The 57,671-nt window shown below is 61.6% G+C and carries 31 protein-coding genes (2 of these 31 cut by a window edge); 13 read left to right on the top strand and 18 right to left on the bottom strand.

Annotated elements, in window-relative coordinates; all coding sequences use genetic code 11:
• Window positions 1-862, top strand: the 3' portion of a protein-coding gene (locus WIMU1_RS06480) for an aldehyde dehydrogenase family protein (RefSeq protein WP_062795572.1). It extends 593 nt beyond the left edge of the window; the window shows 862 of its 1,455 coding nt (coding positions 594-1,455); its start codon lies beyond the left edge, outside the window; its stop codon occupies window positions 860-862.
• A 65-nt stretch (window positions 863-927) separates the two neighbouring features.
• Here the strand turns inward: WIMU1_RS06480 and WIMU1_RS06475 are convergent, their stop codons facing one another.
• Complete coding sequence (locus tag WIMU1_RS06475; protein ID WP_245969100.1) at window positions 928-1,506, bottom strand: TetR/AcrR family transcriptional regulator; 579 nt, start codon at window positions 1,504-1,506, stop codon at window positions 928-930.
• A 218-nt stretch (window positions 1,507-1,724) separates the two neighbouring features.
• Here WIMU1_RS06475 and WIMU1_RS06470 point away from each other — a divergent pair, with 218 nt between their 5' ends.
• The 3 genes from WIMU1_RS06470 to WIMU1_RS06460 all read left to right on the top strand — a co-directional run bounded on the left by WIMU1_RS06470 (window position 1,725) and on the right by WIMU1_RS06460 (window position 5,759).
• Window positions 1,725-3,170 carry an APC family permease gene (locus WIMU1_RS06470; protein ID WP_062795571.1) on the top strand — a complete coding sequence of 482 codons (1,446 nt, stop codon included), beginning with the start codon at window positions 1,725-1,727 and terminating at the stop codon, window positions 3,168-3,170.
• A 34-nt stretch (window positions 3,171-3,204) separates the two neighbouring features.
• Window positions 3,205-4,551, top strand: coding sequence for an NAD(P)/FAD-dependent oxidoreductase (locus tag WIMU1_RS06465; RefSeq protein WP_062795570.1), 1,347 nt, complete (start codon window positions 3,205-3,207; stop codon window positions 4,549-4,551).
• A 257-nt stretch (window positions 4,552-4,808) separates the two neighbouring features.
• Window positions 4,809-5,759 carry a DUF808 domain-containing protein gene (locus WIMU1_RS06460; protein WP_062795569.1) on the top strand — a complete coding sequence of 317 codons (951 nt, stop codon included), beginning with the start codon at window positions 4,809-4,811 and terminating at the stop codon, window positions 5,757-5,759.
• A 218-nt stretch (window positions 5,760-5,977) separates the two neighbouring features.
• On the opposite strand, the gene WIMU1_RS06455 is transcribed toward WIMU1_RS06460, so the two are convergent.
• Window positions 5,978-6,238 carry a LuxR C-terminal-related transcriptional regulator gene (locus WIMU1_RS06455; protein WP_062795568.1) on the bottom strand — a complete coding sequence of 87 codons (261 nt, stop codon included), beginning with the start codon at window positions 6,236-6,238 and terminating at the stop codon, window positions 5,978-5,980.
• A gap of 220 nt (window positions 6,239-6,458) precedes the next feature.
• Here WIMU1_RS06455 and WIMU1_RS06450 point away from each other — a divergent pair, with 220 nt between their 5' ends.
• From WIMU1_RS06450 to WIMU1_RS06440, 3 genes are all read left to right on the top strand, one after another.
• Window positions 6,459-7,619, top strand: coding sequence for a T3SS (YopN, CesT) and YbjN peptide-binding chaperone 1 (locus WIMU1_RS06450; RefSeq protein WP_371850285.1), 1,161 nt, complete (start codon window positions 6,459-6,461; stop codon window positions 7,617-7,619).
• 1,120 nt (window positions 7,620-8,739) lie between these two features.
• Window positions 8,740-8,961: a PASTA domain-containing protein gene (locus WIMU1_RS26635; RefSeq protein ID WP_245969102.1), complete on the top strand. Its 222-nt coding sequence runs from the start codon at window positions 8,740-8,742 to the stop codon at window positions 8,959-8,961.
• A 132-nt stretch (window positions 8,962-9,093) separates the two neighbouring features.
• Window positions 9,094-10,413, top strand: a complete 1,320-nt coding sequence (locus WIMU1_RS06440) for a TerD family protein (protein WP_245969281.1) — start codon at window positions 9,094-9,096, stop codon at window positions 10,411-10,413.
• Between the two features lie 44 nt (window positions 10,414-10,457).
• Here the strand turns inward: WIMU1_RS06440 and WIMU1_RS06435 are convergent, their stop codons facing one another.
• The 10 genes from WIMU1_RS06435 to WIMU1_RS06390 all read right to left on the bottom strand — a co-directional run bounded on the left by WIMU1_RS06435 (window position 10,458) and on the right by WIMU1_RS06390 (window position 29,582).
• Complete coding sequence (locus tag WIMU1_RS06435) at window positions 10,458-11,771, bottom strand: SHOCT domain-containing protein (RefSeq protein WP_157366789.1); 1,314 nt, start codon at window positions 11,769-11,771, stop codon at window positions 10,458-10,460.
• Window positions 11,772-11,893: 122 nt separating this feature from the next.
• Window positions 11,894-13,051 (bottom strand): hypothetical protein, encoded by a 1,158-nt coding sequence (locus tag WIMU1_RS06430; protein WP_062795564.1) that lies wholly within the window; start codon window positions 13,049-13,051, stop codon window positions 11,894-11,896.
• A complete protein-coding gene (locus WIMU1_RS06425) occupies window positions 13,048-14,043 on the bottom strand; it encodes a hypothetical protein (protein ID WP_120802802.1) in 996 nt (331 codons plus the stop codon). The genes WIMU1_RS06430 and WIMU1_RS06425 overlap by 4 nt, the downstream gene beginning before the upstream one ends.
• A complete protein-coding gene (locus WIMU1_RS06420; protein WP_062795562.1) occupies window positions 14,043-16,784 on the bottom strand; it encodes a GAP1-N2 domain-containing protein in 2,742 nt (913 codons plus the stop codon). Before WIMU1_RS06420 ends, WIMU1_RS06425 begins: the two co-directional genes overlap by 1 nt.
• Entirely contained in the window at window positions 16,781-19,231 is a 2,451-nt protein-coding gene (locus tag WIMU1_RS06415; RefSeq protein ID WP_062795561.1) for a SaeA-related protein, read from the bottom strand. Before WIMU1_RS06415 ends, WIMU1_RS06420 begins: the two co-directional genes overlap by 4 nt.
• Window positions 19,231-21,918 (bottom strand): hypothetical protein, encoded by a 2,688-nt coding sequence (locus WIMU1_RS06410; RefSeq protein ID WP_062795560.1) that lies wholly within the window; start codon window positions 21,916-21,918, stop codon window positions 19,231-19,233. The genes WIMU1_RS06415 and WIMU1_RS06410 overlap by 1 nt, the downstream gene beginning before the upstream one ends.
• A 1-nt stretch (window position 21,919) precedes the next feature.
• Window positions 21,920-25,495, bottom strand: a complete 3,576-nt coding sequence (locus tag WIMU1_RS06405; RefSeq protein ID WP_062795559.1) for a tubulin-like doman-containing protein — start codon at window positions 25,493-25,495, stop codon at window positions 21,920-21,922.
• Between the two features lie 34 nt (window positions 25,496-25,529).
• Window positions 25,530-28,313, bottom strand: coding sequence for a vWA domain-containing protein (locus WIMU1_RS06400; protein ID WP_245969103.1), 2,784 nt, complete (start codon window positions 28,311-28,313; stop codon window positions 25,530-25,532).
• On the bottom strand, window positions 28,310-28,732 hold the full coding sequence (locus WIMU1_RS06395; RefSeq protein WP_062795558.1) for a hypothetical protein: 423 nt from the start codon (window positions 28,730-28,732) through the stop codon (window positions 28,310-28,312). Before WIMU1_RS06395 ends, WIMU1_RS06400 begins: the two co-directional genes overlap by 4 nt.
• A gap of 271 nt (window positions 28,733-29,003) precedes the next feature.
• Window positions 29,004-29,582 (bottom strand): TerD family protein, encoded by a 579-nt coding sequence (locus WIMU1_RS06390; RefSeq protein ID WP_062795557.1) that lies wholly within the window; start codon window positions 29,580-29,582, stop codon window positions 29,004-29,006.
• 212 nt (window positions 29,583-29,794) lie between these two features.
• Between WIMU1_RS06390 and WIMU1_RS06385 the strand changes: the two genes are divergently transcribed.
• Window positions 29,795-30,922 carry a GmrSD restriction endonuclease domain-containing protein gene (locus tag WIMU1_RS06385; RefSeq protein WP_245969105.1) on the top strand — a complete coding sequence of 376 codons (1,128 nt, stop codon included), beginning with the start codon at window positions 29,795-29,797 and terminating at the stop codon, window positions 30,920-30,922.
• Between the two features lie 176 nt (window positions 30,923-31,098).
• Window positions 31,099-31,791, top strand: a complete 693-nt coding sequence (locus tag WIMU1_RS26520) for a hypothetical protein (RefSeq protein WP_157366788.1) — start codon at window positions 31,099-31,101, stop codon at window positions 31,789-31,791.
• Between the two features lie 503 nt (window positions 31,792-32,294).
• Here the strand turns inward: WIMU1_RS26520 and WIMU1_RS06375 are convergent.
• The 6 genes from WIMU1_RS06375 to WIMU1_RS06350 all read right to left on the bottom strand — a co-directional run bounded on the left by WIMU1_RS06375 (window position 32,295) and on the right by WIMU1_RS06350 (window position 45,809).
• Window positions 32,295-35,546 carry a UvrD-helicase domain-containing protein gene (locus WIMU1_RS06375; RefSeq protein ID WP_062795555.1) on the bottom strand — a complete coding sequence of 1,084 codons (3,252 nt, stop codon included), beginning with the start codon at window positions 35,544-35,546 and terminating at the stop codon, window positions 32,295-32,297.
• A 1-nt stretch (window position 35,547) separates the two neighbouring features.
• The gene (locus WIMU1_RS06370; protein ID WP_062795554.1) at window positions 35,548-38,364 is read right to left on the bottom strand and encodes a PD-(D/E)XK nuclease family protein; all 2,817 of its coding nucleotides are present in this window, start codon (window positions 38,362-38,364) and stop codon (window positions 35,548-35,550) included.
• A 100-nt stretch (window positions 38,365-38,464) separates the two neighbouring features.
• Complete coding sequence (locus WIMU1_RS06365) at window positions 38,465-41,617, bottom strand: DEAD/DEAH box helicase (RefSeq protein ID WP_062795553.1); 3,153 nt, start codon at window positions 41,615-41,617, stop codon at window positions 38,465-38,467.
• A complete protein-coding gene (locus WIMU1_RS06360; protein ID WP_147431410.1) occupies window positions 41,610-43,439 on the bottom strand; it encodes a phospholipase D family protein in 1,830 nt (609 codons plus the stop codon). Before WIMU1_RS06360 ends, WIMU1_RS06365 begins: the two co-directional genes overlap by 8 nt.
• Window positions 43,440-43,442: 3 nt before the next feature.
• A complete protein-coding gene (locus WIMU1_RS06355; RefSeq protein ID WP_255283866.1) occupies window positions 43,443-44,729 on the bottom strand; it encodes a DUF6361 family protein in 1,287 nt (428 codons plus the stop codon).
• A gap of 87 nt (window positions 44,730-44,816) precedes the next feature.
• Window positions 44,817-45,809, bottom strand: a complete 993-nt coding sequence (locus tag WIMU1_RS06350; RefSeq protein WP_062795550.1) for an HNH endonuclease — start codon at window positions 45,807-45,809, stop codon at window positions 44,817-44,819.
• Window positions 45,810-46,032: 223 nt separating this feature from the next.
• On the opposite strand from WIMU1_RS06350, the gene WIMU1_RS06345 reads away from it, so the two are divergent.
• The 4 genes in view from WIMU1_RS06345 to pglZ are tightly spaced (each overlapping or abutting the next) and all read left to right on the top strand, a layout consistent with a single transcriptional unit that may run on beyond the window.
• Entirely contained in the window at window positions 46,033-50,142 is a 4,110-nt protein-coding gene (locus WIMU1_RS06345) for a protein kinase domain-containing protein (RefSeq protein WP_062795549.1), read from the top strand.
• Window positions 50,142-53,756 carry a BREX-2 system adenine-specific DNA-methyltransferase PglX gene (pglX, locus tag WIMU1_RS06340; RefSeq protein ID WP_062795548.1) on the top strand — a complete coding sequence of 1,205 codons (3,615 nt, stop codon included), beginning with the start codon at window positions 50,142-50,144 and terminating at the stop codon, window positions 53,754-53,756. Before WIMU1_RS06345 ends, pglX begins: the two co-directional genes overlap by 1 nt.
• The gene (locus WIMU1_RS06335; RefSeq protein WP_062795547.1) at window positions 53,756-57,481 is read left to right on the top strand and encodes a DUF6079 family protein; all 3,726 of its coding nucleotides are present in this window, start codon (window positions 53,756-53,758) and stop codon (window positions 57,479-57,481) included. Before pglX ends, WIMU1_RS06335 begins: the two co-directional genes overlap by 1 nt.
• Window positions 57,478-57,671 carry the 5' end (the start) of a BREX-2 system phosphatase PglZ gene (pglZ, locus tag WIMU1_RS06330; protein WP_062795546.1) on the top strand. Its footprint extends 2,629 nt past the window's final position, so 194 of the gene's 2,823 nt are visible here — the first part of the coding sequence; it begins with the start codon at window positions 57,478-57,480; the stop codon falls past the right edge of the window. The genes WIMU1_RS06335 and pglZ overlap by 4 nt, the downstream gene beginning before the upstream one ends.

The raw sequence follows: 57,671 nt of genomic DNA, 5'->3' as shown, positions 1-57,671 counted from the left end.
CATCGATGAAGCCGGCTTCCCGCCGGGCACGGTCAACATACTCACCGGCGCAGGCAAGGTTGCGGGCGAGGCCCTTGCCCGACATCCCCGCATCCAGAAGATCTCCTTCACCGGTTCCACCGAGGTCGGCCGGAGCATCCTGCAGAACTCAGCAGTGAACTTCAAACGCGCCGCGCTCGAACTCGGCGGCAAGGCACCGCAGATCATATTCGACGACGCCAATCTCGAAGCTGCGATCCAAGGTTCGGCGATGGGCCTGTTCTTCAACCAGGGCGAGGTGTGCGCCGCGGGCACACGAATCATCGCTCACCGCAAGGTGTACGAGACGGTCCTCGAAGGACTCAAGGGCGCGGCCGAGGCACAGACCATCGGCGACCCCTTCGATTCCGCCACCACCATGGGACCGTTGGTCAATGCACGACAGCGCGACCGGGTGCTGGGGTACATGCGCAAGGGCGCGGACGAAGGCGCCGACGTCATCACCGGCGGCACCGCCCCCGATGGGCCGGGCTTCTTCGTCAACCCCACAGTGATGGCCGGCCGCAACGACATGTCCGTCGCTCGCGAAGAGATCTTCGGGCCAGTGGGCGTTGTTATCCCGTTCGATTCCGACGACGAGGCCGTCGCGATGGCCAACGACAATCAGTATGGCTTGTCAGCCACCGTGTGGACCAGCGATGTCACTCGCGCGCATACCATCTCGGCACAGATCGAGGCCGGTGCAATCGGCGTCAACGGCTGGTCACCGCTGGCTCCACAGCTTCCCTGGGGTGGGGTGAAAGCCAGTGGGGTGGGCCGTGAATTGGGCTACGAGGGAATCCTGTCCTACACCGAGCCCAAGACGATCACGATCATCCTGTGAACCTCGCGGTGGTCGCGGGTTGCGAGAACTGCCACCACCGCGATTCCACCTCGATGCCTAGCCGACTAGCCGCCGAGGACAGAGTCGAGCAATGCCAGTTGCGCCTTGCGCGTCATTCCGTCCGGACTGAGGGCAGCAGTCACCTGCAGACCGATCATCATGGTCATCAGAGCCTCCACCCCCACCTCGACGTCGCGGTCCGGCAGCTCACCGGCGGCAATGGCGTCTCGCCACAATTCCGCAAGGCGCACCTTCCAGGCAGCCACCGCGGTGTTGTTGACCGTGACCATCTGCGGATCGGTGATGGCCCGTTGCCACAGGGATACCGCGATGCGTGCCTCGAGCTTTGCCTCGTCCGTCAGCGGCATGATCTCGAAGCACATGCGCCGCAGAGCCTTCCGGCCGTGCCGCCGGTCAATCGACCGTTCGATGCGCTCATTGGTGGACTCGATGACAAAGTCGAAGGCCGTACGCAGAATTTCGTCTTTGCCCGAAAAGTAATGGCTCAGAGCGCCGTTCGTGTAGCCGGCTTCGGTGGCGAGGTCGCGCATGTTGATGCCGTCGATTCCACGGTCAGCGATGATTCGCCACGCGGCGGCGATGATCGCACGACGCCTCTCGACGTGGTCCACCAGCTTCGGCACCCGCACTCCTTCATTCGACGTTGCGACAGTACCAATCACCTCTACGAACACGTGCCCGCCGCTGCCGTCGAGGTAAAGATTCCTGCACACCAACACCCCTGCACATCGCGCGAACGCGGTGTAGCGTTCGTCACACCATGATTCTACGCTCGTAGAATCACAGCCCATCAGCACCGGTGCGAGCAGCATCCCGCGGGGCGCCCAGAGAAAGGTCAATCATGGTCGAACAAGCAGTCTCGACATCGGCTTCCGCTCCTACGCACAGACTCCGCGGATCCATCGGGGTATCCGGCATCGTCTTCCTGGTGATCGCGGCCGCCGCGCCACTCACCGCCGTGGCGGGCTCACTGCCTGTCATGATCGCGCTGGGGAATGGCGCGGGCGCTCCCCTGACCTACATCGTCGCCGCCGCGGTTCTCCTGGTCTTCAGCGTCGGCTACGCGACGATGAGTGGCTCGGTCACCGAAACGGGCGCGTTCTACGCCTACGTCACCAAGGGGTTGGGCCGCTCCCCCGGGCTCGGCGCGGCAGCGCTCGCATTGCTCGCCTACACCACCATCCAAGCGGCGATCTACGGTCTGGCCGCATCCACCGTGGACGCGGTGATGGAGCGGTTCGGTGGTCCCGATCTGCCGTGGTGGGTGTGGGCGTTCGCTCTGATGGCATTAGTCGCCGTGCTCGGCTACCGGAGTATCAACCTGGGCGCAAAGGTGCTCGGCGTTCTGCTGATTGCCGAGATTGCGCTCATCGTGGTGTTGTCGGCTTCGATTCTCGGGCAGGGCGGTGCCGAGGGTATCGACGCATCGTCCTTCAGCCCTTCGACTTTCATGGAGGGCTCGCCAGGCATCGCGTTGATGTTCGCCATCGGCTCATTCATCGGCTTCGAGGCGACAGCCATCTACGGCGAGGAGACGAAGAATCCGCGCCGGACGGTGCCAATTGCCACGTACGTCGCCGTGATCACCATCGGCGTTCTGTATGCGGTGGCCAGCTGGGCGATCGTGCTGGCCTTCGGATCCGACAACGTGCAGGCCGTCGCGCTGGAGAACACCGCTGATCTGACCTTCATCGCCACCACGGAGTACCTCGGCAGCGTCACCTCCGACGTCATGATGGTCATGTTGGTGACGAGTCTGTTTGCCGCCCTGCTCGCTTTCCACAACGCGATCTCGCGGTACACCCACGCACTCTCGCGCAGTGGTTTTGCTCCTCGAGGGCTGATGGCAGTGCACACCCGGCACGGTTCACCCCACGTCGGTTCCCTCGTCCAGACCGCATGCGCATTTGTCCTTGTCGGAATCTTCGCACTGGCCGGCGCCGACCCCGTGCTCGAGCTGTTCACGTGGATGGCGGGCGTCGCCACCGTGGCGATGCTGGTGGTCATGGTGCTCACCAGCATCGCGATCGTGGCCTTCTTCGCGCGTTCGGACGTCGACAACCGCTTGTGGCACACCAAGATTGCTCCCGTTCTCGGCGGCTTGGGGCTCTGCGCCATCACCGCCCTGGTCATCGCGAACTTCACCACCCTCATCGGCGGCTCGCGAGTCTTGGCGAACGTCTTCCTCGCGGTCATCGCGGTGACGTTCGTCGCGGCAACCGTGTGCGGGCACTTCGTGATTCGCTCGCGGGACCGCCACGGCGACCGTACCCCGACCACTCCATAACTTCCGAGCAACACCTGACACGACAGGAGGACGTATGTCCACCACAAAGTCCATTCTCATCGTCGGAGCGGGGTTCTCGGGTCTGATCGCGGCTCGCGAACTCGAATCCGCCGGACATACCGTGAAGATCCTCGAAGCCCGGGACCGCATCGGTGGGCGCGCCTGGACTGACGAACGCCTGGGCGGGCACACCCTGGAGATGGGTGCGACGTGGGTGCATTGGATGCAGCCGTTTGTGTGGACCGAGATCACGCGATACGGACAGAAGATCTACCCCAGCCCCGACATCGACGACGCCTACTGGGTGAGCGGCGGAACAGTTCATCACGGCACTGAACACGACCTCGACACCGCACTGACTCGCGTGCAGGACAAGATCTTCGAGGGTTCACGGGACTTCTTCCCGAATCCTCATGACCCGCTGGGGATTCTTGACGATCCCAACACCGACCCCGCGGTCCGGGAGCGATTCCTCCACGCCGACACCGGCAGCGTGCTCGACTGCCTCCGGGACGGCGACTTCACCAAGGCGGAGATCGACGTCGCCGATGCGTACTGGTCCGCCGGTTACCAGGGTTCAACGGCCACGGCGTCGCCGCTGATGGCGAAGCACTGGGCCGCGCTGAGCGATCATCGGAGCTCGCTGATGGATGAGCAAACGCTGCGCTTCAAGCTCGTCGACGGCATGCGGGGGCTCTACGAATCCATCGCCGGGGACGTGCGCGGCGACATCCTGCTCGACACCCCCGTCCAGCGCATCACCCATTCGCCGACAGCGGTGGAGGTAAAGCTGGCGGATGGAACCACCGAACATGCCGACGCGGTGATCGTCACCGCACCCATCGGCGCCCTCTCGCACATCGAGTTCGACCCACCGCTGCCGGCCGGTCAGCAGAAGGTAATCGCCGAGGGCACCAACTCGGTCGGGTTCAAGATCTGGATCAAGGTGGCCGGACGGCACTCGATCATCGCGGGCGCTCCCGGCGACAACCCGATCTCCCTACTGCGCAGCGAGTACTTCCTCGACGACGAGGACGCCACCATCCTGGTGGGCTTCGGCTCCGACCACAACGCCATTGACCTCCAGGACGTCGACTCAGCACAGAAAGCCCTCAACGTCTGGCGCGACGACCTGAGGGTGCTGGACTGCGGCGGCCACGACTGGGTGGCCGACAGGTGGTCGGGGCAGACCTGGGCGACGTTGCGGGCGGGACAGTTCTTCGATGGATGGAGCAACTTCCTGTCGAGCGATTCCCGGCTGCGATTTGCCGGCGCCGACTTCGCCCGCGGGTGGAACGGCGTGGTGGTGGACGGGGCCATCGAGTCAGGGATCGTCACCGCGCGGGCGCTGATCAGGGAGTTTGTCAACGAGCTCGACTGATCGTCGGCAGAACGGGTGGGTGACGGTTGCGCCGGTATTTGCAGATCAAGCGCGGACCGTTTGGCTTCGGTGAGTCGGGGTACAGCAGCATGTGGCATCGGGACGATGACGTCGCGTGTGAACGGACTCGTAAGTTGTGTGGGTTGAAGGCACGGTTCTGACGGGTTGCGGCCAGGTCGCCGCATCTTCAGACCGGACAATGTGCAGCCACGACGTATTGTTCTGAACTACACCGTTGACCTGAGGAGGCGTCTGCAATGGCTGGTGGTCTCGTAGCTCTACTCGATGACGTCGCTGCGATCACGAAGGCTGCCGCGGCGACCCTCGACGACGTCGCTGCCGCTGCCGGCAAGGCGAGCGTGAAGGCGACGGGCGTGGTGGTGGACGACACCGCGGTGACTCCCCGCTACGTGCACGGGTTCACCCCCGACCGCGAGCTGCCGATCATCCGCAAGATCGCGCTGGGGTCGATCCGCAACAAGCTGCTGATCATTCTGCCGGTGGCGATGATCCTCAGCCAGTTCCTGCCGGGGGCGCTGCCGTATCTGCTGATCGTCGGCGGCGCGTTCCTCTGCTACGAGGGGGCCGAGAAGGTCTACGAGGCGTTTGCCGGGCACCACGAAGAGGTGGTGGAGCCCAGCGAGCGTGGTCCCGATTTCGAGAAGACGATGGTCAGCGGCGCCATCCGCACCGACCTGATCCTGTCGGCGGAGATCATGATCATCTCGCTGGCGTCGGTGGAGGACGAGCCGTTTGTCACCCGCCTGATGGTGCTGATCGCCGTTGCGTTCCTCATCACCGCGCTCGTCTACGGCGTGGTGGCCCTGATCGTGAAGATGGACGACCTCGGCCTGGCCCTGGCCAAGCGCAACTCCACGGTGAGCCAGAAGGTCGGTCGTGGGCTCGTCTCAGCGATGCCCAAGCTGATGAGCATCCTCACTGTCGTGGGTATCGCCGCGATGCTGTGGGTCGGCGGACACATCCTGCTGATCAACATCGGCGAGGCCGGCTTCCATTGGCCGACAGATCAACTCCACCACCTCGAACACTGGGGTGAAGAACTTATCCACGGTTGGTTTGGTGGCGTGCTGTCGTGGGTGCTTGGTACCGCTGCTTCTGCGGTGATCGGTCTGATTGTTGGTGCGATCATTGTGGCGATCATGCATGTGGTTCCGAAGCGGAAGAAGAAGGATGCGGCTGCGCACTGAGTGACGTGAGTTCGAGGCCGCCCGAGACAACCAGAGAGCATCGCGATCGTGTCCGGGCGCAAACACGATGAACGAACGCGACGTTTCGCGGCACATCGACGGACGGGTTGAGATCATCCGTCCACCAAGGGGCCGGCGGCAGCTCGTTGGCTCTCGACATGGCTGATCCGTTGTCCCTCGGCCAGCAGGCCAGAACAGCCAACTGATCGGCCCAGAAGTCAGAGTGCATCGACATCGATCAGCCCGTCTTGCAGCGCCCGCGCGAGGAGCGAGGCCTTGGTGCCAGCGGGTCGTCCGACGGCCTCGTACTTGCCGCGGATCCGCGAAATGTGGGTGTTTACCGTCGCAGCCGAGACGTACAACAAACGCCCCGCGGCCTCTTTGGTGTCGCACATCAACCAGGTCCGCAGAACCTCGATCTCACGCGCGGTCAACGCCGGCACTGTGGCCCTGGCTACCGCATCATCCATTGTGTCCATCACTGATCCGATCTCTCCCTGATCGACAGCCGGGAAGTTGACTGTCTGCAACGGACCGAAAGGTAGCGGTGGCCTACGACAACGAATTCGGTTGTGCCACACGGATATAGAAAAACACCAATGTGATTTCGAACGCATGATCGAGCAACTTTGAGTACCCCGAAAATGTCAGACCCCCTCGTTACCCTTCCTTTGACAGGACAAGAGAGAGCGGGTGACCATGTCCAATATCTTCGACTTCGACGCTTCCGTTTCCGATGGATGGGCCGCGTTTCGTGACGAGCTGACAACCTGCCTGACCGGCCCGCATGCCGACGGATCGGTGCGAGTGACCGCCCCGAACAGCGAGGTCGACGGCGCCGGCCCGGCCGCGATTTTCACCATCACCGCCGACGACGAATTGCGGTGCCACCTCAGCCCCACGATCCTCGGCCAGGGACGCGAGCTGTCCGACGACGAACTCTCGTTGCTCATGGAGCTCGAGTGGGATTCGATTTCCGAGGATGAGTGTATAGTCGAGCGCTGCCGGGACGAGGCCGAGCACGTGGTCGTGGCCGCCGCCGGTGTGATGCAGGAACTGTGGCAGGTGCTGCACCCGAGCTTCCTCCTGACGGCCGAGGAGCAGCCTGCTGAACCCATTCAGCACACGGGATTTCAGCCCGCCGGCCAGTCGCAACTTCAGGATCTCGTCGATGCTGCGCTCAAACGCATGACCGGGTGCGCGCCGCGCAAGGATGACGACGGCGACATCACCTTCACCGTCAACCACGAGACGTCGTGGCTGTGCGTCGACGTGAACGATCCCGTCATCGAGATGTTCACGAATCTTGCTGTCGATGTGGATGACTCGGCTGCCGCCAGTGAAGCGATCATGGACTACTCTCGCAATTGGCCGGACATCAAGTTCGTCCTCGTCGACTCCTACGTCCGGGTGTCGACTCGGATGGATGCGACCGTCTTCACCGACGCAGTTCTGCAGTCAACGCTGACGAAGTGGTTCGACTTCTTGACTGAGGGCGCCGGCGATGTGGCTGCCGTTGTGGCCGAGGCCCACCCGCCAGTTGAGGACACTGACGAAGGTCTCCCAGCAGGACTCATGTGCCTGCTCCAGCTCGATGACGACGATGTCGGTCCGCTGACAACCCGTGAGATCGCGGCAGTCTGTGACTTCGACCGCGGGGCCATCCTTCGGTACATCAAGGTGTGCGAGGAGCAGCGATTCTCCTGGCGGAGTTCGATTTACGACGCACTCGAGCGCCAGGACGAAGAGGAAGCGGCCGCGTGTGAACACGAAGAGAAGGCGTGGGCAGCAACCACAAAGAGCCTGCGTGTCGCCCTACGGTTCGTGGTCCTGTCGGGCTGGCTAGACGGGGTGAGTTAGGTCTGTGCCAGCAAGTGAAGCCTTCAGACGGACCCGTGCACTGAGTAGCCATCCGCCAGCTGGACTCTGTCGACGAGACCTAATACGCCGCCCAATGACGCGAATTCACACCTGCTAGTGTGCTCGTCACACATTCAGACCCTAGAACACCACCGCTCGCGCTTGGCTCCGCTCAGGTTCGGCGGCTGTACCGAGATCCATTCGAATCTCGGATCCTAAAGCTGACGCTGGCGTCTGATAAGAATGATCCGCTGCACCTGGCCCCGCAACGCATGTTTGAGGTTCTGGACCTGTCGCTTCGTCCTACGAGAACGCTGCAAATTTGAACCCGCTGCGGTCCCTCCATGATCGGCGTCGTAACCGCGACTCGCGGTCGCTACGGAATCTACAATGTTTGCCAAACTAACAGAAGTCCTGCGATAAGTACCCCACCACCGGCATTTCCCATGGCGCAGCCTGGCCGGGATGTTCCTTTTCAATCGTCAGTAACACCGTCGCATCTTCTTGCTATAACTAGCTGACGGGTCCTGAACGTTCGGTGAAACGTGCTGGTAATGATGGCACTCGCAACTTCTGCGAAAGGTTTGTAATACACCGCTGCGCTGTAGATCTCCTGCGCGCCTAGTCGCCCGTGGGCGTCATACCCCTACTAGTGAAACCACGCGTCGGATCTTGTCAGACACGTTTCGACGCAGCGGCTTTACTGCCGCGGCGAGCTCTTCACTGCCCGATCAACTAACGAAAGGCCAACACCATGTCGACGCCTCCTCCCCCACCCCCGCCGCCTTTCAACGGGCCCAATTCGGGTCCGCCTTCGTGGTCCAATCAAAATGACGGTCAGCCAGCTTGGACGCAGGCCCAGCCTCCCAAAAAGTCGAAAAAGCCGTGGATATTCGGTGGTATCGGCGCCATCGTCGTACTGCTCGTGATCGCTGGCATCGCCGGAGGCTCGGAGGAAAAGGACAATGACTCGACTGCGGCGACGTCGTCGGTGCCGACGGTGACTGCTCCGCCGAGCACAGTGACAGTCGAACCCACCACCAGCGCGCTCCCAACCCGTACGTCGACACCGGCACCGGTCGCGCCCACTACCACTTCGGCCGATTCTGCAGGTGGGATCATGCCCGCCGTGGTGTGCATGAACTTGCAGGCTGCTCAAAATCTCATTCAAGACAACGGCGTTTTCTTCTCGCGTAGCGAGGACGCCACCGGAGAAGACCGCATGCAGCTAGACGACAGCAATTGGATAGTCGTCAGCCAGACACCCGAACCGGGTACCCCAATCACTGAAGGTGACGCGATTCTCTCCGTCGTCAAAATTGGCGAACCTAGCCCTTGCTAGATGACGATACGTACCCTCGGCTGTTCGGCTGCGAGCAGGGATACATCTCTAGTTCGTCGCGCGACGACGTCGGAGTGCCCCAACCATGACAGTAACCCTGTGAAAATCGACAAGTGAGGTGCGCTCTTGACCGTGGTCACCAAAGGATCGAAGTCGGATCTGTCGGGCAGCAGGTACACCATCACGCTGGGTGGTGCCGGCGTTCGCGGTGTCGTTGACGTTGCGGCAGTTCTGCTGGATCAATCGGGAAAAGTACGATCCGACAACGACTTCATCTTCTTCAACAACCCGCGAGCGCACGGTGTCGCGCTAGTTTCAGACGAGTCGATCAGTGTCGACTTGTCGTTGGTGCCCGCCGACGTCCACCGCGTGGTTATCACCGGCAGCACTGAGGCACAGAACTCGCAGTTCGGCCGTGTTGCTGGCTCTCTGTCGGTCGAGATCCGCGGTCAAGCACAAACATTCACCTTCGTGCCCGATGGACTATCGGTCGAGACGGTGCTCCAAGTCGTAGGTCTGTATCGACGCGGGAGCGGTTGGCGTCTCGATGCGATCGGGCAGGGCTATAGCCAAGGGCTCGCCGCTTTTGCGACAGAACACGGGATCGTCGTCGACGAACCAGGTCCTCAACCCGCAGCTGTCGCCGTGGCGCCGGCCCCGGCTCATATAGGTCCGGCGCCCTCCGCGTCGCCGATCAACTTCTCCAAAGTGAGAGTGTCGCTGGACAAGAACTCCTACGACAAGACCGCCAGGATTGACCTCCGAAAGAGCCAAGGCGATCCGAGCTGGGTTCTGACCGTCGGCTTGGAATGGGATGGGCGCGACGCTGTGTACGGACCCCAGGGTGAGGTCAGGCGGTACGGATACGGCGACCTGGATGTTTACTTCTTCTGCCGAAATGAGGAGACGAACAAGTACGTAGTCATCAGCGGCGAATCGCGACACCGCGGGAGTCTCGACATCTGGCCTTACATCCAGCATTCCGGCGACAGCAAGGGCCCAGGCAACGGCAACAAGCCAGCAACAGAACAGGTCTGGGTGAAGCCAAACGAAAACGGCGACCTCCTGGTCAACGTCTACCAGAGCGTCGACAACGGCACCGGAGCCATCGACGAGTTCGGGAAACCGCGGGTCGCAATTCGCTACGGACGAGCATCGGTCGATGGACTCCCAGGCCCTGATGCCGACGAGATTCTGGTGTACGTCGGCAACAGCAGGGACTCGTATTGGGCCACCATCGCTCACATTGATGTCCAAGACGGCGTGCTGACCGTCGACGGCGAGACGCGGTACAGCGAACCAGGCAGCGAAAACATGCCTGGCCTCGACACAGCCGGCAACTGGGTACAAGAACCCCGGAATGGACCCATCGGGCGGAGCAAGAAGTCCAACCACGGGATAGGCCTCACCAAATACACCGGAAAGTGCTCAGTGCCAGGCGAAACCTGGTGACAGTCCGGTAGCGGGAAGGGATCAGCTCACATTCGACGTCGGCCCTACTTCGCACGCCCGGCGATGACCGCGCGTTTGGCTTCTTTGAACTCGTCGTCGTCGATCAGCCCTTGAGCGTGGAGATCCGCCAGTTTCTGCAGCTCTGCCACCAGCCCGCTACCGGATGGAGGCTCGGCGACGACCCGCGGCGGGAGTGGCGGCTTCCACATGGAGACAGGAGGCCCGTCCACGGGGAAGACCCTGCGACGTAACTCCTGAACGTTCGGTAAAACTTTCTTGCGTAGGCCTACTGGCAGTTCAAGTCGATTGGATTGATCGTTGGCATCGCGTCGCTTCCAGGTGACGACCTCCAACACGTCGTTCGACTGGCCCTCGGTGTACTCAATCTTCTTGATGTTGGTGAAGGAAAAGGCAGTATTTGTCCTGACTCCTCCCTTCTTCGATTCAACTTTGGTTGATACGAGCAGTCGGTCATCGAAAGCCGCTAAAACCCCCGCGCCATCGCCTCCGTGAATAATCATCCAAGGCTCTTCATTCGGTCCCGAATTATCACGGATGAGCTTGCGCTCCTGGTCGCCGATCGTGTCACCCTGCGGACGGAGCGGCGACTGCGCGACCGGTACTGGCATGGGTTGCAAGCTGGCCACGACTGCTCGTACGGCTTCTATTTTGGGCGCTACCTCCTCGTACACGGAACGCGGGAGCCGCAACGAAATTGACGGTCTGGCGCTTCCGAGGTCGCTCACGGTCCGCACCTCGAGTACTCCGTCAACGAAGCCGCCGGGGTACTCGATCTTGGCGATGTCCGCATACGCGAAAGCAGCAGCAGAAGTCTCCACAGAAGAGCCATACCTACCCTGAACCAAACCCACAACCAACAGGCGGTCCTCGAAGGCAGCCAGCAGACCCACCGGTGCGTTGTTGACAACGAACCAAGGGAGTTCACCAATCGCTGAGTATGTCTGAATAGGCCTGGACCAGAAGCTGTCTAACGCACGGCCGTATACAGGGAATGCCTCGCGTTCATTCTTGTCCGAGCGAGAAGGAACAGCGATTATTGGTGCCGCCACTTCTGGACGCGGCGATTCTTGTGGGCCTCGCTGGGTGCCCTTTCCACTTGCCTCGATAAGGTAACTGACGTAATACTGCACGAACTCAAACTCGTCATTACGAACGTCACCGAAGTTAATTTCCTTCGTTGTGGTGGTCACCATCAACTTGCGCCTGCCGAATTTCTCGGGGTATTCGACACGCAAAATCTCGTCCGCTGCGGCCTCGAGGAGCACGTGTTTACCCCCGTGTCCGAGTCCCCAGAATCCAAGCAATCGCCGGTTCGTAACTGCAACACCCTCAGTCATCGGCTTCAGGCGGGTCACGCGAAGAAAAGCCCAAATCTCTTCCCCATCTGACAGGAATGGGCGTAGCTCGTTAGCCCACCGGGTACCAACCTTCGGCTTGACCTTCGGGGGCAGGGCGTAACTCACAACACGCCCTGCTCAGCCAACACCCACCGAACCGGATCCATGCATCGAAACGGCGTAATGCCGTTGGCGTGAAGTCTTGCACCGACGGGTGATTCACCCAACGCGGATACGGCGAAGAACCTGTTCGTGTAGCGCTGTCCGGTCCTCGGATTCTCAAGATTCTTCAACATCGGTCCGGCGTCGAGCTTCTGGAGAAGACTACTCACTTCGGCGTCCAACAGTTGACCGTCGGCATCGTCGTACGGAACTGGCCGAAGGCTCGGATCGCGCGAGAAGGCCGCGCCAGCGTTGGTCATGATGCTGCCCCAGTCGCTACCCTTCACATTCTGCAACGCTTGCAGCGCATCGAACTTCGAGAGAATTACTGCAAGTTTGGGATTTCCGTGGCCGAGTAAATCCATGACTGTTCGCAGAACAGTTCGCGGGTCGCCGCCACGGTTGGTCTGCATCGGTACCAAGTCTTGCAATTGATGTCGAATCTCGTCGACCTTGAGCGGGTCAAACATAAAGAGAACAGCATCGGAGGCGGCGAAGAACTGCCACGCGAGGCCTTCGACGTTGGCATTCTCGAGGTCCTCGCCTGCTACGTCCCGGATGACGAGATAGTGCTTGACGCCGTTCCACGTACCGATCGTGAAAATCAGGGGCTCGTGCTGGTGACTGCCCTCAGTGGACGCCGACGGCGTCGAGCCCAGAATTCCGCGTTCTTCAAATAGCGGCCGCTCGTAGTAGTTCTCGTACATTTCGGCGGTCTTCTTGTTCGCGGGCTCGACGATTGTGTTCAACCGTTCGGCGTGCTTTTGCAGCTGCTTAATAAGAACAGCGATGTAGACGGTCTTTCCTGTCGCTCTCGCCCCGGCCATCACCAGGCATGTCGTCGTTCCCCAGCGCCACATGTACGGCAGTTCATAGTGGCAGATGGGGCAGATTTCTGCCGCGGGCCCGCCTAGTTGGGACTCCGGCCATTGCGCCTCAGGTACCCAGCTGCGCGGGGCATCCTGCGGTCGCCGCAGTTCGCAAGTCTTCCCCATCCGAACTTGCCGTCCACTGAATGCGGTTGCGCGTTCGTCGTTTTCGAGCTTTGTCGGTTTCACTTCCGTCCAAGCGAACCAATCTGACACGAGCGGGTTGAAGCAACGAGGGCATTTACTCACAACGTCTTCCTCACTTGGAGCACAGCCAGCAGTCGCCTGACCATGTCGTCCACTAATTCAGGCTCAGCCAGCAGACGATCAACCGCGGTCTCCCTCTCCCGGGGCGGAGGCGAAACGGCTCCGACGAAGTTGGGGTCAGCCAAGGCTGCTCTCGATGGCGAGAGGACCAATTGGGTACTCAACCCTCTCGAGGCGACCTGAGCGGGCGCGTCGGTGACAGCGATCGTCAGCTGGGCGCCATCTTGCGAAACCACAGGTTCGGCCAATGTGACGCCGACACCGAGCCCCGTGGCGGCTATCACCGCCTGAAATGCGGATGTCGTATCGTCGCTGTCGACGTTTACCTCGTTGACCGTGTGGCCGGCCAGTACAGCGCGCACGGGAGCACCTGCCGACAACACCGCTGCTATTCCCTTGGCGATGTCAACCGACGCACCCACGCTGCCGTCGGCGATCAGCGGGCCCATCGACAGGCTCGAGTCAACGAGAACGACAACTTCTAACTGTCGATCCGAGGGAAGTTGGTCCACCCCGAGTGCTCTGCGCGCCGCCGCTCTGGCGCGCGTCGCGAGAGGACTCAGTGGCAACTCCGGACGGATCAGTCGCGTCGTCACCGAAATCTGCTCGGCACCTGCAGGACTGATGGTTGCCAATTCGATAGCGCTCAGTCCGGAGACGTCCCGTGGAGTCAGCTGTGCTCGGTCGGGGTCAATCTCGCGCGAGCTGTCCAGACCGACGGTGACGTGCAGAACGGTCCCCTGCGCGAAGGTCGGTTGCGACCGCGACGGCACCGCCGAGATCACGACATCATGGTCCACCCGCGGAACGATCAGCATGCCCGGGCTGTGCACGACCACCGACTGGTCGATCGAACCATCACGCCGAGCGACCAGCTCAGCACCTCCGGTCGCACCCGCCACCGACATGGTCACGGCCAGCGGCCGGCGCGGTAACTGAGCTGAGCTCGTTCCATCAAGTACAAAAGTCACCATCAGGTGTTGTCCTCTCGGTGGGTCAAAGAGAATCGAGAACGTTGGGTATCGCGGGTCAGCAACCCACGCTCCCGGAGCCATTCTTTTCCGGCGGAACGGTATTCGAGAAAGAAGCGCTCAGCGGCCGGTGCCGTCAGGTCTTTGACGGAGATCCAGAGAGCGTCTCGCAAAGCCTCAACGCTGGTCGGTCCGCGATAGTCGCTGTTCTCCAGCCGACCGGCGATCACGCTATCCATCCACGAACCACCGGCACTCTCATCTGGCCGTGCAAACAACGCTGTCGGGGCAAGGTCAGACCCCATACGCGAGCGCATCGACTCGCCGGCTACCCAGGCGATATCGATGACCTCGCGAGCGATCAGGCGTTCCAGCCATTGGACCAGCTGTGGCTGGAGCGGTTGTAAACGCAGCGCCAACTGCTGCTTCGCGACTGTCTCCCCGCTTGCCCAGGGGCGCGATCGGGACTGCGCGGCGACAAACAGGGCACCGAGCGGAACACACAAATTTTCGTCGAGGTGGCCATACACTTCGGGTTCGAGTTCTTCGACCAGGCGTTTCACCTCGGAATCCATGAGTGTTAGTGCCCAATGTTTTTCGAAGTCAGTCCACGTCGATGCAGTTCGAACACGTGCGCCGGCGACAACCAACGCCGACAGCTCATCCATCGGCACGGGTTCGCGCAGCGGATAGTGACAGACGTAATCCAGCACTCGGTTGAGCGCCGCCGATGGTGGCGAGTAGAAGACATGCTGGAAGGCAGTTGACGGTGTGATCCGGACGCGCGATTGAGCGATGAGGCGGTCCAACTGCTCAACGTTCATGGTGTAGTGCCGCATCAGTCGTTCGACCTCGACAACGGGTTCTTCGTTGGAAGACGCTTGGAGGGCGTGAACCGCGGTCACACCGAGATGAGCGAGGTCGGACCTGCGCGCTCGGGGTATGTCGGTAACCTCGGGGCTCTCCAGCAGTGCCGTGATGTACAGCGGCAGAAGACCTTGATTCGGAACCCCGAAAGCCGGCGCTTCCGCTGCTCCTTGGACATCAAGATTGATCTGATCACCAAAAATCCACAGCCAGACAGTAAGATCCAGGCCTTCCGGTGCGCGGATCTCGGACGCGAGAACCGGTAGCAGGACAGCGGCCAGTGTCTCCTTCGATATGTTCTGAACAGTAGAGATGAACGCGTGGACACGCGGTCGGTCCCGCAGGAAGTCGATCTTCGCTATTTCGATTATGTCCGCCAGACGCAACAACACCTCGTCCAGTTCGGGTCCACGGCGCGCCAGTCGCATGAGAAGTTCACCTGCACGCAGCACGGTTAGGACAAGATGCTCCGAATCAGAATGCGTTGGCGCCGATGCCGTACGCCGTATCTCCTGCATCCAGGATTCGACTGCACCCTGGAGACGATCGATCTCAACGTTGTGCCAATGCGGCACCAGGTCAAACCGGATGTCAGGTGCCGCAATCCACGCACTGTCGCGCAGGGCACAGATCACCAGTCGCTCTGCGGAACGTGACTGACTGCCTCCCGAATACCGGATTCGTGTCAGCCGACGCAACGCGTCATCGGGAGTCTGGGGCGTATCGGCGGCGTAGAGATCGTCGACGATCTCGAGAAGGCGCTCGGAGCTCCCGAGGTGCGCGGGATGATCGTCTGTGGCTGCTTGCGCCGACTCGAGTTCGATATCCCCGAGCTCCAAAGTGCGGGCCGCGATGGCCAGCGGCCACACCGGCGACAGCTCACGGTCACCGACCTCGCGAGCGATGTCGTCCTGCAGCTCGATCACCCGACTCGCGGTGCGCGCATCGACGAGGGCGGCCTGCGCCAGCAACGACCACGGCGATACCGCCACCGGGAACACCGACTTGGCCAGTGCATGACCCGCACCGCCGAGCGCACCGAGCTGAGGATCTTCTTCTGCGTCGATCACAATCCAGTCCGCAGCGGGCAGTTCGGCATACTCGCGCGGGACGCAGATCAGGTGTACTCCCCTCTTGGCATCGGCCAACGCCAGATCGGGTTTGTCGTAGGTGCTCCAGGAGAATCGTCGAGCCGTTCCCGGGGACATGAAGTAGCTGACCGCACCGATCCATTGTGCCGCGTCAGCGGGGTCGGTCAGGAGAACAACTGAGCGACCCCCTGTCATCGCGTCGTACACGGCATCCAGTAGCACCTGGTACAGACCGAGGCGGTACACGTCCGGATCCAACAGAAAGCGCAGCGTGCTGTTGACCGTGATCACACCACCCGGCCGCAGCAGATGATTACCTGGCAACCTTGCCGCGCGGACGTTCTGAGGTCCGTAGGGGCGCAGCCAGTCCGGCGAATCCCACAGCTCAATCGGGCGTAGTGCCGGCTGAGCAGAGAACGCATCATCGAACACGACGTGCGCGAACACATTTCCAGGTCTACCCGAACCGTCCGTGCCGGCGTCCACGGTGTGCCAATAAGCACCCACTGCCGGATAGATAGCGTCGTAAGCAAGCCGCGCGGGCCGACCTTCGATGTCTACAGGTGTGGGGTATTGCGGGAGAGGCGGATCGATGTCGAACTTGCTCACGATCCGCGCAGTCAGTTCTTCCGCCTCGGATCTGGTCAGATCGCCGATCTGATCCTTGACCTGCCAGCCACCGCCGGATCCGGAACCGTCGTCGAATGAGGTGTAGATCAGCTGGCCGTATCGCCCGGCCGCACGTACGACGATCGGCTCTTCATCTCCGAACACATCGGCCGTCACAACGGGGGGCCAATGGGTGGATCAAGCCTCAGCGAGTCCAGTGGTGGATCGGCCAACGCGATTCTGCGCACCGGGAAGGTGTTCGCATCGTCCAAAGGAGTTGCGACCGCGCGTGTGTCGGCGAAGAGTCGAATAAACCCTGGCTGCAAGGGCAGACGAGCACGCCAACCGGTGTCTGACTGGTCTCTGACGAGTCGGTCCACAACGATCTGCCACGCGAGCTGCTGCGTATGCGGTGCAATCAGTTTGACGGTCTGCCCGTCGTGAGGACCGAGCGGAAAGCGTTCGGCGTTGTGCACCAAGACAAATGGTGGTGGCGTGTCCACGTCGACGTCGGTTGCCAGGTTAACAGCAACGACGCGGCCCTCTGCGTCTTCGTGCACCGTCCGCAGCGAGTAGTACACACGCGTGAGGCCAGGATAGGAGATACCTACATGTTCCCCGCGTATCTGCTCGCCGCCCGAATACGCAACCGGCACGAGGTAGACCATGCAGCCAGCAGGCAACTCCCGGGCGAACGTGAGGCCACCGTCGCGCCGGTGCTGGCGTAGGTGAATCTCCTCGTCGGGACGCCCTGCGATCGCTTGCTCTGCGGGTAGCGACCGGGGTGCGACCCAGGCCAGCACGCTCGCTGCTGCAGCCGGCCACCCGAAGGACACGATCTGCGCATTGAAGCGTTCGATGATCCGCGCGTCGGTGACCGCCGCGACCGGGCGCGTCTGGACCTTGACCGCGCCGATCTTGGCCTTGTTTCCGAAGATCGTCACCGGAGTGAAATACGTTCGGTCCCAACCGCTGGGCCACGGCACGCCCGCCATCCGAGAAGACGTGGCGTCGGCCGCCACCACCGGATGTTTCAGTTGAGCGGTCTCATCGAGACCTTGCAGGGACAGCGCATCCACGGGCATTTCCGACCCCTCGAGATCGGCGGGCGGCGCGGTGTTGCTCCGGTAGATCGACACCCGTCCCGTCGGCGGGGTGGACCAGCGCAGTTCGAATTCGCCGGCGCGTTCTGTGCTCATCGTGATCTGCACATCGAGCACCGGTTTGAGGACCACCGATACTTGAATCTCTTTCTGCACTGAGTTCGCGAGCCGGACAGTGCTACCGACCGTCACTTCCGCCATCGCTCGGTACAAGTACGTCTCACCGCGCGACACGTCGGCGTCGACGAATCCTGTCAGGTTGGGCTCGCTGGTCAAGATCTCGTGGCGTGGGTCGTTGATTCCTCGGGACCCCCCGCTCAGCGGGACGCGGTACACCCGCACCGAACGCGTACCGGGGAAGACATTCCACTGCGCGATGACCCGGCCTTCGTCCTCGCTGAGTTTGAAATCCTCGACGGGACTCACCACCTCGCCGGCGGCAACCAAGACCGGTTGCTGGTAGCGGGCTGCTCGTTCATCGACACCGACATGGCACCACACTTGGTACGTCCGAACCGCAGAGGTCAAGAACCTGGGATCTTCGAACTCGACGCTGGTGGTCGCGAGCAGCAACTCTCCAGCCTCCGGCTTGTGCGGAAAGACGTCCTCATTCGCAACCACGCGATAGATGACCGTGTCGTCCGGCGAGGTGAGATACGGCTCCCACGTCAAACGATGGCCACCGGGACCGCGCGTGATGGTTACCGCGCCCGGCTCAACCGGATTCTCGCCGTACTCGTACTCGCAGAAGTCTGCGTGGGTGAGCCCCAATAACGGGTCAGGGGCCGACTCATCCTGCTCGTTTGCGGCGGCGGGCGCCAATGGTGCGGAAGCAGGATGCTCACGGGCTTCGGCCGCTGGAGAAGTCGGCGCGGCCTTCGGAGTCGCCTCATCATCCGATGCCGGGCTCGCCGGCGATGTCTCCGATGGGAAGAACGTAGCCAGTACATCCGCGATCTCAGCTGCCATCTGCGAATCCGCACCCGGTAGCTGCTTGCGAATCTGCTCCTTAGAGATGAACTTTCGCTGCACCAACGTCCTCAGCGTGGCATCTTTGATGGCACCTGCCGCTTCGACACCGTCGGCAATCCTACGAGAACGCCACTCCATCAGAGCGCCAACCGAGTCCGGTTGCGATGACTCAGGTGTTGGATCGTCTGCAGGTACCTCTGCTGGTGTCCGCGACGGCCGTCGAAGTGAGCCAGCCAACCTGCTGGTCACGCCCCCACGCTCTCGACTGTGCCGCGCCGGGGCGGCAATCTCCGTGGGGGTGAGCAGTTCCTGAGGCAAATTCTGAACGACCGCAAATGGATCCAGCCCGAACTTGACCTGATGCAGGATGTACTCAATCGTTGCTTTCCAGGCGAGGACCGGCCCTTCGGTGGCCGCGCTCACGATCTCCGGACTCGCTGCAATTGTCGTCAGCTCGTCGGACGAGGGCACGTCGTGCCCGGCGGCGCTGGCCGCTGTCACCCACTCGAACAGCGCGGCTTCGCGCTTCTCTTGCTTCGTGTTCGCCATCAGAATCCGAGCCCGTCACCCATCGTTGGCGGTGCAAACCGCTGATTTTCGGTCCGGGGTTCGACCTGCGCACGATGTTCCGATGGCATCTCGGGTACTTGTTCGTTCCATCCGAAGTCCGCACGAGGGCGCGCATCCAACGTGAGGTTGTCGAGCGACAACGCACCCGACAGCTGCGTTGCAGCGCAGACGATTCCGATCCCATTGCGGGCAGTCGTCCTGATATCATCTTTGACCTCGGCGGCGCCAGATGTCGCCGCCAAGTCGGTCAGGATCTTACGATCGAAGTTCCCCGTCGGGGCAGTTTGCCGGTCGATCTGACACAGGAAATCCGCGATGTTGACTGATCGGTCGGTCCCCACGGCCGGGATATCGACGGTCCCGACCAGTCGCTGCACCAATTCGGCTTTCGGCCCCATGAGGTTGGTGCGCGCTCGATTCCAGACGAGGTCGGCGCCGGTCGATGTAATGGTTCCGTTGAACAGTGCCGACGACCAGCGATCCAAGGGTGACCCCGACCCGTGGCCGGGCGCCGTCCACAATCGACTGACCTCGGCATCAACATCGCTTTCGGCGCGTCCTGCGGCAGGCGCAGCGTTGTCGACGAGTCCCTCCCATGATTCAGTCAACCACCCGAGCCCAAAAAGGTCCTGGCGCACGTATTCGGCGGTGGTCGAAACCTGCTCGGCCACCGGCCGCGCAGAGCCGACCGCCACCGACATCGGGAGACCCCACGCAACCCTGGGGTCGGCCTTGCTGGTCGCCGTATCGGGACCGAGCGGTTGCGCCAGGAAGGTCCCCAATGCCCGGCTCCACGACAGGTACTGGCTGTACGCCTGCGACAGCCGCTCCAGATCGCGGAGACCGGTACGCAGATTCTGCCGATCGACTTCCTGCTGAGAGACAACAGATTTGCGCCTCTTCAACTGCTGGAAGAGATCTCTTTGACTTCGGATGAAAGAGGTCGCGCCAACCACGACCGCCACTACCAGGATGACCACGAAGATCGCTGCCGCCAGCCACCAGTCAACCGAACCGCGTACGACCAGCCAGACGAGCAACGCTGCCACCAGAACGAACAGCAGCGCAGCAAACTGAATGACGCGTGCAAGTTTTCCGTGCTTGTTCGTGGGCTGAGGTGGCGGTGCCTGCGCGTCTCGGAGCCGTTGCAGGAGATTCTGCACCTCGCCGAACGTAGAGACGAAACTGTCCGCGAGCCGGCGGCCGACCTGAACGCCAAAGCTGCCCGAGGTTTCGCGGCGCCAGTTGTCGAGGTCCGAGGCTGCGCGCCGTGCTTCCAGACCAAAGTTCGCGTTCTGTTCTTGCTCAGAAAGCATCTGGCGCAACTGCATGATTCCCAGTGCATCGGTCGCGTCGACGCCGTCGACACCGATGGTTGCCCCCACGATTCCGGAGAGCCGAGTGAAGCGCTGCGCCGGCCCCGGAACAACGTCAGCAGACCTGCTGATGATGCCCCGGTTAGCTCCGACCTGGACCGGCGTGAGATCCGCTGAACGAGCGCCACCGTCGGCGAGCGTCAGAGCAGCGCGAGCATAGTCCTGCCACAGGTTCGACAGGTCAGCCGAGGCATTGTGGTGGGTTCGCCCTTCAGACGGGTCGGCCAGCACGCTACTCAACTGTCCGGACGCTGAGCCGATCTCGGTCCAATCGGCCAGGCCACCTTCCGGTGTCCGGCCGCGGGCCACCACGTCATACGCCGACGGCGCAGCGCCGAAGATCGTCTTGTGCACGGTCGACGCGATCCCGGTCGATACGCCGTCGACGAGCTGGTTGTACCAAGCCGATGGGGCATTTCGGAGCGCTGCCCCCATGAAGGAGAAGAACATCTTGATGGCCGCCCACACACCGATCTCGGACGACCCCTCCGCCTCGTAAGGCATCCGCGGACCATGGAGCACCGAGGAGAACTTGTGCCACAAGCTATCCGACATCGTCCGCGCCGCAAGCGCCACATCTTGGATGTAGACGACTGTCGAACGCTGATCGCTCGGCAGGGGCAACGATCCGTTCTGAGCCAGCACCTGTGCACGCAGCGAATCCTCGGCGGCGGACGTGTCGAGCTTGCGGTAGAACGAGCGCGCGAGTCTGATCACCTGCCCAGGTAGCACCGGGGAGCTGTCGAGCGGCCGGTGGTCAAGTCCCGCCCACAACCCAAGAAGCGACGCGACGGCCGGCGCACTGTGGCGCCCGATTTCCACGGGATCCGTGGATGGGTCGAGTTGGATGTGACCCATTCCCGGCCCCTGCGCATCTTCGGGCGCGATGAGGATGTTGTGCCAGCCATCCAGTACCTCCGGTGACTGTGCAGCAACCGTTCCGGGTCGCGCGATCAGACAACGGACCCGAACGATCCGCGCACCACCGGACGTCGACGCGAGTAGATCAGAGATGCGTCGTTCTTGACCCGACGACGCGGCGACCGGGCCGCCGACGAGCGGCACCAGGACACAGATCCTCAGGAGGTCGATGCGCTGAGTCGAGAGCACCTGCTGCACGGTGGTGTCATAGGCGCGTCCCTCGTGGACGGTCAGGGCGGCATCGGTGGTCGCCGACTCTGCCACCCAGACAAAGGGATCGACCAGCGCTGCCGCCGACAGATCGGTGAGTGCGCTGAGCACTCCGTCGGCAGTGCCGTGTGGCGCGATGAAAACAGTTACTGCAGCCATGTCAGATCGTCCCTCCCTTGGGAACTTCAAACGACTTCGCCGCTCCCGTCGGAGCAATCGGTTGCCCAGGCGCCACCGACTCCGGTCGCTTTGCTTGGTCGGCGCACCCATCGATCATGTCGATGACCTGGGTGGTGGCCCAGTAGACGTCCGATGCCAGGTCGCGGAAGATCGGCGTACTCGATGCTTGTTCGCGAACCGTGATGACCGAGAACACACCACCGCCGTCAGCGGGTGGCAGGCCTACTTCCGGCCGAGCGCCCGGCGGCAGATAATGCGTGCCGGCGAAGTCGCGGCTGTTCTGCAGGTAAGCGCGCAGCTTCTCTGCACGTTCGTCGATCGACACGCCGGGTCCCGAGTCCTCGACGGCCGACGCCAAACCTGTTCCGGTGTCGCCGCTTCGGAGCCACCGCGTCAGATGCGTGCGGGCCGTCAGCCCGTGCACGCCGGACACCTCGTCCTCGGGCGAGGCGTCGTAGATCCGGCGGAGTGCGCGGTACGGCAGCATCGACGACATCACCGGCGGCTCGTGAGATTGCGCCATCGCGAGCAGTATCGACTCGAGAACCGCAGGCATCCAGTCATATGCAGCTGTGAACTGCGAGGGTGGGGTCAGCAGTGGATTGGGGAAATCACGCCACGTGCTGGTCTCACCATCCCAGACACGCGCTGCCTCGACGTAGGGTTCCGGCGGCACGGAGATCTGTCCGATCGCCCGGCCGAGGGTCCAGCCCGCGACCATTGCGCGGCGTTCGTTCGGGTGCATCGGCAGCGACGCCGCCAGGGGCCGCGACCGCCGCATCCGCCAGAAAGCCTGGCGCTGAGACGGAGATGCACCCAGCCACTGCCGCGCTGCCGGTTCGAGAACCGAATTGAAGGCCAACGGCGAATAGTTCGGGTACGACCCGAAGATATCTACGCGTTTGATCTTCGACTCGTCCGTGAGTGCGCGAGCCAGAACGTCTTTCGTCTTGTTGTCGATGCGCGAGTACTCGTTCAACGCAGATGCCAGCTCATCGGCCACGCGGAGGCCTTTGAACGGAACAGCGGAGAACTTGAACCGGTAGCTCATCTGCTGGGTGTTGTGGATCGCCTGCATGGCCTGCTCGTTGACGCTGGCCAGCGGACGCGCCAGGTTGATCGCCTCGCCAAACTTGGCGACGATATCGTGGTGGCGGCGGGCCAGTTCAGACTCAGGCTCACCGACGCCGGTCAGGTACTCGCGCAACGACACCCGGCAGAAGCGATCAAACGACTCGCCCGTCCTCGCGATGAACTTGCGAGACCGTGCGAGTAGTTCCGCCGGCCTGACGTGCACATCGAAGCGTGCAGGTGCGGAGATGCGGGATTCACCGCTCGCCGGGTCGGTCACAAACGCTCGCGACTTCCATTCGGCGGTGCGCTCTACCACCGGCTGGTCTTCGGCCGGCGAATGGCTTCCGTCGTTGGTCACCCAGTAACCGGTGATCGCGTGGGTGGTCGCTCGGGCGACGGCTTCGCCGAACTGCCGCACGCCGGCATTTGACGCCCCGACCGCCTGTGGCAGGTCGACCTCGTAGCGCTGCTTAAAGTCAGCAGAACTGGTCAGCATCACTTCGTTGTTGGCTTCGGAGAAGCGATCTGAGACCCATGCGTCGGAGTCGGACGGCCATGCCGCGTACTCGTCGGTCTGCAGACGTGCCAACCCGACGTCGCGGATCGGTTCACCCGCTGCGGTGCGCAGCAGGGTGTGCGACTCGTTCAGCGCGTCGATCAACGGTTCGAAGACCTCGCTCACCATGGCGCCTGCCGCGGTGCTGACAATGTTCGACAGGGACGCGTAGATCTGGCGTTCGATGGTCCGCTGACTGCCCTCGAGCACGCGCGCGAGGATTTCGGAGGTGCTGGTGAGATTTCCGCGCAATCCGTTGAGGGTGCTGGTGACCTCGTCAGGCAGGTCAGTCACGTCTGACGGACCGTACTTCGCGAGGTCCTGGGTGCTGGGGAGCACCACGTTCTGCATGTATTGCGAGACCCGCTTGACCAGCGCCGTCGCGTACGGAAGACCGAGTTGCGCAATGGCTCTCGTGGTCACGACCTCGAGTCGTTGCGCAAAGGTGACGTGCCAGCGATAACTCCAGGAGTACGCCTGCTCGTTGCTGCCGTCCAGGAGCGCTTGCCGGCGATCGGAGAGCGCGTGGTGCACACTCGACACCCAGTGCCCGGCATTCATTCCGTCGCGCTCGTCGATGTATCCGCGCAAGTTGGTGTTGACGACCTGCGCCGACATCCCCATCACGTCCTGGCGAGGCAGCACAGTCTGGGTCACCCACTGCCCGACAACGGCTTCACCGGCCGTGGCCGGTAGCTGGAGTTCTGCACAGATGTTCGGCCACTGGCTGTCCAAGATCGAGGCCGCTTGCTCATCGTCGGACGCCGGATTGCCTGGCTGTAGGTGCCCGCGCAGGAGACGCTCGGCACTGCTGCGGGCGAGTCGTTGCGCCGAGTATTCGGCGTAACGGTCTCGTCCCATGCTGAGGCTCGCGAATCCGAACGAACCCCAGGGCAGGTTGTCCCACTGGCCGTTGCCCCACCCGATGAACTCGCGCGTGCCGGCGGTTCCGCCGCCGTTCGACAGGTCCCATTCGACGAATTGCTGAGTTGCCGATTTGCTCATCATGAGCGCCGACAGTCCTCTGCCGAGTCCGCGGTACACAGCTTCGGGCGATCCGTCGCCGAACAGCGTGCGCTCAGCGCCCACATAGCGGCCGACTGGGAAAACACGGGCGAACGGAATCAATTCGCCTTCACCGTTTTGCTGCCCGAGGGCGCGAAGGATGGAGACGTCGTGGTCGCGGGCGGCCCCGGTCTGGCTGGCCACGATCTCGCCGAGCATCGCCAGAGCGTTTGCGCGCACGCCGGTGATCGCCGACGAGTCGAGGCTGTCGAAGATGTCCGGTGCCACCATGAAGACACCCATGAGCCGGGGGTCGACACCCGGGATCAGTGTCAGGATGCGGCAGATGTCGAGGGCCATCGAGGCGCCGGCGCCGCCTGCCATTGACGACACCACCAGCACCACGGGGCTCTCGCCGGCGTCAAATTTTCCGGAACCCGGAATGTCGAGTCGGCGCATCTCACTCTCGGTCTCGACCCGGAAGAGCCGATCCCAGCTGTGCTGCAGCTCTTCTCGCACCTTGGCGACCCGGCTCAGCGTGATCATGCGGCCCAACGCGCGGTACTGGCCGGCCCCGGTACTCAGCGGGGTGTGCACCGAACTCGGCTCGCGCGGTGCCCACGTGGCGAGACTGTCCAAGGACCCTCCCGACGCCAGGCGCTGTGAGATGGCGTTGTCCAGCACCTTGTAGCTGTCGCTCTGCGGTCCTGTGCCGACGTAGGCACCACCCTGATCGCGTACGTTTCCGAGCCCATCAGGTCCGGGCGACGGTGCGGTCGGAACATCGAGGTGCACGAACTGCCAACCGGCCGGGATCTGTGTGACGCCGAAAGCAGCCAGATCAGAACGCAGCTGGTCCATCATGTACGCCAGCGTTGCGCCTCCTGAGCCACCGCAGCCGACAACCAGAAATCTCCTCATACTCTTCTAGCCCTTCATAACGTTGTTGTCGGCTTCAGCGACTGAATGGATCGAATGGCTCGTCCGGGGGTCTGGGGGTGTTCCCCGGTGGCGGTCCGGATCTCGGCGGCGGCGGTTGCGGCGGTCCCGATCGCGGCTGTCCGCCGAAGGGATCACCTGACGGAGGCCGGTTCGATGAGCCGAACGGGTCGCCGGCCTGCTGCGGACCGGACGCCGGCCCCGAGCCACCGAATGGGTTGAACGACTGCGGTTGCACCTGTGGCTGACCACCTGCGCCTGCGGGTGTGTCCACGCTCGCCCGCGACCGCAGCTCCTCCAGGGTCCGCGGAAGGTGACGCATCATGTCCTCGACAAGAGAAGTCACCTGTTGCGGACCGGCATCGCCGCCCGCGAGCAGGACAACGGTCGCCCTGTCCGCCGGTCCAGCAGGATCGTGCACGACGAACCAGCTGTTGTGGATGGCGAGGGGCAGCCGGGCATCTGGCGTCTTGCCGTGCATCGCGGGAGACTTGCTGCCCGCACCCGAACGTCCTGCAGCCTTCGCGACCACGAATCCGGCGCCGAGCGGCGACAAACCGGTTCGGGTGCGCAGCTCGATGCCGCCCAGATCGAGTCGGCGAGCAGGTGTGTCCAGACCTCGAACCAGCTCGACCAGGTCGCGGTCTCTGATCGCGAACGGCTGACCGTCCCGTAAGACGGACCCACCGTTGACAGTGATCGCGATCTGCTGCGCACGAAGCGCTCTGGCAGGTATTCGGGCCGTGAACCACTTCGCCAGATAAAGCAGCAGCAGCGGTACACCTGGTCCCAGAATCAGCGCCACAATGAGAGCGATCAGGAAGTTGCCGGTGTTCAGCGGCTTCTGCAGGTCAGCCGTAAACGGAACTTGCACGGCTACGGCGCGATCGGCCTCGTCCGGTGGCGAGACCATCACCTGGACGGATCCGTTGACGACACCGTTGGCCTCATCGGGAACATCGAGGGTCAGCGGCAGCTTTGCCTCTTGCCCTTCCGTCAGCCGAACACAGTTCTCCGCAGAGGTAGCCGACGAGGTGACAGACAGTCCGTCGACACCATCGGGAGCAGCTGCGACATCAGCGGCCGGCTCTTGCGGAAGCCACACGCAGCCGGGGCCGGTCACAGTCAGAGATGTGTCGAAGCTGCCCGATCCCTCGACGGTTCCAAAATCGATCTTTGAGCCAAGGGACGGGAAGCCCACCGGCGGATCGATGGTGAGCGGGATGTCCACAGACCGCTGAGTCAGAGCCGTTCCCGGCACGCGTCTTCCGTTGGTCGCCGTGGCGTCGGCGGTGGTGACGGCCAGCGACAGTCGGATGATTGCGCCGCCCGGCGGCACTCCGGCGAGATCCATTGTTACCGGGTCGCCAATCGAGTCCTTGGGGACGCCGGAGACGATCGGGTAACTCTTGCCGTCCTTGTCGACAAGCGTTGCCGAGAAAGTGGCCTTTCCGAGCAGGTCCTCTGGGTCGATCGGGGCGTTCTGGCTATCGACGATGGTGAACGTCACGGGGACATCGACATCATCGCTGTGGAGCCGCGTGTTGGGGTCGCGATCCCAAGCGGGGAACAGATTGCCCGAGATGTGAATGTTCGACTTGCTACGAGCGCCGGATGCGCCGTTCGGGTCGACGAACGCCAGTGCCCACACGCCTTGCCACTGCGGCGCCTGCACGTTGCTCATCTCGAACGACACCGTCTTCGGCGATGGCCAGTTGTAATCGATTGCTACCCCGCCCAGGTCGCCGGTACCGCCGCTTCGGTTGTCCAGTGGCAGCAGGCTTCCGTTCGGAGAGACGAGGGTGGGTACGAGATTGGTGCCATCAGCGGTGGCAAGAACGTTGACGTTGCCAACCGAGCGGTCAAGGACAAACCGGTGTTTGCCCTCTTCACACACCTCGCGCGAACACACGATTGCTTCTGATTCCAGCGGCGCCTGACCGGGTGTGCTGAACGCGTCGAACGCGAACAGCAAGTCGTCGATATCCTGCGCCAAATAGAAGTCACCCGGAATGGGTGCGGTCAGATCACCGCAGGTGTTGGGCGACGGGACACCGGTGGCGATCGATTTCATCAGGTTGAAGTCCGCCGCCGATGACCCTTCGGGGGCGAGGCCGATGCCGAAGGTCACGATTCCCGACGATCGGAGCTGATCAGCCAGCCCGCCGGATCGGCAGATACTTTCTGTAGCCGCAGCAACGGCCTGGTCCACACCTGCTTGGTTGCTGAAGTCGATCCCCGGCGCATACGGCTTGTCCACCCCACCTCGCGGGCTGAAGTCGAGCTTGCCGTCGGAGAACCACGCGACCGCGCGGCACTCTTGGCCACCGGTTTCACCGGACGCCTCGGAGAACTGTGACCGTGCGCCGTCCAACGCGAGCCAGTAGTCGGTGTCCAAGCCACCGTTGCGGGTGCGGAAGCCGTCGAGGCTTGTCTCCACGGTCGACAGCGACGACTCATCGAGAGTCGTCCAGCCGAGCTCGTTGCGGTACTGGTCAGAGAACCCGGATACCGCGACCTCGACCTGAACACCGGATTCAGCGGCGAACCGCGCCAGCTGCTCAGTCAGATACTTGGCTGCCGTCACCCGAGCGGCGTCGGGATCGGAGGTCTGCAGGCTCGCCGACTCATCGATCATCAGCAGAATCTGACCCGATCGCTGGGCAGCGAGACAGGCGCCGAACCGGTTGGCGCCGTCGCCGTCGTCGGCGCTGGCGGTAGGGGCCAGAGCCACCGTCAGCGCCGCGATGCAGAAGAAAAGGCCCAGTACACGCGCAAGCCGACCCACGATCCCGCTCACAGACGTCCTACCAAAAAAGCGAAGCCTAAGGCGCCGACGACGATTCCGATGATCGATATGGCGATGACCACCCCGTACGCCAACTTGGTCCAGCCAGGGCTGGTGTAGACCGGAGCGGAGCGGCGCTTGGTGTCGGTGAGTGTGAACGCCGCCAGGATGCCGATGGCGATCGGACCGGACAGCGTCCAACCCACAATCGACAGCCACCCGGATCGCCCGATGATTCCCACCACCAAACCCACCAGCGCGACCGCACCCGCAGCCAGCAGTAGACCGGCGGGCGGCCCGGCGATCTCTATTGTTCCGGGACGCGACGAGCCTTGACCGAACGGTGTTTGCGGTGCTTGACGAGAGGCTTCAGGGCCGGAACTCGGACCAGGCCTGCCGCCTGATCCGAAAGGGTCGAATGGTGCGGCCACAGATGCCTCTTTCGCGTGCTCGTTCGGACGCTAACCCTCCGTGAGAAGGAGAAGATTAACCATTGAAAACTGTCTGATTATCTCTCAGAATTGGCATACGGGACGCCGATCCGAAAGAAGTAGCGTGCGAGCACGGCCTTCCTACACCCTCAGGTTCGAAGAATTCGAGCCTGTCCTACGAACAGATGACACATACTCTCAAGCCCTGCAACGCATTTAACCACTCTCCACGGATACCCGTCATGGTGCGCCGCGGTATCGATTCATACGATTAGCCGACGTTCACGCCGAAGTCGCGAGCGATCCCGGCCAGGCCCGACTCATAGCCCTGCCCGATGGCCCGGAACTTCCACTCGTCCTCGCGGCGGTAAATCTCGCCGAACACCATGGCAGTCTCGGTCGAGGCATCCTCACTGAGATCGAATCGGGCCAGTTCACGACCGTCTGCCCGGTCAATCACCCGGATGAACGCGTTGAGCACCTGGCCGAAGTTCTGTCCCAGTTCATCGGCGTCGTAGATGGTCACCGGAAACAAAATCGACCGCACCTCAGGGGTCAGGGCACGCAGGTCGATGTTGATCAATTCATCATCGCCGTCGCCTTCACCGGTCCGGTTGTCACCGGTGTGCTCGATCGCGCCATCGGGCGAACGCAGGTTGTTGTAGAACACGAAGAACGAGTCGTTGAGAACTTTGCGTTTTGAGTCGACCGCAATGGCGCTCGCGTCGAGGTCGAAGTCGATACCGGACGTTTCTCTAACGTCCCAGCCAAGTCCGACGCTGACCGCGGTCAGGTTCGGAGCTTGCTTGCTTAGGGAGACGTTTCCGCCTTTGCCCAGGCTGACCGACATTTTCTTGTCCTCCGCTCGTATAGGTGCATTGTCGGCGATGGACGTGGAAGTGAGACCGACGTCCCATCGCTTTGCATGACATTAGCGGGCTCATGCGACGGTCACGGGAAATTTAGGGCCGATTGATCCGCAGTGCTATAACTATGTGAGATTTTGGTCCTGCGGGGGAACCATGCTGCTAGCAAACGGTTTTCACGTCGAAAGGCCACCCGATGTCCAACCCGTTCCAGATGCCATCGAGTTGGGATCGACCTTCAACCGGCTCTCCCTACCCGCAGCCACCGCAGAAAACGCGATGGCCTTGGATCGCCGGCAGCGCGGCGCTGCTGGTGGCTGTGGTCGCGCTATTCGCCGTGGCCGGGGCCCAGGACGATGGCTCCACGAACGCCGCCGCCACGACTTCATCGACTGCCTCGATGACAACGACCGCGATTTCGGAGTCAGCTGCCAAAGCGCCCGCCCCTCTCGCCTCAGTGAATACCGTCGTCGCGGCGAATGCCGCCCTGACGAAGCTCAACACGCTGGTGGTCAAGGGCCGCGCGCCGAAGACCGGCTACAACCGGGCGATGTTCGGTGAGGCATGGACCGACGACGTGAACGTCGAGGGCGGCCATAACGGCTGCGACACCCGCAATGACATCCTGCGACGTGATCTGGTCGACATCACGATCAAGCCCGGGTCGAATGGGTGCGCCGTGGAAGCCGGCACTCTGAACGACCCATATACGAAGACGTCTATTCGTTTTGTGCGCGGACAAGACACCTCAGCGCAAGTGCAGATCGATCATGTTGTCGCACTGTCGAACGCGTGGCAAACCGGAGCTCAGCTACTGACTCCCGAAAAGCGTGCGGACCTCGCGAACGATCCACGCAACCTGCAGGCGACCGACGGGCCTACAAACCAGCAGAAGGGCGATGGCGATGCAGCGACCTGGTTGCCGCCCAACAAGTCGTACCGCTGCACGTATGTGGGACAGCAGGTGACGGTGAAGGCTATCTACGGCCTCTGGGTTACCCAGCCCGAGAAAGACGCGATCACGAGAGTTTTAACTGAATGTGGGGCAGTCCCATCAACTACCACCTCGCAGGTGGCCCAAACTCAGGATCCGCCTATCGCCCGCACCACGACACCCGCTTACAGCCCCCCTCCCACGACGGAGTACACCCCTCCACCCCCGCCCGCATACACGCCGCCGGCTGTTGTGGACGCACCATCATCTGTGTACTACCCGAATTGTGACGCGGCCAAAGCTGCTGGCTCAGCGCCGATTTACGAGGGCCAGCCCGGCTACCGTCCGAAGTTGGACAGTAACAATGACGGGGTTGCCTGCGAGACTTAGACTCGCCCTCTCGTCCTGACATCGAGAGTCCCGGACTGTTGTACGTCGAGCCGTTGTCGATTGGCGTGCCGTGGTCAGCCTTGTACTCAACTGTGATCAGCACAGACCCAGACGCCAACCAACTCGTGCCGCCTACAATCAGTCCCAAACCACAACCGCTACCTGGAGTTTCACCGATGTCACAACCCGCTTGGCTCAGCTCGCCTCAGAACAGCCCCGGACGGGGCAACCAAGCCTGGAAGGCATTCAAAGCGTTCATGAAGGTTCACTGGCGAATCGCGCTAGCAATCTTCTGCAGCGTAGGCGCAGTCACAATGCCGTTCGGCGGCGAGGGGCTCGGCGACAAGGCGGGCGGCTCACTCGCATACTTGGCGGGCGCAGTCATCTTCTGGACATTGCACAAACGACACGTTGCCAACAGGCAATCGGGGGTATCTCTGCCAGCTGCACCTGAAGCAGTCAAAGTAGGCACCGCAATCGAGGATGGGTGGTCTCGGCGATTGTCCAGCTGCCGGATGAAAGCGAGCGTGTTCAACGAAGTTGGTGCCACGACGAAATCCGAAGCAGTCAGGTATTGGCTGTCATGTGTCTCCGACGATGTCGAACGCGAACTCGGGCTGGCCGACGACCTCGCCGCGCTCGGGCGTTCGATAGAACCTGAGTTCACTGGAACCGGCACGCCGAATAACTCGGCCGCCCGCGAGGCGTGGTCTCGTCTTGGAGTCTTCGAGGGCGGTTTAGACGACGCGGTCGCGACGGCCGCGCAGGTCAGACTCCACTCGCTTTCTCCCACCAACAACCTCGACACAATTCGCGGGCAGCTCGACATGTTGCAGGAACGACTGCCCACTTTGAATACTCGGCAGTAAGGGTAGGACAGTGTGTGAGATCCTCGCTGGGTCCTCAACACTCCGCGGCAACGAGTTCGCGCTCAACCTGAGCTGTTCGTCCTTCCGCGTCGAGCGGCTTGAGTACCGCCAGCCGCAACTGTATGGGAGCTCCGCGCAAGAAAGAGCGGTCCGCCGACGGTGCCACAAACAGTGTGGACGAACGACAGCTCTCGCAGACTGAGTCCAACGACTGTCGAAGCTGCGTCGCCAGACACACGCCGCCGGGGCCGTCTGCAGAGACCAGGGGAAACGGCAGGCAACCTCGCGAAGCAGCCTATTCAACTAATTCAAGAAATTCACCCTAGGAGGCGAAGTGTTATGGCTCAGAGGACGGATCATTTTCCGCAGGATGATCCAGAACGACCTACTAGCTCGACTCTCACGGAACTGCGCCGGCGACAGGGCACGATCCTCCCGCGGCTGATGTTCGAAAGGTCTGATCGACAAACCATCACGAGTCACACCCGCTCTGGCTTCGGCCATTAGCGCAACTGCCGCTGCAACACGACCGCTTCGTCTGGTCGACAAAAGATCAGAACCGCCGATGACACCGTCTCGCCGGTGGCGCCACGGAGCAGATCAGCATAGATCGCTAACTGCGCCCAGTACTGCTCGAGCGTCTCCCGTGACACCCCAACATCGGTCTTGTAGTCAACAATCACCAGTGACCCATCGTCTTCGCGGTAAACAAGGTCGGCGATACCCTCAACGACGATGTCGCTGCCGGGCGCAACGCCGCCCAGCGGCATCTCCTGCCAGTGTTCGCGCTCCGCGGCGCGCCGAACGGGTCCGGACGTCAGTGCCGAACGTGCCAGCAAGACAAAGCGATCGGCATCAGCTAAACCAGCCAGAGCAGCCGCGGCACGTGCCTTATCGTCGAACGTCTCGTCGAGTTGCACTGCCTGACCACCGGTTTCGAGAAGTGCGTGCAGCGCAGTCCCAAGAGCCGCACCGCTTTCCGTCGAGCCAACCGCAGCCGGAACCTTCTCCTCCCCCACTGCCAGCGTCAGGAGATCAGCGGTTCGATACCCCTGCAGGATCGTCGTTCCTTCCGCTCGCTTCTCATGGACGATGTCCGTCACGGACAACGACGACGGCAGCGACGATGTGGCGTGGACACCCGCGGTCTCAGCCTCCCATTGCTCCCAGGTGTCGATTTCGGCACCCTGATCGTGGTGATCGTCGTCGTCCCGAACTGGGTCAACGAGGTCTGGAATTGTTTTGGGCAGCCCGGCCAGGGCAGGTTCGAGAATCCGGCCCCAGCACTGCCCCCTGCCTAGGTATCCAGACACCGCGAGGAAGCTCTCCGCTCGAGTGCAGGCGACGTAGAGCAGACGTACGCGCTCAGCCAGAGTGTGCTGAGTCTCGACGGTGGCAAGGTCGTCGTACTCGAGGCCTCGAACCCCCGCGGAGAGATACGCAGACGGCAAGCCGCTGTCGTTCCACAAGACTGGCTCTTTGCTTGTTCGGAATCCGCCACTCATCCCGGCGACGATGACCATCGGGAACTGCAGACCCTTGGCTGCGTGAATCGTCATGATGCGCACCGCATTCACACCGATCTCGGGCAGGACCGCCTCGGCGACGCGGGCGTTCTCTTCTTGCTGCGTTTGCGCCCAATCTAAGTAGTCACGCAGGCTGCCGCCGTCTTCGCCGTACCAGGCATGAGCTTGGTCGAACACGAACCGCAATCGTCGCCAAACGTCGCGGTGACGCGGTGAGTCCATCGATACTTCGAAGACCCGCCGTTCAGTCGCGAGCAAACTCAGGAGGGCGCCAGGGGTGAGCCGCCCCAGCTCGAAGTACTTGTCATGCAGGTAGTTGAGCGCTTCTGCGACCGGCGAATCCCGTAGCCCTTCGGGTGGGTCGCCGAACCAACTCCACCGACCACCCGCAGACTTCCACCGCAGCAGATCGTCGTCACCGCATCCGAACAGTGGCGTACGGAGCGCCGCGACGAGAGCTGCTTCGTCGGCCGTGTTCGACAAAGCCCGCGCGGTCACCAGCAAGTCGTGCACTTCTTGAGTTGAGTACACCAGCGACGACGCCTCAGAACGAAACTCAACACCTCCGGCATCTAGCGCCCTCTCCAGGTGCGGCAGCACCGCACGCGACGGGATGAGAATGCAAATATCGCTTAGCTCGACAGGGCTGTGGCTGAACTCGCCGTCATGCGAGGTTTCTTTCTCCCAGCCACGCTCGGTGGCGGTGGCGGTGGCGATGATGCGAGCGACGTCGGTGGCCTCTCGGCTTCGCATCATCTCCGACTCCGAGAGCGCGTCTTCGTCTTCGGAAGGCACAGCGTCGTTGAGGAATACGAACGGATGCGGCCCCCACGGTGAGTCTTTCCAGTCGGGACGACCTGGTGCGGGATCCAGCGGCGCATACGCCGGCTGGATGTGATGTGCACTCTGCACCAGCGCGCTGAAAACCGAGTTGACCCAGTCGAGAACAGGTTTGGTGGACCGGAAGTTGGTGGTCAGCTGCACGACGTCAGATGGCGCGGTCGCGTCACTGGCCGCCATGTACGAGGCGATGTCGGCGCGACGGAATCGATAGATCGACTGCTTGGGGTCGCCGACCGTGAACAGCCGGCCGGTCTGGTCGGGGCCGGCGACGATTCGACGGGCGATCTCCAGCTGCAGAGGGTCAGTATCTTGGAACTCGTCAAGCAGGATCCGACGATATCGATCGTGAACCGCCTGCTGGACTTCCGGATCAGACAACACATCTCTGGCGTGCACTAGCAGATCGTGGAACGCGAGCTGCCCCTGGCGTTGCCGTTTGCGTGCTTCCGCAATCACTGCATGCGATAAGTGATGAACCACGACGGCAAGTCCCGACGCTGCGTACGCGAGGCGTACCTCGCCCGCAATCACCTTCAGTTCTCTGATGGCGTCCTTGATCTCAGCCAACCGGTCCTTACCGCCCCAGCACGCACTCTTCCCACCGCGTCCCGGTCCTGGGCAGCTATCCACCAGCGACAACCAGGCACCGCTGTCGGCCCCAGCGGCCATCTCTGACCGCCACACGGCGACTTTGTCCAACTGCACGATCAGCTTGTCCGACTTGTCAGTGCACTCTGCCCGCAGGGCAGCAACTTCATCAGCGGCGCGCAGGATCTCGTCGATCTCGTGTTCGGCGACCACCGGCGGCGAATCGTTGGGCTGCAACCTGTCCCAGCTGCGGTCGAGGGCGTCAGCCAGGGTTCGCACCTGGTCCAGCGATGCGCCGACGCCGATCACGACCTGCATGGCTTCTGCCAAACCGGGTGGCGCCTTCGCTTCGTCGGAGAAGAGCGTAGACCGCATCCGGCGCCAGCGACGTTCGAACGAGAGCTGCGACCCCATGGCGTCGACCACGGAGATACGCGGCGGGACTCCAGCTTCGAGGGGATGCTCGGAGACCACGCGGGCCGCGAACGCGTGGAGGGTGCCGAGCGCGGCGGTATCGACCTGCATCAGTGCAGTGCGGGCAGCCGGGGTGTCGTGCTTGGAAAGTTCGACACGAACTCGCTCGCGCAGCTCTGCGGCGGCCTTCTCGGTGAAAGTAATGGCCGCGATGTGGTCAAGTTCGACGCCGTCGTGCAACACGAGCTGACAGATGCGTTGGACGAGAGCGTGGGTTTTGCCGCTACCGGCACCCGCTTCAACGAACAGCGTTGTCGCGGTATCGGTTGTGATGCGCTCACGAGATGCTGCATCGATAAGGCCAAGGTCTTTTCCGTTACTCACCTCAGACACCGTGCTTTGCAATGTAGTCGGCGATCTCCGGAGCTTGGCCGAGGTTCACCCAGGCTCGTTCTAGGCCAGCCTTGCCGATCAGGTCGACGAGCGCATCAGCCCAGAAAGTATCCGCTGTTCGTGGCGGGAAATATCCGGCGGTTACGGCCTCATGGACCAACGTCAGATCGGTGCGGAGGATGTCCAAGACAGCGTCGGTGATCGGGTATTCGATGAGACCGAACCCTCCTTTGCTTGTCGCGAACCAGTAGCGGGCACTTACTTGCTCTCCCAGTGTCGCAGCAAAGAGCCCGTACACCGGGAGCTGGAACTTCTTGCCGCCCTGGGTGGGTGCCGCTTCACTGATCCCTCTGGAGTAAGCCATCTGTCCGGTCTTGTAGTCGGTGACACGGAATCGTCCATCGTGGTGCCCGTCGATGCGATCAATGGAGCCGGTGAATCGCACTGTGCCCGAACCTAGATCGATCAAAACTGTCGCGGTGCCCTCCCGACCGAACCTCTGCTCCACGCCAACGGGTGTCCAGCCGTCCGCGCGGTCGGTCGAGTCGTGGTCGAACCAGGTCTCGATGTCGCGGCGGATGATCGCGCGGTCCTTCTGCCACAGTTGCGGCAGCCAGCCCGGTGCGCCAAGGATCGCCTCGTCGAGTACCTCGTCGGCGATGCCCAGCAACCGGTCCAGTGTGGCGTCCTTGCCATCGATGACAGCCTGTATGTACTGCTCAAGGGTTGCGTGAATCAGGTTGCCCCGAGTGAGTGGGTCAAGCTGCGCGACCTCATCCGGATCATCGAGAGCATCTACTCCGAGGAGACTGCGCACGAAGAACCGGTACGGGCTCTCGACCCACTGTTCGAGGCTTGTCGGCGAAATCGGCTCGCTGAACACTTTCACCAGGTCTTTGACCGTCGATAGGTTTCCGTTGAATCTGCTGAACCGTCCGTTGAGTCGGTCGCTCCGCATTTCCATTCCTTGGAGCACGGTTGGGTCGTCCAATGTCAGTCGGCGCTCTCGCGCTGGGACACCCGCCAAGGCGCGCAGCCGCCATTCCGTAGGCGAGGCGGCGCCAGTACCAATGCGTGGGTCGAACTTCTGGGTCGCGACGTCGAAGGACTCGACCGTGACAATCGAATCGACATTCTTGGTTTGACGTTGCCAGTCAACGACATTGATTGGGGTACCGGACAGCTTTTCCATAGTCGGGAGGAGCCACCGAGATGGCACCTTCTCCGCGCCACCGCGCAAGCTGCCGCGCGGGAACGAAACTATCCGATCGTGGCGGCCAGAGCCGAGGGTCAGCACCAGCTGCCGCTGTTGGCCGGCGATCTCATCGGCAAGCGAGCGACCAGTGAGCTCTGCGGGAATGAGCGGATCCTCGCGGCGGCGCGCCGGCACGATACCTTCAGCGACACCGACAACGATGCAGACGTCGAGGTCGCGTCCGACACCGGCGCTGATCGGTCCGATCGATACTCCCGCGCCGGAACGACCGACAGTGCGCCTTTCGCCGTTGATGCGGACAGTCAGAGCATCGACCAGTCCTGCCGCCGTCGGCGGTGGAGCGATCCCGTCCATGGCGTACAGGTCGTAGCAGATTCGCGTGATCGCCTCGGCGTCGCCCTGAGTGAAATCGGTGTCAAGCGACGACGTGGTGACAAATCGAGAATCGACGAGGTTTCGGAGCGCGCCCGCGGCTTCGGCCCAGGTAGCCGCGGATGTGATCGAGCGGAGATCTGACCGCAGCGATTGGACGAACGCGTAGAGCGACGGTGCGGATCTGTACTTTGGCTCGGCCGGGTCAATTTGCGTGAGCCGCTCCCAATCAGCACCACCGACAATGGGTATGTGCCGGCGCGTTAGCAACTCAAGCCTGCGGTACGAGATGGGGTTGTCGTCGACGTCAGGGCGCAAAACTGCACGCTCGGCGAGAATCGCAAGCAATTCACGTCGGGGCATGAGGTCGATATCGAGTTGCAGCAGAGCCAGCAGCGACCGTGCGATGGGTCGGTCGATCAGGGATCGGCAATCGGGGCCGGCGAACTCGATGTCGCCGCTGGTGAAGTGTTCATGGATCAGGTGGAGGTAGGGATCTTCCGCGCCGTAGAAGACACCGATCCGGTGCCCTGGGATGCCTGCAGACAGGTACTTGCGCACGATGCGGCTGACGGCACGCACCTCGTCGTCGGCGTCAGAGGTGTGGACGACCATAGTGCCAGTGACTTGTGCATTCGAATCGATCGTCTCGCCGCGGGCCTGCATCGCTCGTAGTACCTCGAGCGCAGCCGGATCGGTCTCGCAGGGTCGAAACACCACGATCGTTCCGAGTTCGTCCAGCCGTTCTTTCGCCACCGCGTACGCCTCATGTGGGAGGTAATACGTCGACGCGTGCGTGCTGGTCGCCAACCGGTGGACCCGCAACATGTCGTTGACGAGCCGAGTCGGATTGCTAGCCGTCGGGTTCGCGTGCCCGGCCAAAGCGAGCGACGCACCGGCAATCGCCTGCGAAGTGATCGGCTGGTCAGCGACGTCCGCAAATACCCCCGGCTCGTCGCTGAGGACTTTCTGGACGGACGCCTCGAGGAGTGGGTAGTCCAGCGAAACCCGAGGAGCCAAAACTGGTGCGGCAAGAAACGCGACTGCCTGACTCAGCGTGAAGACGCGAGTATTCGCAAGGCCTCCGCTCCGTGCGAGATGCTTCATCACGTCGCGGCCAGCAGCTGCGCCTGGTACGACGACGGTGACGACCGAGAGCAGAGCACCAGATTTCGCAGTTTCCACCGCAACGGTCAGTTCGCTGTACGCATCACTACTCACCTAAGCATCATGACCGAGGACAGTGACAACGACCGTATTTTCGGCCCCACGCACGCCAATAGGCCGTACCGCTGGACGTCACATACCCTGTAGTGACAGATCAATCTGCGCCGGGCGACAAGTCGATTTTCAACTCATCCAGCAGCTCGCCTGCCTGCTCGCCCAGGTACTTCAACAAATCTTCTTGCCGCGGCTGTCCTATGACTAGGCGATAGGCGCCCACGGTCCGCATCAGTCGTTTAATTCGGTGTGTTTCCCCGCTTAAGGGGAGAGCGGGTACATAGCGCTCAATGTGTGCCCCATCGGGATCTGGGAACACCCAGAAAGGAAAAATCTCCGACTCACCATCGGGACGATCGTTGGACGCTAGATCGAAGGCCGCATCCCAGGGATTGTCGGCATCGACCACCTCCCTGCGTGAGCCATATGCGGCGGCAACGTTCTTTCTGACCGCGTGACCCTTGTATCGATGGACGCGACCTTCTCGCTGCTCCAAGTCAACGGGATTTCGCGGGAGGTTCCAGTGCACGACCGCGTGGCTGTAGTGGTGAAAGTCCAAACCCTCCTGACCGACTGACGTCGAGGCCAGCACGAAAGGCCAGAACGGCGAATTGAAGGCAGCGCGTACCAGACCTTCGCGCTGAGCAGTCGAATCTTCTGCGACACCACGACCGAATCTCACCGCGAGATGAGACCTCAAGCCTTTATGGTTCACCAGAGCAAACTCGTCGTGGGAAATCGTCAGTTCACTGAAGTCATTCACCGAGGTTCGCAGGGAAAGCGCTCTGTCGAAGTCCTCGATCACGGACCTCAGCATTTCATCAACGGATGTGCTTGCCGCTCCGAAAGTCGTCGTGAGAGTGTGTAGATACTCGTCGACCACAGGTTGCAAGCCACCGTCCAGGCAGTGATTGAGAACTTCCCGCCAGTAGGACTCTTCGTTGATGCTCTGCGCGCGGACATTCGTCATCACTTCTGGGCCGTTGAACAAGCCTCTCAAGCTCCACGCCATACACGATGCTGCGTCGCGAACGTCGCGGTCTCGCATCATCGTCGGGCCGCCGACCAACCTGCTCAGCGATCGCAGGGCACAGATGCCGAAGCCGGCGATAGCTTGGCGAGTCAGCAGTTCAACCAGATCGGCGGGTCTTCGGCCAAGTTCCTCCGGCCGAAAAACTTTGGCGCTTGACGCGTGATCATCAAACCGCGATTCGGTATCGGCGTCCGTTTCGTAGAGGCCGTAGTTGAAGGAATCGACATCCGTTTCGCCGAGGTCATCGCGTTGGTTATCGAGCAACATCCCGGCCGCCCAGTACCACCGATCGTCAGTCGCCCCGCTCGCCGGACCAGCGGGAAGCTCGTCCAACGCCGCACGAACACGCTTCGAGACAACACCGACGAGGAGGTCGCGTTCCAATGGCAACGCCAATTCCATCTCACGCGCTACCACGAGTGGATCACCGATCTCCGCGAGTGTCACACACGGATACAGCATCCCCAAGACCTGCATTCCGGTCAGTCGGCCGTCACTTCGCGCGAAGTTGAGGAGCGGTTTTGCACGGACCGTGTATGACTTTGCCGCGGCGATATTCGAAGTCTCCATCAAGCGGCGTTCGGCCTCGTAGCTCAACACCGTACTGATCGCCTTTGGCACAACAGTCCATGCCGAGAAGACCAGTCGCTTAGTAAACGTTCGCAGTTGAGGATCGTCGTACGCGCCTGCGAGTGTGTAGTACGGCATCGCGGGCGGCAGCCAGACCAATCTCCAGGCTCCTCGGTCGAGCACATCTTTCACGAGGCCGCGCATCTTCGCGTTCGCAGGATCGATCTTTTGATATGACAAAAGATCGTTCCACGACAGGAGATTCCCCGCCTCGCGAACAGCTGCGATCAGTTCAGCGTCGGCACCAGGATGGGCCTCGAGCTTCTTCTTTAGCTGGTATTGTTCCATCAACTCAAGGACGTATGGAGCGCTACGCCAAAACTCCATCGGGTCGAATCCGGAAACAACTTTGCTTGTCCGGGCGAGGCGCCGATAGTCTCGTACATCGTCGGGCTGCAGGACGACTCCGTCGAAGGCGAGTTCGGAGATCATTCCATCGCGATCTGGGGTTGATGCAAGCCGCTCGGTGCGCACCATTACTCGCCGCAGAGCCGCCTCAGCTACATGTTTCGCTTCCTTCGCGGCATCTACTTCCCCCGCAAAGAGACTCGATCGCATGCTGGACATCGCTGCCTCGATATCAGCCGCTTTGCTTGTCCCAGCGAGGAATCCGATTGTGTCAACGAAGTCTTTGTAGTGGTCGTCGCCTTCGGGTTCATCCGGAAGCGTGTACATCTTGTACGGCGTCGCAGAAAGCAGAAGCAGCTTGGCCTTTCCATGGTCAAACAAGGCATGAGCAAGCTCGGCGCCCTCATCCTGGCCATGCATCAAATCTTTGAATCTCTGGAACTCGTCCATAATAACCAGATCTGGTTGCAGAGCTTCGACTGCTGTGCGCGCCAATAACTGCCGCAACCGACCTATTAAGCGGTTACGCCGTTTGGATAGCGCAGTCGGCGGCTCCCAATCAGAGCGGTGAAACTTGAACTCACCAACCGTCTCTCGTAGCTCACCTGCTAGCGGCTGGCCTCCAGGGCCTATCGCCCCCGCTACCTGAGCTGCGTACTTAACGGCGAGGTCCTCGGTGATGTCACCTCGATCGAACCACCGCACCAGATCGGTGAAGCGGTCGAGCCCGCTGCCCCCACGGAAGAACTTCAACCAGGCGTTGGCGCTCACCTCGCCGCCCCAAGCCTCGCGAAGGAGCCAGTACAGCAGGACTCTCTCCGGCGCCCGGCCACCGGAGGTTCCTACCTGAAACGAGGTTCCAGGCGTGAACGAGACGAAGTTCAGCTTGCGGCCGCTGATATTCCGGAGTTCGGTTGCAAGCATGGTCAATCGGTCAGCGTGTGCCATCGACTCCGAGGTACCCACGCGCAACTTGGGAAGGTTTTGTCTGGCTATCTGAGTGTTCGAACAGATGTAGACAATGTCTATCCTGGGAACGGTGTCCCAGAGATCGTCGATCGTCTTGGCAATCACTCCTCTAGCTACAAGCGTCTTCCCGAGGCCGACCTCATCGGCCACAAGAAAGCGACTCGCGGGGTCTTTCGGATCCCACAGGCGGGCATGAACGTGCTCGACGGTTCGGCGCTGAAAATCCTTCAATCCACTCAGCTCAGCTCCGAGATCAGGACGTTGCTCATCCACCGTCGGGAACCTTTCTCGCTTCCCACACCACACGCCAGAGGTCGAAAAATTCACTACTCAGTTGAGGTAGTTGCCCTTTATTGTCTTTCAACGCTTCAAGTTCGTCGTTTACGCGGTCGAGCGCCCCATCTGACCTGGCTGCGGCTCGTACGAGCGGCTCGAGCAGAATCAAGTCATCGAAACCACGTGCGCCAATGCTGTTCGCGCTACCTTCGGTCTGGCCTTCCATGAACGCAGCGATCAGGCTGTCCAGGCTTGGGTCACCGAGCAATAGAGCCAAGTAGCGCAATATGTCTTCTCCGCGCGCGAGAATCTCTCGAAATAGCTGGTCGTTCAAATCATCCGGCGCACCTAACAGCTCCGCCTGCAGAACACAGCTCCTAGTAACGTCGACTCCGTCTCTGGACAAGCACGTCTCAACTACCACATAAGGCGACAAAGCGATCAGACCAAGGTCGGTCCAACTCGGCCGCAGTCCGTCCAAGGGTAGCGCTCGAAATTTCGACACCGCAATTGGACGGATGGTCGTGTCACCCAGCGGCGCGACTGGGTGACGAAGACTCAACGACAGCAAGTATTTGGCGTCTGCCGCGCCTACCCGCAGAATGAGGCCGCAAAGAGCAAGTTCGCCATGATGCTTCTCGATTTCCCTCTCGAGAGCAAAGGCCGAGTCATCAAGAGGTTCCTGATTCTTGGGGCTGTAGGGCTGAAGAACACGCTTAAGTCCCGACTTGGCATCGAGAAGAACGCCTGCGCCCACAAGCGACTTAGGCCCTTCGAGCAGAACTGAAAGTTCGACGTTTCCGCCGAAAGCCGCGCCCGTACAGTTCGCAGAGCCAGTCAGGACGTGACCCGTCTTCCCTGTATCCCAGGCAAAGACCTTTGCGTGCAGACCCTTCGGAACCTCGCCCGGTCTTCCAGGCGTACCGGATTCGCCCATACCGTCGGCTCCATCGGGATCGTCAGGACTATCCGAGCCCGGCTGGAGGACGTGCGTGGACTCAACACCAGTCAAGCTACCGGCGCCGATACGATCGAAAGCCACGTCCCTGGATACAAGCATTGACGACCCGGTGACGGGCAGCCGGGCAACCGTCGAAGCGTCTAGGAACGGCGATATGACAACTAGACTGTCCGCGCGCGCTGGCAGTGGCCACGACGACCCGGACGACGATCCGAACACATGGATCTCCCCCCGCGTGAAAGGATTGGGTGCCTCGAACTTGGCAAGCGAGATCGTGTCGGCAAGACTGACAATTCGATTCGCGCGATCGCTCTTCAAAGCACGGGCAGGATTCGCCATGGTAAGCAATTCACGGATGAATTCCCCAAGCGATGCAGCATCGACCAGATTCGTGGCGTCCGGGTTCTCGTCGAGGATGAGCACGGTGTCCCATGAACGATCCATCGTCAGGTTGCGGCTCAGACAAACGAAACGATGGCTGTACCCGCCCTCCGGGGTCACGAATCGGACTGCCCATACCTTGGGGTGAAAAACGTGGTCAGTGGGTGGGATGACCTCGACAACACAGTCTTCAGCGAACGCCGACAGGCGCCGGTATTGAGAGGGGACGTGTATGCCTCCGGCCTGGACGAAAACGGTCGTCTTAGCCGCGTACCTCCGCACGGATTCCAAGAGCGCCAACGCGCTGACACTCTCCACGTTCTCCGAGGTATGCGCGTACGCGGCCATCGCTAGTGGTGCCAGTAGTAGTGAATCCAAGTTCAATGTGTAAGTTGTTGCGACCGCGACGTCGACGCGATGACCGTCGGGCGGGCGGAGCGCATCTGTCAAGAGATGACGCGTCTCGGGGTCAAGCACTACCTAGACCTCCACTGCTTCATAGATGTCCCTGAGGTGGCTCGCCGCAACAGACCACCGATAATCAAGCCGTGCCATTCCAGCTCGACCGCTCCACCGTTGTAGGGCATCTGGATTACCTAGCCTGCTCCTGTTCCCCTTCAACCGTCGTTCACGTTCGGCTAGCAAGCGTGCGGCGTTGTCACCACGATGCTCGTTCGACTTTGCTAACTCAACCCAGTTGTTGACGAAATGTTCCGTGGCCGGCGGAATTCGAGGATTCAAAGACCTTGCTGTCTGCCAGAACTCGCCGGGGTGCCAGCTGTTTAACGCACCGATGACCCCAGGGTCCGCATCCCAAGAATCCAGAGCGTCTGTGTACTCGTCAACGAGCTTCTCGTTGTCGATCAAGCGGGCCAACAGAAGGTTGTACGTAATTGCCGCGCCGTGAAATGCGAAGTGAAACTGGCGTGCCTGCTTGATTTCAGCTTGCATCTCCGATGGAAAATCGGACAACTGGGGGTGTTCCCAGATGTACAGCACATCGGCCGACGTCCCCTTCAACGCCAGCCAGGAGTAAACCGTCTTCTGATGGGCAACGATAAGCCGGTCTTTCAAGAAGGCAGCTTCGTCTGCGGTGAGGTCGAACGTCGTGTCCTTCAGCAAGTCACTCGGACGCTCGGGGAGCGACGTATGAATGCCGGCGTTTCTGGCGTGGCCGTCGGCGGCATCATCGGTCGATCGATCCGAAGCACTACCTCGGATCCCCGACGTTGCCTGACGCAGATAGCCTTCTATAGTGGTATCCCACAGGCAGATCCTCATTTGGCGCAATGCCGCCCAGTACGCCGAACTCGGCATAGTCTTGAGATCTTTTCCTGCCTGCCGTCCTATTACTCCTTGCTTCTCGCCGCCTTTGACCAGGGAGCGAATCAACTTGACCTCCTGATCTCGGAACTCTCGCTTCACTTTTTCTGCGGGCCATCCATGGCGCGTCACGTCTTCGAGCAACCACGGGATGAAGAGCAGGTAGCGCGCTCGCGTATGAAGCACGGAAGTAGCGGGAAAGAACCGGTTCGCGAACGCGTCTCGTACGCCGCCGATACCGAGCTCGTCTACGCTTCCCTCATCTTGGAACAGGCGTACCAGCTCCAGCATCATCTCGCGATGCTTTTCGTCACTGTCCAACCAGCCAAATGACGACACTTGAACCCGCCCCACTTTCTTGGATCCAAGTGCATCGGCCAATGGCAGTAGCGCCTGTCGTCCGATGCATCTACCTGACCCTTTTATCGCGGAGCGTAGCTCCATCCGAGAACCACCGCCACAGGATCAACAAAGTTCCCTGTGGTCAGGTGGGTCAGCTCGGACAAGAGCGTTGGCGTTGACGAGTTTCAATCACAATCTCACAAACACACGCTCTCGATGCCAATCCAGATAGGCAAAGTCAGGCCGTGCGGCGGAGACCGGGAGTACGAGCTTGTCGAACAGCGGGGGCTTCCCGAGCGCAGCGCGCAATGGTGGTTCGGAGGCGAAGTTCTCTTCCACACCGCTCGAGTACTGGATGCGCAGGTCATCGTCGACAGTGATAAGACCAGTGTCGAACGCGACGTCATGGGTTGGACAGGCCGTCAAGCCATTTCGAGTATCGAGGCGCTCCTTATTGTCGCTGTCTCGCCAGGGTTTGATATGGCTCGCCGTCAACATGCGCTTCCGTCGAAGACCACCGATGTGCCCACTTAGACCGCAAAACACGCATCGATTTGAATGGTTTGTCAGCACACCCCGCGCAAAGCGATGCTGTCCGATCCGCGCGCGAGCAATTAATAACCGCTGCGTCACCTGGGTCGATAGCTCTGGTTTATTGCGAGCTAGCCTCTCGACTTCAGGAGCCACTGAGCGGTCGAGCTCGGCGTCATCGAGTTCCTCCTGACCGAGCAACCAGAGCTCGTCTCCCGTTTCAAGTTCTAGGAAATCTGGAAGAGCAGCCTCGTCAACCCCCAGGCTTCGCGCCGCTCGAATAATCTTCAGATAGACGTCCTGCATCGCATACTGATCCGGCAGAAGAGCGTCAGAGACACGCCGGTCGTACTTGCCTCCGCGGCTCCTCGTACCCTCCAGATTCGTCATCTTAGCGATGACACTGGTGGGAGGCCGTTTGAACAAACGCGCTAGCTCTTGGACCGGAAATCCAGCTCGGTGCGCCGACCCGCTTCCGAAGCGGTTGTAATCGACCAGCAACGACGCACAGAGGCAGAGCACCACCTCACACGGAACGAAGTCGTCCTGGCGTTTGCCGGCCGCGGGCACTCGGCGATCCAAGATCGATCGCCATTGCGCGGTCAACGACTGCGCCGTCGGCTCCAGGAAGTCACCTAGTCCGCTGGCCAACCCGTACCATCCAAGGCATCTTCACGCTGCGATCGTATCTGTAACGGCGAGCGTATTTCTGGAAGCGAAGTCGGTCGCAGGTGTCTTAGTGATCTAGGCGTGATCCGTAGGAGCTACAACACGCAACTTCGACTCGCGGGCTCCGCCCGCCTTGATAACCTCAGCAACAGTACGAACTTACGCGGTCCCGCCGCGGGGATCTCAGCAGCAACAGGACGGTGACGTGACCCAAGGCGATGATCGGTGGATCGAGGTTTCGAAGTCCGCGTTCGCCCACGAAGCCGAGGGTCTGCAAGTTCTGCGCGATCTGATTCCGATGACGTCGCCCTACCGTGCGTGGACGAACTTCGAGTTCATGGACAACCACGGTCAGTGGCATGAGATTGATGCCCTGGTCCTCGGCCGCCGTCGGCTGCACCTCGTCGAGCTGAAGGCATACACCGGAGTTCTCCAGGGGTCAGAGACCAGCTGGGTGATCACGTCGCTGGGTGGCCGATCACGTACCCAACGTTCGCCCCTGCTCGTCACCCGACGCAAAGCTCAGCGCTTGGCGTCGAGGATCGAGGAAGAGGCGCGCAAGGTCGCACAGAACGCCGGACTGGACCCCGAGAAGGTGCGCCGCGCCCTTCCCTTCGTCCAGGAATCCGTCTTCCTACACGGGGGCCAGTTTCACGCTGACATGCCCGACCTGGCCAAGTCCAGCCTTTTCGGGATGGATGGCCGGGAAGACCAGACTGGCCTTCCCGGCATCTCCACGCGGCTGCTCGAACCGCCGAGCGACAATCGCCGCGTTGATGAAGACCTCAGTGTCATCATCGCCCTCGCACTTCAAAACCTCGGAATCGCGCGGCGAACCGAACGCGACGCTGGCTCGTGGACCATCACCGGAAAGCCTCTGGCGAACGGGGTCGACTGGCAAGAGTGGTCCGCCAAACACAAGGCAACAGGAACCGAGGGCCGCGCCCGCATCGTTTCGCTGCGTCCTGGCACCCCGGCGCAGGCGCGCGCCGCAGCGCACCGCCGTATGCAACGAGAGTTCTCACTGCTGAGCTCGCTGCGTCACGAATCGATCGTCGCGCCACGCGACCTGGTACAGGACGACGACGGCAACACCGTCTTGATCTACCCCAACCTCCCCGCTTACGAACAGCTCGACCTTGCGCTTGCCACGCGCACGCTCACTGCCGAGCAGCAAGTTCAGATCCTCACTGAAGTCTCCGAAGCGCTCGCGTACGCCCACCGAAACCAGGTGGCGCACCGCGGACTGAGTACCAGCACCGTGCTGATCAACACGCAGGCTCTCGACGAGGATGGCGCAGTTCGAATAAGACTCGCCGACTGGTCGTGGGCAGGTCGCGTCCACTCCCCTGGTACCCAGTCATCGACCATGCTCGGAACGCCCGACCAGGCCGGCACCACGGTCGAGGACGTCTATCAAGCCCCCGAGGACCGATGGGCCTCCGATGCTGATCGCCTGGCGCTCGACGTATTCTCCCTCGGAGCTCTGGCGTACTACCTCCTCTCTGGTGGCCAGGCGCCGGCAAGCAGCCGGGCAGAGTTGCTGGAACGACTACGCCAGGAACAAGGCCTCGACCTCGCGGCGTCCGGAGGCCGGTTCGTCGACGAGAGTCTGCGGGCGCTGGTGCTGCGGTCCACCTGCCCGTCGGTCTCCAAGCGAGTGGGCACCGACGGGAAGACCGGTGTCCCGAGCTTCGGCGCACACCAGTTTGCGGCCGAACTGTCCGACTATCGCCGCGACCGTCTCCTGCCTCCAACCCAAATCGTTGATCCGCTCAACCCGGCGCCCGGCGCACTGATCGCGGACCGATTCGAGGTGATCCGGGTACTCGGAGTCGGGTCGACAGCACGCGGAGTGCTCGTCACTGACAGAGACCACGACGACGCCGTCCGTGTGCTGAAGGTAGGTCTCGACGACAGTGCGACCGCCCGCCTCCACGATGAAGCCCAGGTGTTGACCGAACTCGCCCGGCACACTCCGCCGGTACCCGGAGTTGTTGAGCTGGTCGAGGGACCGCTCGACCTGTCCGGACGCAAGGCTTTGCTTCTCACCAATTGCGGCGAGCAAACACTGTCAGACCTGGTCCGCCATACCCCCCTGAGTGAATCCCGGCTGCGGACCTGGGGACAGGAACTGCTCGACATCGTCGTGGCGCTCGATTCGATCGGCATCGCGCACCGTGACATCAAACCGGCCAACCTGGGTTTGGCCCACGTTGACGGCCGGACCAAGGCAGCAAGGAAAACCCGCCTCGCCCTGTTCGACTTCTCTCTGTCACGCGCAGATGTCTCACAGACCGAGGCTGGAACGCCGCCCTATCGAGATCCCTTCTTGGGCACGGGCATTCGTACGGCGTTCGATTCTGCGGCCGAAAGGTACTCAGCGGCCGTTGTGCTCTACGAGATGGCCACCGCGTCCACTCCCGTGTACGGAGACGGCATGAGTGACCCGCGGGTACTCAACGACGACGTCACCGTGACCGCCGAAGACTTCACCGCTGCCGGACTGAGTCGGAGTCGCGCGGAAGCATTGGTCGCGTTCTTCCAGACTGCACTCACACGGAATGCGAAAGACCGTTTCGATACCGCCAACGCCATGCGCTCGGCCTGGGCGTCCGCATTTCAGGCAAAGTCGGTCAGCGAACAACCCGCAGCCCCGACACCGGTCAAGCCGCTTGCCAAACCTGTTGCCCCACAGCCAGTAGCGCGAACCTATGAATCACTGGACATTCTCTCCGCCGAGTTCACAAAGGCTGCGGGCAACAAGCCGTCAGTGATGCGTCGACAGGTCGTTGAATTGGTACTCGGCACCCACGACCGCAGCCCCGCCGACCCTTTCATCACTTATCCAGCGTTGGCTGCGCTCGCCGGGGTCACCTCCGGTCGTGTTGCGCAGATCTTCGGAGAGTTCGCTGATCTCTGGGCAAAGAATGACCGTCTGGCAGCGACCGTCACCGATCTCTACCGTCGCGGACTCACCTTGCTCGAGTCTTCTGGCGGCGCATCGACACCCGATCTCCTGGCACGCGAGCTCGCAGGCTCTCTGAACACCGAGTCCGTGGCCGATCCACAGCGCACCGCCCTGGGTGTACTGCGTTTGTTGCTGTCCTCCAGACCGGATGCTGAGGGTGACAACAACTCCTCACCCGACACCGCACTGCAAATGGTGCGCCGGCACGGCTCTGGCACGGTTGCCATGATCGCGACTGTCGCCGTACCCCGCCGACTGCCGGCCGCGCTCGCCTCCAGTGCCGAGACGTTGGTCGATTCCGCTCGCGCCCAAGGCACGTTGCTGGTCACGCCAGAAGACGCCAAAAACCAACTGCGTTCCACCGCCGCTGCCGTTCTTGACGTCGCTGGAGCTGACGTCGAAATACCTGGACACGCACTGCTGCGGATGGCAGCAGTTGCGTCCACCGAGGTTGCGCTCTCGTCACGTGACGAGCTCCATGCAGCATCGCTTCCTGTCGATGGCGCGTTGCGGATACTCCTGCGCGGCCTCTCAACTGCGGACGCGTTCGGCCGCTCCGAGTTGGAGTCGCGGCTGTCTGCACGATTCCCAGCGCTCGCGCAGAAGCTGCCGCGGCGACCTGATCTCGACGTGATGATCGAATCGGTGATCCCAGGCATGGCGTGGGACGAGTCCTCGGCTCGGTATAGATTCGCAGATGCGCCCCATACGGGTACGAACATCCCCACCCGTACGACGCTGACCACCGCTCACCCCGTACGGACCACCGGCACGACCGATGTCGAGTACACCCTCACAGCGAGTGTGCGCGAGCGTACGTTCCGTGCACTCGGTGTGCCACTAGGCTATTCCGACGCGGTCGCAGAAGCACTCGTCACGCACTTCGGCGCAACTCAGATCGACATAACGGAACTGATGTTGGGCAATCTACGGCAGCTCGCCTCGTCAGGCGGACTGCCATGGGACGATATTCTCGCCGCCGACGCCGGATCAACCATCGACCGGAACAGCCTGAGCAACTTTGTTTCGCAGGCTGTACCGACTCTGATCGCAGCGGTAGACGATGCAGACGGGCCAGTGCTGCTGACCGATCTGTCGCTTCTCGCCGCCTATGGTCAACTGAAAGTTCTCCACAATTGGCTGGATGTCACCGCTCCGCCGAAACATGCAGTGTGGGCGCTGATCCCGCAGCCCGAAGAGGCCGGAGGACCCCCAGGCCCAAAGGTTGATGGCAATGCGCTACAGCCAAACAGCCCAGAACAATTTGTGCAAGTGAACAAGGACGAGATCAAGGCTCTGATTGCCGCAGTTCGTTCCAATGATCAAGTGAAGGAACATATCTGATGGCGCTGGCCACGATCGCAGGCACGCAGTTGACGGCCGCACTGAAGCCACAGCTCACCCTCTTGGTCGACGACATGCGTGCACGTTTGGACTCTGAGCCCACGAGACTCGACCAATGGAAGAGCACTCATCGGGAAGCTGTCCGGGAACAACGCACCGCAGGATCCTGGACCGATTGGGCTGAAGATCAACTCACCCAGGCCGCTGTCGGCTGGTTACTCACATCGGTGTTCGTCCGTTTCTGCGAAGACAACCTTCTGTTGGGTGAATCGGCGGTGTGGATCTCCGGACCCACACCGATGCTGCGCCAACGTGCCATCGATGCAGAGAATGACTTCTACCGCACCCACCAGGATCTCTCGTATCGTGAGTGGCTGGCACAGTCCTTTGAAGCGTTGCGCGACAACCCTGCAACCGCGGCACTCGTCGATGAGCATGCGGCGCTTAACATCATGGAACCGTCGTCCGACGCAGTCCAACAGCTCCTTGGATTCTGGCGCCGAACAGATGATCACGGTGATCTCGTCTGGTCATTTGCAGATGATGAGCTCACCACGCGCTTCCTCGGTGATCTCTACCAAGACCTCTCGGATTTCGCCAAGAAGAAGTACGCACTCCTCCAAACCCCCGATTTCGTCGAAGAATTCATCCTCGACCGCACGCTCGAACCTGCCCTCAGGGACCGTCCGCTCGAGGGATTCAAACTCATTGACCCCACCTGCGGGTCGGGCCATTTCCTACTCGGAGCCTTCGCTCGTCTGGTCGAGCGGTGGCACCATCACGCACCAGGTCTTGAACTACGCACCCGCGTAGACAACGCGTTGGCATCAGTTTATGGCGTGGACCTCAACCCGTTTGCCGTCGCCATCGCGAAGTTTCGACTCATTGTTGCAGCGATGAAGGCCTGCAACGAGAAGTCACTAGTGAACGCTCCAAAGTTCACCTTGAATGTCGCGGCTGGCGACTCCCTCCTGCACGGGCCTGAGAAAGGCGGCGCTCGCGCAATCGATTTCGGGGATGCAGCGTACGACAAAGACGCCGTCGTCTCGGCGCTGACATACAGCACCGAAGACGCGCGGCTGCTCCGGACGATCCTCGCTCCAGGTCAATACGACGCAGTTGTCGGTAACCCGCCGTACATCACCGTCAGCGACAAAGCGTTGAACGCGCGCTATCGGGAGATCTACCACTATTGCAAGGGCAAGTACGCGCTCACCGTCCCGTTCATGGAAAAGTTCTTCAATCTCGCTAAAGGGGGCGATAGGGCCGGCTGGGTCGGCCAGATCACTTCGAACTCGTTTATGAAGCGCGAATTTGGCGTGCCGCTGATCGAAGATTTCTTGGCTGGCAGAGACTTGAGGCTGGTTGCAGATACCTCGGGTGCCTATATTCCCGGGCACGGGACGCCAACGGTGATCATCGTCGGACGCAACCACACAATAATCCATGACGACGTCCGGGCAATTCTCGGAATCCAGGGGGAACCAGGCGCACCCGAGAACCCTGCCAAGGGCAAGGTGTGGACGTCAATCGTCGAGAACGTCGAGAACCCGAGCCACGAAGATCAGTGGGTATCAGTGACGGATCTCCCCCGCGAGAACCTGCGTCAACACCCCTGGAGCCTGTCCGGGGGTGGCGCTGTGAACCTGCTCCGCGCGATAGAGTCCGCGCGCACGGGCGATCTCAATGACGTCGCGAAACGAATCGGCGTTTTTGGAATGACGAACAGTGATGCTTCGATGATGGTCGATCCGCGTAGTAGAAGACGTTATGACTTGGAGCCGAACGCATTTCGACGCTGGGTCATTGGAGAAGAAATCCGTGATTACACGATCGCGAGTGGCGACGTCGCTTGGTTCCCCTACGAAGGTCTCAACACGCTCGAACCAATCTCACATTATCCGCGAGCACATCGATTCCTGTGGCCGAACCGAACAGAGCTGGGCAATCGCGCGACGTTCAACAAAGTCTCGTACTTCGTTGAGGGTCGCCCTTGGTACGAGTGGCATCAGGTTCCCAAAAGCGACGATTCGAGCTCCCCGACGATTACCTTCGCCTTCGTCGCCACGCACAACCATTTTGTGCTCGACCGCGGCGGCAAGGTGTTCAACCGTTCTGCACCGGTGATCAAGTTGCCGGCGGGCGCGACTGAGGATGATCACCTACGGTTGCTCGGCACCCTCAACAGTTCCACCGCATGCTTCTGGCTCAAGCAAAACAGCCACGATAAAGGCAACGGCGGCATCGGCGGCGGCATCGGCGACGAAAAGTGGGAGCCTCGTTACGAGTTCACTGGCACTACGTTGCAGGACTACCCGCTTCCCAAATCAACGTCACTTGATCGAGCTCGCAACCTAGATTCGCTTGCCCAACAATTAGCAGCACAGGAGCCTGCCACTTCAATTAAGTCGCGCGGCGCTAGCCAAGCTACTGTCGGAGACGCAAGCGCGGAGCATCGTCGGATATACGGTGAAATGATCGCCGAACAAGAAGAGCTCGACTGGGAGGTTTACGTCTACTACGGCTTGATCGACCACAACCTGACACTTCCGGTTGGATCCGCCCCTGCCATCAATCTGGGCGAACGCGCTTTTGAGATCGTCCTGGCCCGAAAACTCGAGTCAGGCGAGACCGAAACTGAGTGGTTTACTCGCCACGGCTCGACGCCTATCACAGAGATCCCTTCGCACTGGCCAGACGACTATCGCGATTTGGTTCAGAAGCGACTCGACCTGATCGAAACGAACCCCTTCATTCGACTCCTGGAGCGCCCTGAGTACAAGCGTCGATGGGCTGGCGACTCTTGGGACGTCAAACTGCAACGTGCACTGCGCGACTGGTTGCTCGATAAGCTCGAAGAGCCCAGTCTCTGGTTCACCCAACAGGGCACACCGCAGCCACGATCCATCGGCGAACTCGCCGGTGAGATGGAGCGCGATCCCGAGTTCCTGACGGCGCTCGATCTGTGGGCCGGGCAGAAGGACGCACCGGTCACCGCCAACTTGGTCAAACTCCTGTCCGTCGAGGCTGTTCCTTACCTTGCGGCCTTGCGCTACAAGGACTCCGGCCTTCGGAAGCGCGCAGAATGGGAGCGCGTGTGGGACCTGCAGCGTGATGAAGATGCAGGTCTCATCAAGGCCACTGACATTCCTGTACCCCCGAAGTACGCAACCGCCGACTTCCGCAAGACGTCGTACTGGTCGCATAGAGGCAAACTCGATGTGCCCAAGGAACGGTTCATTGCGTACCCCGATGTCGGCAGGGCCACCGACCCCACCCCGCTACTCGGCTGGGCCGGTTGGAACCACGCCCACCAAGGGTTGGCGTTGGCGACCATTTATGCACTACGTGAATCCGAGGGCACACCGCTCGAAGAACTAGTCCCGGTGGTCGCGGGTATCGCTGAAGTTCTTCCGTGGGTCAAGCAATGGCATTCTGGCGCAGATCCCCACCTGGGTGTCGATCTCGCCGAGTACCTCACTGCACAACTCAACGAAAAGTCATCCAGCGTGAGCGTTCCGGTCGCGGAGTTGAAGAACTGGCGGCCAGTCGCCGCCCCTCGGGGCCGCAAGACAGCAAACAAGACGCCACAATCGCGAAAGGCAGGCAACTAGTGTTTCCAGGTTCCTCCACGCCCGCACGCACACTGCGGGAGACCTTCGCGATCCCGAAATCGCATGGCACCAATGACTATGTCCTGCGACTGTCCGATTCGGTCGGCGATGCGCGGCTCGCGTCGACGATCGACTCGTACGTCGTCACTCCGGCGCTAGCGGATGCTTTCAGTGCTGCACTCGGCGTCGTCGAGGAATCCCAACGCACCGGGGAAAACAAGGCCGCGTTTCTAGATGGCTCGTTTGGTTCCGGTAAGTCCCACTTCATGGCTGTCCTCTACGCCATCCTGGGGCGCGCACCGCACGCACTTGCAGTGCCTGAATTGCAGCCAGCGGTCGCGGCACACACAGCTATCAGCCAGGCGAAGCTGTTGCGACTAACGTTCCACTTCCTCGACGCAACCACGATCGAGTCGGCTCTGTTCGACCAGTATTTGAGGCAGATTACGACGCTGCACCCGGATACTTTGCCGCCGGTACTCCACTCCGCCGGCGGACTGTTCACTGACGCGGACAACCGTCGCGGTGAGGTTGGCGACGACAAGTTCTTCGCAGCGCTCAACGGCGGCGGCGGCACCAGTGGTGCAACTATCGACTGGGGCAAGGTCGGCGCTGCTTCTGGAGCCTGGAACGCCGATTCCTACGCATCGGCGACCGCTCCAGATGCCGAACCTGCCGAGCGCGCTCGGCTACAGCAAGCCTTGATCTCCACCTACTTCACCAGCTATTCGCGCAACACTGACTGGCTGCCGCTGGAAGACGGACTTGCCGTCATTGCAGATCACGCGAAATCCCTTGGCTACGAAGGTGTTGTTCTCCTCCTCGACGAATTGGTGTTGTGGCTCACGTTCCTCATCAGCGAACGCGAACGTTTCAACGCCGAAGTACAGAAGATCACCAAGTTCGTCGAAACCAGTCGTGGGCGATTGGCCGTTCCGATTGCGTCATTCATCGCTCGCCAACATGACCTCGCCGACTGGGTAGCCAGCGGCTCCGACGCCGGCGCCACCCAGCAGGCCGTCGAACAGGCCTTCGCCCACCAGGCTGATCGTTTTGGCAAAGTCATCCTCGGTGACGAGAACCTTCCGTTCATCGCGCACAAGCGACTATTGCAGCCGCTCGACAGTGGCGCCTCGACAGCACTCGATGCAGCGTTCGCCCGACTCGATCGCAACGCACAGGTGTGGGATGTCCTCCTCGATGGCGTCAATACCGACGACCGACACCGAGGGTCCGACGCGGATGCCTTCAAGCTCACCTACCCGTTCTCTCCTGCCTTGATTGCGACACTGCGTAGCCTGTCCGGGCAAATGCAGCGCGAACGTACCGCGCTGAAGGTGATGCAACAGATGCTCGAAGACAACGCCGATCGGTTGACCATCGACAATGTGATCCCGGTCGGCGAGGCTTTCGACTACGTCATCGATAGCGCCAACGCGACCCCGATCAACAACACCATCTCCCAGACTTTCAAAACTGCACGGAACCTGTGGTCAGAGAAGTTGCGGCCGATGATCTTCCGCAATCACAGCGTGCCGGAGTCGACACCCGACAAAGACGTCCCAGCAGGACTGCGCGCAGACATTCGTATCGCCAAGACGCTGTTGATGTCGGCGGTCGCGCCAAATGTCCCGGCTCTCAAGCAGATCGATGCTTCCCGGCTGGCGTCTCTCAACCACGGCAGTGTCATCAGCTTGATCCCCGGCGATCAAGTCGGTCAGATCACCAACAAAGTGAAGCAGTGGGCTGCGGAGATCCCCGAGCTGTCCGTGACCGCCGACGCGAACCCAATCATCTCGGTCACCCTTGAGTCCGTGGACTACGAGCGAATCGTCAACCGGGCCAAGGGTGAAGACACCGACGGCCGGCGCCGCGAACTGATGCGCGAACTCCTCGCCGAGCATTTCCGCGTGCAAGGCGCCGACCACACCGTCGACAACGCGCTGTTGCGCACCTTCATCTGGCGCGCGACCGAGCGCCAGGTCGAAGTGGTATTCGGTAACGTCCGCGATCACAGTTATCTGCCGGACGAAGCCTTCCGCCCGTCTCGGGATGGGGCACTGCGCCTCATCGTCGACCTTCCCTTCGACGACGCAGGTCACACCACCGGCGAGGACCACGACCGAGTCGAGCAGCTTCTCCGCACCGGACAAGACCGCTTCACGATCACCTGGTTACCGAACTTCTTCTCCGACAAGGTCACTCGCCAACTGGGCCGATTGGTCATCCTCAACTATGTGCTCACCGGTGACCGATGGGCCGGTTACTCCAACGAGCTTTCCGACGCTGATCGCGCAGCGGCGCGATCGATTCTGCAGCAACAGCAAACGCAGGTCCGCGGGCAATTGAACAACGCCATCCAAATTGCCTACGGTGTTGCGGCCCGCGCCGAGTTCCCGGACGGGCAACCGCCTTTGCGTTCGCTGCATGCCGGATTCATCGTCCAGCCCCCGATCGGCAATTCACTCGGAGAAGCCGCCGATCGGCTCATCGGTGACGCTTTCAGCGCCCTATACCCCGATCACCCCGACTTCACGCCGCCAGAGCGTCTGATCACCAGACGTGACCTCAATCTCACGCTGACCCGCTTGCGGGAGGCGCAATCGACTGCCGACGGCCGAATTGCCTTGGACCGGGGTGAACGCGAGACCGTTCGCCGGATTGTGGAGCCGCTGGGAATCGCCCGCACCAGCGAAACACATCTACTGTTCGGGCCCGAGCACTTCTCCGCCTGGAGAACCCGCCTAACGCAAGAACTCTCACGCTCTGCGATCGCCGAAGACACTGAAGTACCAATCGGTCTGCTGCGCTCTGCCATCGCGCCGGCCGGATCAAAACGCGGACTGACCGACGATGTCGTCGACCTGGTGGCCGGCGCGTGGGCCGCGCAAACGAAACGATCGTGGTTCCTGCACTCCACGTCTGTGGATGAACCTGCTATCGGCGAGTTCCGGCGTGACCTCACCCTCCGGATCGAACCGCTACCGGAGCGACAGCTGTGGCTCGACGCGTGCCGTCGCTGGAAAACACTGACAGCGCAAGGCATCAACGAGTACCTCACTGCTCCGAATGTGTCGGCGTTCGCCCAGCAAGTCCATGACTACGCCGCAGTCGGACGCGACGACCGAGGACGGCTGGTAGATGCTCTGTCTCGGGCGTACCAGTTCCTAAACATCGCCGCCGGTGAACGGCTCACCACCGCACGCGCGCTCGACGAACTGTTCGGCACCACACTGACTCGCCTCGACACCCTCACCCTTGTCGACACCCTGGCCCGCGCGGACTTCGGCGCCACCGATCTCGAAGCCAGCCGTTCGCTGACGCAGGCCGGAGCACTGGCAGACGCCGTCAGCCGCTTCGAGCTCGACCGTCTAAGCGTGCTCCGGAATGCGGCCGAAGCCGACAACGATCGGGGTCGCCAGGCCGCGAATATCCTTGCCGCACTGAAGCAAGCATTCATCGAACACGAACTGTCCAGGCCCCTCGGCGAAGCGATACGAACCGCAAGCATTGCCCGCGATAAGTGGCTTGAGGAAGGGGTTATTTACCCGCCGTCACCACCACCACGTCCACAACCACCAGCTCGTCCGGACCTGCCGAATACGGTTCAGTTCGTTGTCTCGGCCACTGACGGCTACAGCGCAGTGGAGGAGCGACTAAAAGAGTTGCTACGAAACAACCCTGAGCGCACGTACACCGTCACGATCACCTCGGAGCAGCGGTGACAGCTGCGACTGGACTCCCCGAAGCAGACCCCGCTGCAATCCGCGGTTTGATCCGCGATCTGCGGGCCAAGAACCACGCCCGCGGTGTCATTGCGGTGGCCGCCGCACCCCAATGGTCGGGTGAAGGCGAGTTTCTCTTCGACGGTCAACGAGTACGTGTGCGTACTGCGCCGAGTGTCCTCGCCATCCG

This window comes from Williamsia muralis NBRC 105860, from assembly GCF_001598915.1.
GTDB classification, from domain to species: Bacteria; Actinomycetota; Actinomycetes; order Mycobacteriales; family Mycobacteriaceae; genus Williamsia; species Williamsia muralis.
This window is presented reverse-complemented; position numbering and strand designations above follow the sequence as displayed.

Bases quoted from the DNA above. Each gene is read 5' to 3' on its own strand.
- WIMU1_RS06470 (WP_062795571.1), top strand. From the start codon at position 1,725: ATGGTCGAACAAGCAGTCTCGACATCGGCTTCCGCTCCTACGCACAGA.
- WIMU1_RS06465 (WP_062795570.1), top strand. From the start codon at position 3,205: ATGTCCACCACAAAGTCCATTCTCATCGTCGGAGCGGGGTTCTCGGGT.
- WIMU1_RS06460 (WP_062795569.1), top strand. From the start codon at position 4,809: ATGGCTGGTGGTCTCGTAGCTCTACTCGATGACGTCGCTGCGATCACG.
- WIMU1_RS06455 (WP_062795568.1), bottom strand. From the start codon at position 6,238: ATGGACACAATGGATGATGCGGTAGCCAGGGCCACAGTGCCGGCGTTG.
- WIMU1_RS06450 (WP_371850285.1), top strand. From the start codon at position 6,459: ATGTCCAATATCTTCGACTTCGACGCTTCCGTTTCCGATGGATGGGCC.
- WIMU1_RS26635 (WP_245969102.1), top strand. From the start codon at position 8,740: ATGCCCGCCGTGGTGTGCATGAACTTGCAGGCTGCTCAAAATCTCATT.
- WIMU1_RS06435 (WP_157366789.1), bottom strand. From the start codon at position 11,771: ATGACTGAGGGTGTTGCAGTTACGAACCGGCGATTGCTTGGATTCTGG.
- WIMU1_RS06425 (WP_120802802.1), bottom strand. From the start codon at position 14,043: ATGGTGACTTTTGTACTTGATGGAACGAGCTCAGCTCAGTTACCGCGC.
- WIMU1_RS06415 (WP_062795561.1), bottom strand. From the start codon at position 19,231: ATGGCGAACACGAAGCAAGAGAAGCGCGAAGCCGCGCTGTTCGAGTGG.
- WIMU1_RS06410 (WP_062795560.1), bottom strand. From the start codon at position 21,918: ATGGCTGCAGTAACTGTTTTCATCGCGCCACACGGCACTGCCGACGGA.
- WIMU1_RS06405 (WP_062795559.1), bottom strand. From the start codon at position 25,495: ATGAGGAGATTTCTGGTTGTCGGCTGCGGTGGCTCAGGAGGCGCAACG.
- WIMU1_RS06390 (WP_062795557.1), bottom strand. From the start codon at position 29,582: ATGTCGGTCAGCCTGGGCAAAGGCGGAAACGTCTCCCTAAGCAAGCAA.
- WIMU1_RS06385 (WP_245969105.1), top strand. From the start codon at position 29,795: ATGTCCAACCCGTTCCAGATGCCATCGAGTTGGGATCGACCTTCAACC.
- WIMU1_RS26520 (WP_157366788.1), top strand. From the start codon at position 31,099: ATGTCACAACCCGCTTGGCTCAGCTCGCCTCAGAACAGCCCCGGACGG.
- WIMU1_RS06355 (WP_255283866.1), bottom strand. From the start codon at position 44,729: ATGGAGCTACGCTCCGCGATAAAAGGGTCAGGTAGATGCATCGGACGA.
- pglX (WP_062795548.1), top strand. From the start codon at position 50,142: ATGGCGCTGGCCACGATCGCAGGCACGCAGTTGACGGCCGCACTGAAG.